The 57,459-nt window shown below is 61.7% G+C and carries 50 protein-coding genes and 1 tRNA gene (1 of these 51 only partly in view); 32 read left to right on the forward strand and 19 right to left on the reverse strand.

Annotated features, from left to right (window positions below; translation table 11 throughout):
* Window positions 1–206 (reverse strand): hypothetical protein (locus tag ACIQLI_RS19700; RefSeq protein ID WP_400391748.1); only part of this gene is annotated, 206 nt, incomplete at its 3' end.
* Between the two features lie 171 nt (window positions 207–377).
* On the opposite strand from ACIQLI_RS19700, the gene ACIQLI_RS19705 reads away from it, so the two are divergent.
* The 4 genes from ACIQLI_RS19705 (at window position 378) to ACIQLI_RS19720 (ending at window position 5,372) form a co-directional block, all read left to right on the forward strand.
* Window positions 378–1,943: an NCS1 family nucleobase:cation symporter-1 gene (locus ACIQLI_RS19705; RefSeq protein WP_400391506.1), complete on the forward strand. Its 1,566-nt coding sequence runs from the start codon at window positions 378–380 to the stop codon at window positions 1,941–1,943.
* A gap of 104 nt (window positions 1,944–2,047) precedes the next feature.
* The gene (locus tag ACIQLI_RS19710; RefSeq protein WP_354229267.1) at window positions 2,048–2,815 is read left to right on the forward strand and encodes an aspartate/glutamate racemase family protein; all 768 of its coding nucleotides are present in this window, start codon (window positions 2,048–2,050) and stop codon (window positions 2,813–2,815) included.
* Between the two features lie 33 nt (window positions 2,816–2,848).
* Window positions 2,849–3,616: an SDR family oxidoreductase gene (locus tag ACIQLI_RS19715; RefSeq protein ID WP_400391509.1), complete on the forward strand. Its 768-nt coding sequence runs from the start codon at window positions 2,849–2,851 to the stop codon at window positions 3,614–3,616.
* Window positions 3,617–3,884: 268 nt separating this feature from the next.
* Window positions 3,885–5,372 carry a cation:dicarboxylate symporter family transporter gene (locus ACIQLI_RS19720; RefSeq protein ID WP_400391512.1) on the forward strand — a complete coding sequence of 496 codons (1,488 nt, stop codon included), beginning with the start codon at window positions 3,885–3,887 and terminating at the stop codon, window positions 5,370–5,372.
* Between the two features lie 71 nt (window positions 5,373–5,443).
* Here ACIQLI_RS19720 and ACIQLI_RS19725 read toward each other — a convergent pair whose 3' ends face one another.
* Together ACIQLI_RS19725 and ACIQLI_RS19730 are read right to left on the reverse strand one after the other, a co-directional pair.
* The gene (locus ACIQLI_RS19725; RefSeq protein WP_354229273.1) at window positions 5,444–5,848 is read right to left on the reverse strand and encodes a sterol carrier family protein; all 405 of its coding nucleotides are present in this window, start codon (window positions 5,846–5,848) and stop codon (window positions 5,444–5,446) included.
* Window positions 5,849–5,868: 20 nt separating this feature from the next.
* The gene (locus tag ACIQLI_RS19730; RefSeq protein WP_337339135.1) at window positions 5,869–6,885 is read right to left on the reverse strand and encodes an asparaginase; all 1,017 of its coding nucleotides are present in this window, start codon (window positions 6,883–6,885) and stop codon (window positions 5,869–5,871) included.
* Window positions 6,886–6,966: 81 nt separating this feature from the next.
* On the opposite strand from ACIQLI_RS19730, the gene purD reads away from it, so the two are divergent.
* Entirely contained in the window at window positions 6,967–8,277 is a 1,311-nt protein-coding gene (purD, locus tag ACIQLI_RS19735; protein ID WP_400391516.1) for a phosphoribosylamine--glycine ligase, read from the forward strand.
* A 2-nt stretch (window positions 8,278–8,279) separates the two neighbouring features.
* The gene (locus tag ACIQLI_RS19740; RefSeq protein WP_354512323.1) at window positions 8,280–9,218 is read left to right on the forward strand and encodes a phosphoribosylaminoimidazolesuccinocarboxamide synthase; all 939 of its coding nucleotides are present in this window, start codon (window positions 8,280–8,282) and stop codon (window positions 9,216–9,218) included.
* Window positions 9,219–9,273: 55 nt separating this feature from the next.
* Here ACIQLI_RS19740 and ACIQLI_RS19745 read toward each other — a convergent pair whose 3' ends face one another.
* Window positions 9,274–10,539, reverse strand: coding sequence for a helix-turn-helix domain-containing protein (locus ACIQLI_RS19745; RefSeq protein ID WP_400391519.1), 1,266 nt, complete (start codon window positions 10,537–10,539; stop codon window positions 9,274–9,276).
* Between the two features lie 127 nt (window positions 10,540–10,666).
* Between ACIQLI_RS19745 and ACIQLI_RS19750 the strand changes: the two genes are divergently transcribed.
* Both ACIQLI_RS19750 and ACIQLI_RS19755 read left to right on the forward strand, forming a co-directional pair.
* Window positions 10,667–10,882, forward strand: coding sequence for a hypothetical protein (locus ACIQLI_RS19750; RefSeq protein ID WP_400391521.1), 216 nt, complete (start codon window positions 10,667–10,669; stop codon window positions 10,880–10,882).
* 178 nt (window positions 10,883–11,060) lie between these two features.
* Complete coding sequence (locus ACIQLI_RS19755; protein WP_400391523.1) at window positions 11,061–11,438, forward strand: hypothetical protein; 378 nt, start codon at window positions 11,061–11,063, stop codon at window positions 11,436–11,438.
* 168 nt (window positions 11,439–11,606) lie between these two features.
* Here ACIQLI_RS19755 and ACIQLI_RS19760 read toward each other — a convergent pair whose 3' ends face one another.
* The gene (locus tag ACIQLI_RS19760) at window positions 11,607–12,203 is read right to left on the reverse strand and encodes a TetR-like C-terminal domain-containing protein (RefSeq protein ID WP_400391525.1); all 597 of its coding nucleotides are present in this window, start codon (window positions 12,201–12,203) and stop codon (window positions 11,607–11,609) included.
* Between the two features lie 115 nt (window positions 12,204–12,318).
* Here ACIQLI_RS19760 and ACIQLI_RS19765 point away from each other — a divergent pair, with 115 nt between their 5' ends.
* The 10 genes from ACIQLI_RS19765 to ACIQLI_RS19810 all read left to right on the forward strand — a co-directional run bounded on the left by ACIQLI_RS19765 (window position 12,319) and on the right by ACIQLI_RS19810 (window position 23,696).
* Window positions 12,319–13,305, forward strand: coding sequence for an AvrD family protein (locus ACIQLI_RS19765; protein ID WP_400391528.1), 987 nt, complete (start codon window positions 12,319–12,321; stop codon window positions 13,303–13,305).
* Window positions 13,302–13,937: a hypothetical protein gene (locus ACIQLI_RS19770; protein ID WP_400391531.1), complete on the forward strand. Its 636-nt coding sequence runs from the start codon at window positions 13,302–13,304 to the stop codon at window positions 13,935–13,937. Before ACIQLI_RS19765 ends, ACIQLI_RS19770 begins: the two co-directional genes overlap by 4 nt.
* Before the next feature lie 1,063 nt (window positions 13,938–15,000).
* Window positions 15,001–15,528, forward strand: a complete 528-nt coding sequence (locus ACIQLI_RS19775) for a PadR family transcriptional regulator (RefSeq protein WP_400391533.1) — start codon at window positions 15,001–15,003, stop codon at window positions 15,526–15,528.
* The gene (locus ACIQLI_RS19780) at window positions 15,525–16,238 is read left to right on the forward strand and encodes an ABC transporter ATP-binding protein (protein ID WP_400391536.1); all 714 of its coding nucleotides are present in this window, start codon (window positions 15,525–15,527) and stop codon (window positions 16,236–16,238) included. The genes ACIQLI_RS19775 and ACIQLI_RS19780 overlap by 4 nt, the downstream gene beginning before the upstream one ends.
* Window positions 16,235–18,412, forward strand: a complete 2,178-nt coding sequence (locus ACIQLI_RS19785) for an FtsX-like permease family protein (protein ID WP_400391539.1) — start codon at window positions 16,235–16,237, stop codon at window positions 18,410–18,412. Before ACIQLI_RS19780 ends, ACIQLI_RS19785 begins: the two co-directional genes overlap by 4 nt.
* A 153-nt stretch (window positions 18,413–18,565) precedes the next feature.
* Complete coding sequence (locus ACIQLI_RS19790) at window positions 18,566–18,859, forward strand: lactococcin 972 family bacteriocin (RefSeq protein ID WP_400391542.1); 294 nt, start codon at window positions 18,566–18,568, stop codon at window positions 18,857–18,859.
* Between the two features lie 92 nt (window positions 18,860–18,951).
* On the forward strand, window positions 18,952–21,039 hold the full coding sequence (locus tag ACIQLI_RS19795; RefSeq protein WP_400391544.1) for a hypothetical protein: 2,088 nt from the start codon (window positions 18,952–18,954) through the stop codon (window positions 21,037–21,039).
* 20 nt (window positions 21,040–21,059) lie between these two features.
* Window positions 21,060–21,749, forward strand: a complete 690-nt coding sequence (locus ACIQLI_RS19800) for an ATP-binding cassette domain-containing protein (protein WP_400391546.1) — start codon at window positions 21,060–21,062, stop codon at window positions 21,747–21,749.
* 799 nt (window positions 21,750–22,548) lie between these two features.
* A complete protein-coding gene (locus ACIQLI_RS19805) occupies window positions 22,549–23,283 on the forward strand; it encodes a recombinase family protein (RefSeq protein ID WP_400391549.1) in 735 nt (244 codons plus the stop codon).
* Between the two features lie 41 nt (window positions 23,284–23,324).
* Window positions 23,325–23,696, forward strand: coding sequence for a hypothetical protein (locus tag ACIQLI_RS19810; RefSeq protein ID WP_400391742.1), 372 nt, complete (start codon window positions 23,325–23,327; stop codon window positions 23,694–23,696).
* Window positions 23,697–24,286: 590 nt separating this feature from the next.
* Here ACIQLI_RS19810 and ACIQLI_RS19815 read toward each other — a convergent pair.
* The 5 genes from ACIQLI_RS19815 to ACIQLI_RS19835 form a co-directional block, all read right to left on the reverse strand.
* A tRNA-Pro gene (locus tag ACIQLI_RS19815) sits at window positions 24,287–24,363 on the reverse strand.
* Between the two features lie 98 nt (window positions 24,364–24,461).
* Window positions 24,462–26,294 carry an ABC transporter ATP-binding protein gene (locus ACIQLI_RS19820; protein ID WP_400391553.1) on the reverse strand — a complete coding sequence of 611 codons (1,833 nt, stop codon included), beginning with the start codon at window positions 26,292–26,294 and terminating at the stop codon, window positions 24,462–24,464.
* Window positions 26,291–28,090, reverse strand: coding sequence for an ABC transporter ATP-binding protein (locus ACIQLI_RS19825; RefSeq protein WP_400391556.1), 1,800 nt, complete (start codon window positions 28,088–28,090; stop codon window positions 26,291–26,293). The genes ACIQLI_RS19820 and ACIQLI_RS19825 overlap by 4 nt, the downstream gene beginning before the upstream one ends.
* Before the next feature lie 152 nt (window positions 28,091–28,242).
* Window positions 28,243–29,190 carry a metallophosphoesterase gene (locus ACIQLI_RS19830; protein WP_400391559.1) on the reverse strand — a complete coding sequence of 316 codons (948 nt, stop codon included), beginning with the start codon at window positions 29,188–29,190 and terminating at the stop codon, window positions 28,243–28,245.
* Window positions 29,191–29,192: 2 nt separating this feature from the next.
* Complete coding sequence (locus ACIQLI_RS19835; RefSeq protein WP_400391562.1) at window positions 29,193–31,535, reverse strand: transglycosylase domain-containing protein; 2,343 nt, start codon at window positions 31,533–31,535, stop codon at window positions 29,193–29,195.
* On the opposite strand from ACIQLI_RS19835, the gene ACIQLI_RS19840 reads away from it, so the two are divergent.
* Genes ACIQLI_RS19840 through ACIQLI_RS19850 form a run of 3 tightly spaced genes read left to right on the forward strand, consistent with a single transcriptional unit; the run spans window position 31,534 to window position 33,157 of the window.
* Entirely contained in the window at window positions 31,534–31,689 is a 156-nt protein-coding gene (locus ACIQLI_RS19840; RefSeq protein WP_011775990.1) for a DUF4177 domain-containing protein, read from the forward strand. The two genes, ACIQLI_RS19835 and ACIQLI_RS19840, sit on opposite strands and share 2 nt — an antisense overlap.
* 2 nt (window positions 31,690–31,691) lie before the next feature.
* Window positions 31,692–32,228 carry a RidA family protein gene (locus ACIQLI_RS19845; RefSeq protein WP_354229291.1) on the forward strand — a complete coding sequence of 179 codons (537 nt, stop codon included), beginning with the start codon at window positions 31,692–31,694 and terminating at the stop codon, window positions 32,226–32,228.
* Between the two features lie 17 nt (window positions 32,229–32,245).
* Window positions 32,246–33,157, forward strand: coding sequence for an NUDIX hydrolase (locus ACIQLI_RS19850; protein WP_400391565.1), 912 nt, complete (start codon window positions 32,246–32,248; stop codon window positions 33,155–33,157).
* Window positions 33,158–33,269: 112 nt separating this feature from the next.
* Here ACIQLI_RS19850 and ACIQLI_RS19855 read toward each other — a convergent pair whose 3' ends face one another.
* Window positions 33,270–33,947 (reverse strand): Crp/Fnr family transcriptional regulator, encoded by a 678-nt coding sequence (locus ACIQLI_RS19855; protein ID WP_011775987.1) that lies wholly within the window; start codon window positions 33,945–33,947, stop codon window positions 33,270–33,272.
* Between the two features lie 235 nt (window positions 33,948–34,182).
* Here ACIQLI_RS19855 and ACIQLI_RS19860 point away from each other — a divergent pair, with 235 nt between their 5' ends.
* Both ACIQLI_RS19860 and aroQ read left to right on the forward strand, forming a co-directional pair.
* Entirely contained in the window at window positions 34,183–35,367 is a 1,185-nt protein-coding gene (locus ACIQLI_RS19860; protein ID WP_400391568.1) for a MarP family serine protease, read from the forward strand.
* A gap of 94 nt (window positions 35,368–35,461) precedes the next feature.
* Window positions 35,462–35,926 (forward strand): type II 3-dehydroquinate dehydratase, encoded by a 465-nt coding sequence (gene aroQ, locus ACIQLI_RS19865; RefSeq protein ID WP_091549676.1) that lies wholly within the window; start codon window positions 35,462–35,464, stop codon window positions 35,924–35,926.
* Between the two features lie 87 nt (window positions 35,927–36,013).
* Here aroQ and ACIQLI_RS19870 read toward each other — a convergent pair whose 3' ends face one another.
* From ACIQLI_RS19870 to ACIQLI_RS19885, 4 genes are all read right to left on the reverse strand, one after another.
* Entirely contained in the window at window positions 36,014–38,218 is a 2,205-nt protein-coding gene (locus tag ACIQLI_RS19870; protein WP_400391572.1) for an alpha-galactosidase, read from the reverse strand.
* A 129-nt stretch (window positions 38,219–38,347) separates the two neighbouring features.
* On the reverse strand, window positions 38,348–39,688 hold the full coding sequence (locus ACIQLI_RS19875; protein WP_400391575.1) for an ABC transporter substrate-binding protein: 1,341 nt from the start codon (window positions 39,686–39,688) through the stop codon (window positions 38,348–38,350).
* Between the two features lie 37 nt (window positions 39,689–39,725).
* Complete coding sequence (locus ACIQLI_RS19880) at window positions 39,726–40,628, reverse strand: carbohydrate ABC transporter permease (protein WP_089597596.1); 903 nt, start codon at window positions 40,626–40,628, stop codon at window positions 39,726–39,728.
* Between the two features lie 26 nt (window positions 40,629–40,654).
* Window positions 40,655–41,608, reverse strand: a complete 954-nt coding sequence (locus ACIQLI_RS19885; protein ID WP_400391579.1) for a carbohydrate ABC transporter permease — start codon at window positions 41,606–41,608, stop codon at window positions 40,655–40,657.
* 212 nt (window positions 41,609–41,820) lie between these two features.
* Here ACIQLI_RS19885 and ACIQLI_RS19890 point away from each other — a divergent pair, with 212 nt between their 5' ends.
* The gene (locus ACIQLI_RS19890; protein WP_354229305.1) at window positions 41,821–43,020 is read left to right on the forward strand and encodes a Gfo/Idh/MocA family oxidoreductase; all 1,200 of its coding nucleotides are present in this window, start codon (window positions 41,821–41,823) and stop codon (window positions 43,018–43,020) included.
* A gap of 14 nt (window positions 43,021–43,034) precedes the next feature.
* Entirely contained in the window at window positions 43,035–44,054 is a 1,020-nt protein-coding gene (locus tag ACIQLI_RS19895; RefSeq protein ID WP_400391582.1) for a LacI family DNA-binding transcriptional regulator, read from the forward strand.
* 32 nt (window positions 44,055–44,086) lie between these two features.
* Here ACIQLI_RS19895 and ACIQLI_RS19900 read toward each other — a convergent pair whose 3' ends face one another.
* Together ACIQLI_RS19900 and ACIQLI_RS19905 are read right to left on the reverse strand one after the other, a co-directional pair.
* Entirely contained in the window at window positions 44,087–45,457 is a 1,371-nt protein-coding gene (locus ACIQLI_RS19900; protein WP_400391585.1) for an FtsX-like permease family protein, read from the reverse strand.
* Window positions 45,450–46,238, reverse strand: coding sequence for an ABC transporter ATP-binding protein (locus ACIQLI_RS19905; RefSeq protein WP_400391587.1), 789 nt, complete (start codon window positions 46,236–46,238; stop codon window positions 45,450–45,452). The genes ACIQLI_RS19900 and ACIQLI_RS19905 overlap by 8 nt, the downstream gene beginning before the upstream one ends.
* 180 nt (window positions 46,239–46,418) lie before the next feature.
* Here ACIQLI_RS19905 and ACIQLI_RS19910 point away from each other — a divergent pair, with 180 nt between their 5' ends.
* Genes ACIQLI_RS19910 through ACIQLI_RS19930 form a run of 5 tightly spaced genes read left to right on the forward strand, consistent with a single transcriptional unit; the run spans window position 46,419 to window position 51,780 of the window.
* Entirely contained in the window at window positions 46,419–46,793 is a 375-nt protein-coding gene (locus tag ACIQLI_RS19910) for a hypothetical protein (RefSeq protein ID WP_400391592.1), read from the forward strand.
* The gene (locus tag ACIQLI_RS19915; RefSeq protein ID WP_400391595.1) at window positions 46,793–48,379 is read left to right on the forward strand and encodes an ATP-binding protein; all 1,587 of its coding nucleotides are present in this window, start codon (window positions 46,793–46,795) and stop codon (window positions 48,377–48,379) included. Before ACIQLI_RS19910 ends, ACIQLI_RS19915 begins: the two co-directional genes overlap by 1 nt.
* A complete protein-coding gene (locus tag ACIQLI_RS19920; protein WP_400391598.1) occupies window positions 48,376–49,035 on the forward strand; it encodes a response regulator transcription factor in 660 nt (219 codons plus the stop codon). Before ACIQLI_RS19915 ends, ACIQLI_RS19920 begins: the two co-directional genes overlap by 4 nt.
* Window positions 49,032–50,552, forward strand: coding sequence for an SLC13 family permease (locus ACIQLI_RS19925; protein WP_400391600.1), 1,521 nt, complete (start codon window positions 49,032–49,034; stop codon window positions 50,550–50,552). Before ACIQLI_RS19920 ends, ACIQLI_RS19925 begins: the two co-directional genes overlap by 4 nt.
* Window positions 50,553–50,580: 28 nt before the next feature.
* On the forward strand, window positions 50,581–51,780 hold the full coding sequence (locus ACIQLI_RS19930; RefSeq protein ID WP_400391603.1) for a glycerate kinase: 1,200 nt from the start codon (window positions 50,581–50,583) through the stop codon (window positions 51,778–51,780).
* Window positions 51,781–51,783: 3 nt separating this feature from the next.
* Here the strand turns inward: ACIQLI_RS19930 and ACIQLI_RS19935 are convergent, their stop codons facing one another.
* The gene (locus ACIQLI_RS19935) at window positions 51,784–52,572 is read right to left on the reverse strand and encodes a DeoR/GlpR family DNA-binding transcription regulator (protein ID WP_354229321.1); all 789 of its coding nucleotides are present in this window, start codon (window positions 52,570–52,572) and stop codon (window positions 51,784–51,786) included.
* Window positions 52,573–52,740: 168 nt separating this feature from the next.
* Window positions 52,741–54,780 carry an acetate--CoA ligase gene (gene acs, locus ACIQLI_RS19940; RefSeq protein WP_400391745.1) on the reverse strand — a complete coding sequence of 680 codons (2,040 nt, stop codon included), beginning with the start codon at window positions 54,778–54,780 and terminating at the stop codon, window positions 52,741–52,743.
* 470 nt (window positions 54,781–55,250) lie between these two features.
* Here acs and ACIQLI_RS19945 point away from each other — a divergent pair, with 470 nt between their 5' ends.
* Both ACIQLI_RS19945 and nth read left to right on the forward strand, forming a co-directional pair.
* Window positions 55,251–56,711 (forward strand): hypothetical protein, encoded by a 1,461-nt coding sequence (locus tag ACIQLI_RS19945; protein ID WP_400391606.1) that lies wholly within the window; start codon window positions 55,251–55,253, stop codon window positions 56,709–56,711.
* A gap of 11 nt (window positions 56,712–56,722) precedes the next feature.
* Window positions 56,723–57,459 carry the 5' portion of an endonuclease III gene (gene nth / locus ACIQLI_RS19950; protein ID WP_400391609.1) on the forward strand. It continues 67 nt past the right edge of the window, so only the first 737 of its 804 coding nucleotides appear in the window; its start codon is at window positions 56,723–56,725; its stop codon lies off the right edge, out of view.

Raw genomic sequence — 57,459 nt, forward strand, 5'->3', positions numbered from 1 at the left:
CACTCAGCGGTCTCTTCCGGATCACGATCAGGCAGCTGGGCAGTCAACCCGCTGAGGATGTGTGAGGTCTCTTCTCCTGCAGCCACGTCCAACCTCTCTTCATTGAATGTCTGGGCGCTTGCTCTGTGGGGGGCGCTCAAGGAATTTCGTATTGTGAGAATAAAATTCTGCAATTCGAGATTACGTCTGCTGATGGGCAGCGTCAATACGGATTGCGTATCCGAAACAGTCAACTGGGAAACCGCTGCCCAAGCAACCGAATGTGACCCTGCATACACAGGAAATCCTTGACGTTACGTGACCTGAGTCATAGAGTACTTTCACTATTCAATAACTAGATTCCGCAATGTGGAATCAGTACGAAGTGGAGATCCACGATGCAGACGACTTCATCAGTCGGCGTCACTGAGACTCCGGGAGAACCAAACGCAGGTGGCCCCAACCACCCGGTCGTGGGCAACACCGACCTCTGCACCATTGCTTCCGAAGCATCAGGCCGTACCATCAGCCCCAGTCTTTACAACATCGACCTCGCTCCCACCAAGGCCAAGGGCCGCAAGTGGACCAGCTACAGCATCTTTACCCTCTGGGCCAACGACGTCCACAGCCTGGGTAACTATGCCTTTGCCATCGGCCTGTTCTCCCTTGGTTTGGGCGGCTGGCAGATTCTGGTGGCCCTCGGAATCGGTGCCATCCTCCTTTTCGCCCTGCTGAACTTCTCGGGATTCATGGGCGAGAAGACCGGCGTACCCTTCCCGGTCATGAGCCGCATCAGCTTCGGCATCCGCGGAGCGCAGATTGCCAGCCTGGTCCGCGGCGCCGTTGCCGTGGCGTGGTTCGGCATCCAGACCTACCTGGCTTCGGTAGTCCTCCGCGTCATGCTGGTGGCCATGGCCCCCGGCCTGAAGGATCTGGACAGCAACTCCATCCTTGGCCTCTCCACCCTGGGCTGGTTCTCCTTCGTGGCGCTCTGGATTGTGCAGCTGGTGATCGTGAGCTTCGGCATGGAAATGATCCGTAAGTACGAGGCCTTCGCCGGACCCATCATCCTGGTGACCATGGCTGCGATCGCGGTGTGGGTCTTCATTGAAGCAGGCGGAGCCATCCAGTGGAGCGGCATCAAGGGCCTGGAAGGTACCGAGATGTGGCTCACCATCTTTGCCGGCGGCGCCCTCTGGGTTTCCATTTACGGAACGTTCGTCCTGAACTTCTGCGACTTCACCCGTTCTTCGGCCTCCAAGAAGTCGATCGTCAAGGGCAACTTCTGGGGCATCCCCATCAACATGCTCCTCTTCGGCGCAATCGTTGTGGTGATGGCCGGCGGTCAGTACAAGATCAACGGCACTGTCATTGAGAGTCCCTCGGACATTGTGGAGAGCATCCCCAATACGCTGCTGTTGGTCCTGGCTTGCCTTGCGCTGCTGATCCTGACCATCGCGGTGAACCTGATGGCCAATTTCGTGGCTCCGGTCTACGCCCTGACCAACCTGTTCCCGCGGCACCTGAACTTCCGCAAAGCGGCGTGGGTCAGCGGCACCATTGGCCTGGTCATCCTTCCGTGGAACCTCTACAACAACCCGATTGTGATCGTGTACTTCCTGGGTGGCCTCGGTGCGCTGCTTGGCCCGCTGTTCGGCGTAGTCATGGCCGACTACTGGCTGGTCCGCCGCGGCAAGGTCAATGTCCCCGAGCTTTACACCGAGGATCCCAAGGGCGCCTACTTCTACAAGCGCGGTGTGAACCCGAAAGCAATCATTGCCATGCTTCCGGCAGCCGGCCTCGCCATTGCCATCGCCTTCATTCCCGGGCTGGCAGCAGCTGCACCGTTCGCCTGGTTCATCGGAGCCGGCGTCGCCGCTCTGACGTACTTCGCTGTCGCGGACAAGAAGCAGGTCCACGAGGACGTCTCCGGCGAGCCGATCGCCGTCGCCAGCACCCACTGACTCACCGAACATCAAGGCGTCGCCCGTCCTCCCGGCTACCGGATTCCTGCAAGTGGATCCAGGTCACCCGGCAGCAGACGGGCGCTGCCGTTGAGAGGAATCCCATGCGCATCCTTGTCGCAAACGTCAATACCACCCAGTCCATGACGGACTCCATCGCAGCCCAGGCCCGTGCGGCCGCGGCCCCCGGCACCGAGATCATCGGCATCACCCCGCGTTTCGGTGCAGACTCCTGCGAGGGAAACTTTGAGAGTTACCTCGCCGCGATCGCTGTCATGGACGCCGTGGTCAACTACCCCGAGCCTTTCGACGCCGTCATCCAGGCCGGCTATGGCGAGCACGGCCGCGAAGGCCTTCAGGAGCTCCTGGATGTTCCGGTGGTCGATATCACCGAGGCTGCAGCCAGCACCGCGATGTTCCTGGGCCACAAGTATTCGGTGGTCACCACGCTGGACCGCGCGGTTCCGCTCATCGAGGACCGCCTCAAGCTCGCCGGCCTGGACGCGCGCTGCGCTTCTGTGCGGGCCAGTGGCATGGCCGTGTTGGAACTGGAGGAGTATCCGGAGCGCGCTGTCGAAGCAATCGTGAGCCAGGCCGAGCAAGCGGTTCACGCCGACAAAGCCGAAGTGATCGTCCTTGGCTGTGGCGGTATGGCCGGACTCGATGAGGAGATCCGTCAGCGCACCGGAGTTCCCGTAGTGGACGGTGTGGCGGCAGCTGTCACCATTGCCGAGTCCTTGGTCCGTCTTGGCCTGTCCACGTCCAAGGTCAGGACCTATGCCACGCCGCGTCCGAAGACTGTCATAGGCTGGCCGATAACCTCAGCCTCAACTCAGGCAACAACAGCCCACCCCACCCAAGCCGCACGCTGACGCTGCCACCGCATTTCCCTGAAAGGCAACCACATGACTGACTCGAACCCGCCTACTGACCCGAGGGTCGCCGTCGTGACCGGGGCCGGTTCGGGTATTGGGCGGGCCGTCGCCAAGCTCATGCTCGCCGATGGCTACATGGTGGCGCTTGCCGGCCGGCGTGAGGCGCAACTGCTGGAGACCGCCGGGGACCACCCGAACGCGCTGGTGGTTCAGTGCGATGTCACAGCGCCCGACGACGTCGCTCGCCTTTTCGCGGAGGTCCGCCGGCGCTGGGGCCGGGTTGATGTGCTGTTCAACAATGCCGGGATCTTTGGCCCGGCTGGAGACGTCGGCGAGATCAGTGTGGATGACTGGAATGCGACGATGCAGGTCAATGTGACCGGCTCCATGTTGTGTGCGGCCGAAGCTGTGCGGACCATGAAAGCCCAAGAGCCGCAGGGTGGCCGGATCATCAATAACGGCTCCATCTCAGCGCATTCACCGAGGCCCAGGTCCGTGGCGTATACCGTGACCAAGCACGCGATGACGGGCCTGACCAAGAGCATCGAGCTCGACGGCAGGGAGTTCGGCATTACCTGTGGGCAGATCGACATCGGCAATACCCGCACCGAAATCATGGACACCATCGGCGTTGGATCCGGCGCGCTGCAGGCCGACGGCAGCCGCAAGGTGGAGCCCATGTTCCCCGTGGACGACGCGGCGCGTGCCGTGCTGATGATGGCCAACATGCCGGCGTCGGCCAGCGTCGGGTCCCTGGTGGTGACGGCTGCCGGCATGCCTTTCGTAGGCCGCGGCTAGCGCCAACCACCCGTCCCGCGTGGGTGCTCGCGTACCGCCACCACCCACTGTGATCCCGGAATGCCCGTGACGCGCCTGTAAGACGGTGTGTCACGGGCATTTCTGCGCCATAGAAGGTGGTGGAGGCGCGGCTAGAGCTCCTCCAAACCGAATGTGACTTCCACAATATGGAAACTCATTTCCCCCTTGCGGAATGATGTGAGCGGGATTACATTGAAAATATCCCCCCAAAACGTGGGGCTGTTCCCAAACTGATTGGTTCAGATCAATGAAGATCCCAGACCCCGCGGCGCTGAAGGCGAGTTCGGCCCCGCAGAAGAAAAAGCGGCTGTACCAGTCACTCTTTTTTCAAATCCTGATCGCCGTCGTCGCAGGTGTACTCATCGGTCATTTTTGGCCGACCATTGGGTCCGCCCTCCGGCCACTGGGTGATGGATTCATACAACTCATCAAAATGATCATTGCCCCGCTGATTTTCCTCGTGATCGTCACAGGCATCTCGGCAGTGGGCGACGTCAAGGCGGTCGGAAGGGTCGGGGTCAAAGCGCTCCTGTACTTCACCGGCGCCACCCTCTTTGCCCTGGTCTTCGGACTCATCGTGGGAAATATCGTCCAGCCAGGCGCCGGACTGAATATCGATCCCTCCACGCTGTCCCAGGACGCCCTCAACGCCAAGACCGGAAACGCGCCGCCCAAGGATGCCGCGGCCTTCCTGCTGGACGTCATTCCGGTCAGCGTGATTGGTGCGTTCGCCAACAACAGCCTGCTTCAGGTCTTGTTCTTCTCGGTCTTCTTTGGCGCCGCAATTGTGGTCATCGGCCGTGAAAGGTGCATGCCGGTCATCAGCCTTATGGACACCGTCCTGGAACTGATTTTCAAGATCATGTCCTGGATCATGAAAGTGGCCCCCATTGGTGCCTTCGGTGCCATGGCATTCATCATCGGCCAGTACGGACTGGGCACGCTCAGCACCTACGGACTCCTGATAGCTGCGTGCTACGGCGCAGCCATCATCTTCATCGGCTTGCTGTTCCTGGTGGCGTGGGGCTTCGCCCGCGTACCGCTCTGGTCCTTCCTCAAGTACACCCGTGAAGAGTTCCTGCTGGCGCTCGGTACGGCTTCCACCGAAGCCGTGATGCCGCGCATCATGACCAAGCTGACCAATGCGGGTTGCTCGCGTGCCACTACCGGCCTGGTAGTTCCCACGGGCTACTCCTTCAACCTCGATGGCGCCGCGATCTACCTCTCCATATCGCTGCTGTTCCTGGCCCAGGCGTTCGGCCACAACCTTGACCTCGGCCAGCAGTTGGCTGCCCTCGGCGTGCTGCTCCTGACCTCCAAGGGCATGGCGGGCGTCCCGGGCTCATCCTTCCTGGCCCTCTCCGCAACAGCTGCGGCCCTCGGCATCTTCCCGGTAGCCGGCGTCGCACTCCTCCTCGGAGCCGACCGCCTCATGGACTCCATGCGTGTTGTGGTCAACCTGCTGGGCAACTGCGTGGCAACGTTCGTGGTAGCCAAGTGGGAAGGCCAGTTTGATCGCAGCGTCATGCTCCGCGCCTTCAATGGCGAAATCACCAACCATGATTCGGCCATCATGCTCGGCAAGGAAGAAGTGTTCGAGGAACAGGAACTGGAGCGCATCAGCGACGGCCGCGATCCCTCGCCCAAGTTCGGCGGCGGACCGACGGAGGACAAGATCCCTCAGTTTGAGATGAGCAAACCCGGCAAGACAACAACCCCGGTCTGCCCGGACTAAACCGGATGGTTTTTTGTACAGCTGATGCCCCTAAGACACGGTCTTAGGGGCATTAGCTGTACAAAAACTCCCTAGAGGGGGAGCAGTTCGGAGAGGTTCGCGCGTAGGCCGGACGCGGTCACCCGGTGGGTTGAAACGGCATCCGCCCATGAAAGACTGCCGGTCACCAACGAAAGCCAGGTGGCGGCGTCGCACTCGATCACATTCGGGGGAGTTCCGCGCGTGTGGCGGGGACCCTCCACGCATTGGGTGACCCCGTACGGCGGTACGCGGACCTCCACCGAATTGCCGGGCGCGCGGGCGGTAACTTCCTCCAAGGAGTAACGGACCGCCGTCGCAATTAACGAGCGCGACGGCGCGTTCCCGGCTGCGGCGCCCGGCGAACCAGCGGTGCCGGAAGGTTCGACGGCGGCCTGCCAGGCTCCCAGCGCGGCGCGGCCTTCCTCGATGTTGACGCGGCGGCGTGCAACTGCCATGGGTTTTCTCCTCAGAAGTACTAGTCGAGCAGGGCCGAGACAGCGTGGCCCAGCCGGATCTTGCCCACGGTGCGTCCGCCTCCGAGGACCGGCTCCACCACTCGTTCCAGGACGTTGGAAACGGCCGGGATGTCCACGGCGCCGCTCACGGCCAGGAGGGTGAGCCCCACCAGGGACGTGGCGCGGAGGTTTCCGTCCAGCATCTTCACGGCCACCGTTGCGCCGGTGGACGTAGCCAGGACCAGAATGCCCTCGGCGCCGATCTTCGCCAGGACCTCGAGTTCTTCCATGACGATGGTGTTGGACTCGCCCGTTCCTTGGACGGCCCAGGGGTAGTCGAGCATGGAGGTGGCGATGGTGGCAGCCCTGGCGTTGGACGATTTATCCCCCGGGGACTTGGCCAACCGGGAGTAGGCGCGGGCCAGTCCGGTCAGCGAGATGGCGGCAACGGGAGCGCCGCAACCGTCGATCCCCAAATGGGAGATGGTTTCGCCGCTGTATTCCTCAATGACGGATCGAACCCGTTGTTGGAGCGGGTGGTTCGGCTCAAGGTAGCTGCGCAGGTCCCAGCCGTTTTCGGTGCAGGCCCACAGGAAAGCGGCGTGCTTGCCGGAGCAGTTGAAGGCCAGCTTGGACTGTCCCCGCTCCGACCGGACCAGCCAGTTGCGGGCAGTCTCGTCCTGCGGCCAGGCGGTGGGGCACTGGAGGTTTTCTTCCTTCACGCCCGCAGCTTTGAGCATTCCCTCCACAACGTCCATGTGGTCCAGGGAGCCGGTGTGGCTGCCGCAGGCGACAGCAACCTGTGCGCCACGCAGGGGCACGCCGGACTGCATGGAGGCAAGGGCCTGGAAGGGCTTGAGGGTGGAGCGGGCCAGGATGGGGGCATCGATGTCACCGAGACGGGTGACCACCGAGCCGTCGCCGGCAAGAACAACGGCCGCGCCGATGTGCCGGGACTCTATAAAGCCGCTTCGTTCGATCACTGCCAGTTCCACCGCGGACTCAACGCTGAACGTTTCATGCGAACTCATGGGCATAAGCCAAGTCTAGGGCGCAGCAAGGTCCGGTGAATGACACAGCTTAGGCCGCGCGCCCTTCACAAAGTACCCTTGAGGACTGTGAAGGTACTCGTCATTGGCCCAGGCGGCCGCGAACACGCCATTGTCCGCTCTCTGCTTGAAGATCCCAACGTTTCCGAGGTCCACGCGGCCCCGGGCAACGCGGGCATCAGCAAACTCGTTCCCACTCATGCGATTGATGGGAACAACCCGGAAGCCGTGTCTGCCCTCGCCACCAAGCTGGGCGTGGACCTGGTTGTCGTAGGACCCGAGGCGCCGCTGGCTGCCGGCGTGTCCGACGCCGTCCGCGAAGCCGGCATTCCGGTGTTCGGTCCCAGCAAGGAAGCTGCCCAGTTGGAGGCTTCCAAGGCTTTCGCCAAGCAGATCATGGCCGAAGCCAACGTCCCCACGGCCATGGCCCGCGTGGCCACCAACGCCGAGGAAGCTGCTGACGCCTTGGACACGTTCGGTGCGCCGCACGTAGTTAAGGACGACGGCCTGGCCGCCGGCAAGGGCGTGGTGGTCACCAAGGACCGCGCCGAAGCCCTGGCACACGCCCAAGCGTGCTTCGACGCCGGTGGAACCGTGGTCATCGAGGAATTCCTTGACGGCCCCGAGGTTTCCCTGTTCGTCCTCTGCGACGGCCGCACCACCGTTCCGTTGTCCCCGGCGCAGGACTTCAAGCGCATCTTCGATAACGACGAAGGCCCCAACACGGGCGGCATGGGCGCGTACACCCCGCTTGAGTGGGCTCCCGCAGGTTTGGTCCAGGAAGTCATCGACCGCGTGGCGCAGCCCACCGTGGACGAGATGGCCCGCCGTGGCACCCCCTTCGTCGGCGTGCTGTACTGCGGACTCGCCTTGACCTCGCGCGGCACGCGCGTCATCGAGTTCAACGTCCGCTTCGGCGATCCCGAGACGCAGGCTGTCCTGGCCCGCCTCAAGACGCCGCTCGGTGCGCTGCTGCTGGCAGCTGCCAAGGGCGAACTGGACACCGCCGAGGAGCTGCGCTGGTCCAAGGACACGGCAGTCGCCGTCGTCGTGGCCGCCGAAAACTATCCTGACGCGCCCCGTACCGGCGACCGTATCCGCGGCCTGAAGAAGGTTGACGAGTTGGACGGCGTGCACGTGGTCCACGCCGGCACCAAGCTGGATGACGAAGGCAAGGTGGTCTCCGCAGGCGGCCGCGTCCTTGCGGTTGTCGCGCTTGGTTCCGATCTGGTGGAAGCGCGCGAAAAAGCGTACGACGGCGTGGAGCTGGTTCAGCTTGAAGGCTCACAGTTCCGCACGGACATCGGTGGCAAGGCCGCCCGCGGCGAAATCCGCGTGCCGCACACGGCCACTGGAACCATCCCGAAAGTGCAGGCCTGAGCATGACTGATTTTCTTCCGGAGGGCGGCTTCGAAACCGAAACGCTGGAACTTCCGGGCTGGACGCACGTCTACTCCGGCAAGGTGCGCGATCTTTATGTCCCGGCCGACGAAGCCATCACGGAAAAGATCGGCCAGGAATGCGTCCTGGTTGTGGCCAGCGACCGCATCAGCGCCTACGACCATGTCCTGAGCAGCGAGATCCCGGATAAGGGTCGCGTCCTGACTCAGCTGAGCCTGTGGTGGTTCGACCAGTTGGACGTTGAGCACCACGTGTTGGCGTCCACGGTTGAGGGTGGCGTTCCTGCCGCCGTCGAGGGCCGGGCCATGATCTGCAAGAAGCTGGATATGTTCCCGGTGGAGTGCATTGCCCGCGGCTACCTCACTGGCTCCGGCCTGGTGGAGTACAAGGAACACGGCACGGTCTGCGAGATCCCGTTGCCTGAAGGCCTGGTGGACGGTTCACGCCTGGACAAGGCACTGTTCACGCCGTCGGCCAAGGCCGAGGTGGGCGAACACGACGTCAACATCACCTACGACGACGTCGTGGCCATGGTGGGCGACGACATCGCAGCCCGCCTCAGTGAACTGACCCTGAAGATCTACACCCGCGCCGAGGAAATCGCCCGCGAACGTGGCATCATCCTGGCCGACACCAAGGTGGAGTTCGGCATTGATGCAGCTACTGGCATCATCACGCTGGGCGACGAAGTCCTCACCCCGGATTCTTCGCGGTTCTGGGACGCGTCCACCTACGCGCCGGGCAAGTCGCAGCCCTCCTATGACAAGCAGTACGTCCGCGACTGGCTGACGTCCGCCGAGTCAGGCTGGGACAAGTCCTCCGACACACCGCCACCGGCCCTGCCTGCCGAGGTCATAGAGCGCACCCGTGCCCGCTATGTGGAGGCTTACGAGAAGCTCACAGGCCGCACGTTCGCCTAGGTTAACGCAAACTGCCCCGGACCGTCTGGTGCGGGGCAGTTTTGCGTCGGGCTGGTTATGCTCCCGAGTGTTCCTTGGCGGCACGGCGCTCGGCCAGTCGGATCTCCAGAACTGCGTCCATGGCCTGTTGGACCCTGTCTGAGGCTCCGGCAGCGCTGAAGTCGTGCTGGGCCTCTTCCAGGAATCGGAGCGCCTCTGCGGCTTCGCCTGCTGCTTTCAGCGACTTGCCGAGCAACAGCGAGACTTCGCCGGCCGTGTGCCTGGCCAGGACCTTACGGTCTGCGTGGATTTCGCGGAGTTTGTCGACGGCGGCCGGAATGTCACCGGTCAAGTACAGCCAGCGGGCTCGGATGAAGGCGACCTCCAACTGATCGGTCTTGTTTCCGCCCACAATGGACAACGCGAGTTCCGCACGCTCGATGGCGGAGAGGGTTTCCGGTTCCACGATCCCCGATGACAGACGGACCGCTGCGGAGGCCTTGTTGAACCGGGCCCACAATTCAATGTCGTTGGCGGGGGAGAGGAGCTTGGCTGCGCGCTCGTGGTGCTTGATGCCCTCCACATAGTCATGGCGCATGAAGGCCACGTTGCCCACCACCCAGGCCACCTCGCCTGCGAGTTGGGACATGGAGTGCTCGTCCATGTGCTCGATCATGGCCAGGCAGTACTCCCAGGCCTCATCCAGCTTGCCGCTCTCGGCAAGGGCACCGATCAGCGCGCGGTGCGCGCCGATGATGAGCGTGGACCCTTTGGGCAGCTGCTCGCTGAGCTTGACTGCTTGCTTTGCATGCTCGACGGCGGTGGCCAGCTGGCCTTGCCCGTGGCACACCGCGGCAAGCATCTGCCAGGCGCGGACTCCCAGGCCGGCGGATTCCGTGGCCATGGGGTGTTCCAGGAGGTGCTCAACGATTTGCTGGCATTCCTTCAGCTGGCCTTGTTTCATCACGCACTCGGCCTGCATGTACGTCATGTTCCACCAGGCGCTGTTGTTTTTGGCCTCGAGGGCGATTTGCGCGGCTGTGGCGGCGTGGCTGGCGGCGAGTTGGTAGTCGCGGAGGTCCCAGGCTTGGCGGGCATACAGACCGGCGAGGACGTATTCGGCGTCGCTGACGGAAACGGGTTGGCTCCACGCTTCCAGGGCTTTCGGCGCGAGCTCAAGCCGGCGTGCCAGTTCTTCGATGACCTCAGCCGTTGGTTCGCGGCGGCCGGTCTCGAGCAGCGAAATGTAGCTGGGTGAATACAGGTTTTTGCCGAGCTCAGCCTGCGTTAACCCACGTTCGAGCCGTTCGGCACGTAGCTTCTCGCCGAATCCGTTTCCCACGGGTCCCTCCTACAGGTGTCTTTTGACCAAAACCTTGACAGTCTCTGTGGAAAACATTTTACAATGTATGTCAACAGGGACCGTGCAATTTCCGTAACGAATCCGACTCGCATTGGGGTACTACATCATGTTCAAGAAAATCATTGCTTCAGTGGCCGTGGCGGGCGCACTGACGCTCGCAGTCGCGGCTCCCGGTGTGGTCTCTGCTGCTCCCGCAGTAGATTCCGGCACTGTCAGTGCTATCGGCAACTGGCCCGATCCTATGCGCGTAGCGGCGCCGACCAAGTCAACGGACACCACGTACACACCGATGTCCATCGGCAACTGGCCGGACCCGATGTAAATCAATTGTAGTAAAAGAAACCCCGGAGCGTGACGAGCGATGCTCCGGGGTTTTCTTTTGTACCTTTCGCAGGGGCAGCGGGAACACAAAAGAGGGCCTTCCAACTGGAAGACCCTCTTTTGTTTTGGTCGAGGTCATCGCAGAGTATTCGAAGCATGCTCGCCCTAAGCTGGCCCGGTTGGACGCGCTGGATGCGGCTCTGGCCTCTGTAAATCCGCCTGTCGTGATGCCCCGTGTGATGACCGCTCGTTCGCGTTACCGTCTGGTCGATCGACTTGGCAAGGCCAAGTTAGACGAAATTGTCGCTAGATATGAAGCGGGTGAGTCGACAACTTCATTGGCCGCAGAAGCAGGGATTGCGAAGTCATCACTGCTTCGGCTGCTCGATGAGCGTGGCATTGCCCGCCGGAAGCAAGGCCTGACACCGGCAAAGGAACGCCAGATTCTGAAGCTACGCCAGGAGGGCATGGTCATCCGCGCCATCGCCAAACAAGTGGGTGTCAGTTACGACACGGCACGCCTCTTCCTGCTCGAAGATGGCAAGTCATCGGTGTGATCGCTTGTGGCCCTCGTCCTGCGTTATCTGTTCTTCTTCGGCAAGGAGCACGCCGGCCTGTGCGAGGATGGACGTTTATTGAAGCCGCTCTGGCACCGTAGGCATGCGGACCTGTTGCACCTAGGCACGGGCAAACTGTTGTTTTTGGCGCGGTGTGGCATGGAGAGCCTATGTGGCAAAGGTGTTGGAGGTTAACTCACGAAGAGCCAGATCGGCCGTGCGTCTTGCAAGTTCATCGTTTAGGCCGCCTGGGGTGGGTAGTAGGGCGCGAGTGAGGACGGGGCTAAGGAGAAGGTCGCAAATCCAGTTGAGATCAACGTCACTTCCCTGGACCTCGCCTCGATCAATTGCGGCGTTGAGTACGCACATAACATTTGCGCGGCGAGGCTTTATGAACCCTTCCAAGTACAGCTCGCGTACATGAGAGTCCGTACGCATCGATTCGAGGAGACCTGGAAGGTTATTTCGAACAAGCGGGTCAGCGAACATTGCGACCTCGTCGCGCTGGAGCTGGAGAAGGTCTTTCGCTAGAGAGGTGCCGGCACTATGGGGTTGGGTGCCAAAACGGTGCTGGATTACGTCGAAAGCCAGATGTGCCACGTTACGGTACCGCCGATAAAACGATGGTCGGGTAGTCCCAACTTCGTTGACCAGTCCGTCAATGGTCAGGCTAGAAAAACCACCCTCTGACATGACCCGTTCGGCCGCCTGGCGCAAGGCAGTGCCGATCTCCAGATTGTAGGGCCGACCTCTCTTGGGTGACATGAGGTCAGCCTATCAATTTTCCGGTCTTCTCACCTTAAGGATATTAGGTATAGGCGGTAGTCTGTAAAGAAAAAACAAGCTTGCAGCCGCGGGCACCAAATGGGGGAGGGGCGCCGTGGGGGCGGTCACCAATACTGCAGTCCTTGACGATGAGCTCGGGCCAGCAGAAGGGCGTTACTTCGGGCAAGGGTATCGGCAGGTTTCACATACCCTTCGTGATCCGACGGTGGAAGAGAGCGACGCACCTCGCGACTGTAGCTGGACCGGTGAAGTCGCCTATCCTGAGCGTTGGTCGGTAAACCCGGACGGTTCGTCCAGAACGCCACACCTTAGCTCAATCGACGCAATTGTGCTTGGCCTACTTGCGCTGCAAAGCGTCCGGCAAGTTAGTGAAGGCTCGCTCGCTTTTGGTGAGTGCGATGTTCTGCAAGTCGAGCTCCATAGTGGCAGCACTCCTTGGTGGGATTTGAAGGCTGTGCCGGTGACTTTAGCGCTTTCCCCTAGCACCCCGGCCGGATGGTCCGGTGAATTCGTGTCGGCGCTCGTCGGAAACATTCGTGTAAGGATGAGTGTTTCGGATCCTCATTGGCCCCTGCCTCGCGACCTTTCTACGGTTGGCGTGTCTCTGGGAGCCAAGGGCGAAAAAACCGCAGTGTCCCGACCGGTGATCTGGACTACGACTGTCCAGTTTGACCCCTCCACGTCCGTATTGATGGCGACGCATGCAGTCAGGAATGATCCAAACATGGCCGGGAAAGTCACCGTGACTTCGTCAAACAGGTGGGCGTTGGAGATGCCTATCATCCATTACCTAGTTACGCTTGGGCAGCTCACTCAGGCTCTGGTCTATCGTGCGGGGGAGACGAGACGCGAGAAAGTTGAAAATCTATGGATGCGCAGCTTGCGCATCACTTTGCCAAACCCAGTCTCGACAAGTTTTGCTTTCGCTGGGGCGGAATTCACGACAACCACCAGAATCGTGAAAGAGTCGGCCCTGAAGGTCAATGGTCGCCTGTTACGATGCCTGCAAGTCGCCTCAGAGACATCCGATGGCGTCGTTGCTGCGGCTTCTGTGGCCTATTTCGAAGAAGCCGTCGAATGAGCGATTCCGCAACGGCCGGGCGATCTTCAGGGCAGGGCGGTCTTCCTGGTTCGAAACGAGGCCAGATACTTGAAGTAGCGGCCGTCATCCTTTGTAAAAATCGATATGAAGACGTTTCGCTGGAGCAGGTGCGTCAGGCGACCGGCCTGACCGAAGACCACTTTCAGGCAGAATTCGCCAGCATGCGAGAGATTGCCGAAGCGATCCTTGACCTTGAGAGAGCCAGTATGAAGTTCGCTCAGCAAGTTGGCGAGGATGCCGGAGTGGCGGGGCCGCTAGAGGCCTTGCGGGCTGCGTTTCGTGTGGTCGGTCGGAACATCGAGTCGCGGCCAGCCGTCCGAGCTGGGATACGTATCGCGTCAGAATCTCGCGAGGCGTTCCCCAATCGCAGGCTTGATCCATTCTTGACCTGGCGCTCTTTCGTAGTGAAGCAACTTGAGGCGGCAGCACGTCAGAGCCTCATTCATCCGAGTACGGACGTTGACCGTGCCGCTTGGCTCCTCGTATCGGCTGGACTGGGGACGAAGGAGCTGGTTCGGTTTTGCGGTGAGTGGGACCGTATGTCGGAACGCCTAGACGACACAGTTGACTGCGTCCTGAATCTCATGGGCTACAGCGTCAGTGACCGCTGAACCAAACTCCTGATTGTGGCAATTTGAGTGGAGCCCGGTTTGACAATTTGAACCCGGCCCCATCACATGTCTCGCCGGTTGATAGATCGAAGTTTGACTTTGAGTCCAGCCCACGCTGAGCTCAGCGAGAGTGTTTTCCATCTGTGGAAAGCCTTGATGAAGGCGAAGGTGGAGCTGCGCGCATAAACCGGCAGGGACGCAAGAGTGCATGGGTTATAGATCTCGGTCGCACCATTTAGCGATGAGAACAGTTCTTCTTGCGCCCTGGTTGGGACTGCACCGCCGACGCGGAAGCCGCCCCTAACGGACCGTCGCCCGATCTGGGTCCTATGAAACCGTAGTTGATGCAAAACTGTCAGCCGATCTTGATGCTCCTCGAAAACGGCGCTATACCGAGCAAAGGGTCTATGACCAACTTGTTGACGAACACCAAGCGGTTTTCTCGCATTCAACTGTCCGTCGAGATCGCCACTAACGAGTCCTTTCCGGTTGAACGCTGATCGTTAGAGACCTCGTCAATGCGCCGCCATCGTTGACCGCCTCAACTTCAATGGCATCATCACGGATACCGGAACCGATTCTTACCGTCTCGCCTGCGAAGTTGGCCCTACACGCTGTTAACGGAACCGATCAGCGGAGCACTGCGAGATCATCAAACTGGCCCTTATTCAAACGTGGCATCGGGTTGACGGGCTCTGTACCCGCATGTATAGGTGAGTGTCGTCTAACTCGACCGCGGCCATGAAGCCAATCGACAGAACGACCTCGCCACCATTTTGGGTGCAACTTCGGAGATTTTTTACTAGATGAAGCGTCAGTTGGAGGTCGCATACCTCGCGCAAGTGCGACGGACCCCGTCACCAAGAACAGTGGGTAGGGCAGTCGCATGTAGCCGCGTGCCGGCGACGAATCAGCCCTTCCGTGCCGGGGCGCACCAAAGGAGCGTTGTCGGGCTGGGCTTCGCGCATCAACGATGCGACTGGTACGGGGCGCTCAACCGGCGGCGAGAGTGGTGTAATTTCCACTATATTTTGAGTGTATATACGTAGTGTATAGTCGGGTCATGGACAACACACAAACCCTGCTTGGGCTGATCGCTGCTGGCCCCAGTCACGGATATGACTTGAAGTCCAGTTACGACAGATTTTTTGGTTCAAAGAAACCGTTGGCGTATGGGCAGGTGTACACGACGCTTTCGCGTTTGCAGCGGGATGACTTGATCGTTGCCCTCGGTCATGAATCGGGGGGCGGCCCTGAGCGAAAGCTGTATCAGATTACGAGTTCAGGTCGAGACCGCGTTTCGCAGTGGTTGTTTACACCTGATGTACCTGCCACTTGGCTGCAGAGCAACTTGTTTGCCAAGACTGTGGTGGCGCTGCTGCTCGGTGATGACGCGAACAGGCTCCTTGACTTGCAGCGGGCGGAACACATGGAGCAGTTGAGGCAAATGACCCAAGCGAAAAGAAACGCCGACCTCATGAATGTCTTGTTGCTCGACCATGCATTGTTCCAGATTGAGGCAAATCTGCGGTGGATGGATTTAACTGAAGCGCGGTTGGCTGAACTGCGCAGTGAGGTGGTAAAGGCATGAAGGATTCGATGACCTCGAGCAATGAGCCTATTTTGAGTGGTCGTGGCATCAAGGTGACGTTTGGCCAATCCGAAGCCCTACGGGGTGTGGATATCGATGTCCAAGCGGGTGAGATCCTTGCTGTGATGGGCCCATCAGGATCTGGCAAATCTACTCTCCTGCACGCGCTAGCCGGGGTGATTGTGCCTGGCGCTGGATCAGTAATATACGGTGGTCGGAACATCAGTTCTTTAAATGATGCTAAGCGAGCGGAACTCAGGCTCAGTGAGTTTGGATTTGTGTTCCAGTTCGGGCAGCTTCTTCCGGACTTGAGCGCCCGTGACAATGTCACCATTCCGCTGCTGCTGGCCGGAAGGAATCGGAGGGAAGCCCTCCGGGTTGCCGATCGATGGCTGACTCGGTTGGGGCTCGCGGGACACCAGAGTAAACTTCCCGCCGAACTTTCCGGCGGTCAAGCTCAACGGGTAGCCATTGCTCGCGCGCTTGCCACAGAGCCGCGGGTAATTTTCGCCGATGAGCCGACTGGAGCCCTGGATTCACTGGCCGCCGAAAATGTCATGTTGACACTTACGGATCTGGCTCGATCAATGGGTACCACCGTGGTCGTGATTACGCATGACCCCAGGACTGCTTCCTATGCCGACAGGGAAGTCATAGTCCGCGACGGACGAATTTCCGCAGGTCAAGCGGTCGTGGCGGTGAGCGCATGAATTTGCAGCTTATTAGGCTTGTTTCGGCGAGCAATCAAGCAGCCAGGCGGCGACTGCTGGGGATTTCCGCTGGTGTGGCCGTTGGCATCACCCTAATCTTGCTGCTGCTGGGCGCCTTCAATGGACTGCAAGAGCGGGATCTTCGCTCATCTTGGCTCAAACCCGTTGGTGATCCAGCGTCCGCTCTGGCACCAGGCGCACCTGATCTGGCTGAAGATCAAGCAGTTGCTGCTGCCTCACATGACTACTTTGAAAGCCAAGTTATTAACCGACTCATCATCGCCAAGCCGAATGGTGGGACTACTCAAATTCCAGGGATTGATGAACTCCCGGCACCGGGCACGTATCTGGCCTCTCCAGCTCTAGAAAAGCTGATCGAAGAGAACCCTGACCAAGAGCTTGGGGACCGTTATGGTAGCTATGCCGGGCGGGTTCCAGATCGAGCATTGGCTAGCCCCGACTCTCTCGTGGTGGTTACCGGGCAATCAATCGAGCAAGCGCGACGCGCGCCCAGTGCTGTTGTGGTGGAGCATCTAGAAGGTACGAGCTTCGGCGGTAATCCCGTTTACAAGACTGTCGCTGTAATCGGAGCTATTGCCCTGCTCGTTCCCGTGCTCCTTCTTGTCAGTATCGTGGCGGACCTGGGGGCAGCCGAGAGGCGCGAGCGATTTGCCACTCTTCGTCTTATCGGAGCGAAGCCACGCACAATTGCATCCATCGCCGCAGTCGAAACGGCAATGACCAGTACGGTTGGCGCCCTGGGTGGAGTTGCTCTCGCTCTGCTCCTCTCGCCGCTTGCGGCGAATGTCTCGGTCAACGAAGGCAGCTTTTTTGTGTCGGACATTGTCGTTGATCCGGTGAACGCAATAGTAGTCATCGCTCTTGCGGTGTTCGCGACGGCTACGGTCGCTTGGACTAGGACGCTGAAAGCGAAAATTGGCCCTCTTGGCGGCTCTAAGCAACAACAGGAACCTCGCCCGCGTATGTATGCATTGCTTCCGCTTGTTCTCGGCACGGCGACTATGGTTGCGACGAGTGTCGCGAGTGTCAACAAACTGAAGGTTCCAGGTTTGGATTTGCTCTTAGTCGGCGGGTTCATTCTAACGACGCTTGGATTGCTGATGGCCGGCCCGTACCTGACCTTTGTTGTTAGTTTGATAGCCGCTAAGTTTGCGCGGACTGCCGAAGGAGTCGTGGCCTTCAACAGAATCCGTAGGCAACCCCGCTCGACCTTTCGTTCCGTTAGTGGGCTTGTGTTAGCCCTGTTCCTTGTATCCGTATTTGCGGCTGCTGTGACGACAGCACGAGCGGGTGATGAAGTGATTGACGATGCCAACCATCTATCCTTATCAACGTTGGTAGGTTCAATTAGCACGGCAGAGGCTCCCCCAGCTGAGGAAATTGCTGCGCTCTCAGAAGCGCCCGGAGTGACCCACGTAGGCCTGGGCTACTACCATCCGACACTAGGTGGACCGTTCTTCTCGACCGAGGACGCAGCCGCTCTTGGACTGATTTCGCAGCGCGACAAGACTGATTTGGGGTCTCATTTCGTCCTTGTGGATCCCGGGTTCTTAGGTAACGAGGCCATTTCCGTTGCACCTGCGCCCGGGGTTGTAGTGAAGGATCTTGGACAGCCCATCCTGCTAATCTCCACAGAGGGCGGAGTGAAAGGACTCGAAAAAGCCCGGACATCTGCCCTGAAAAGTGGCGTCCCATTCGTGGATGCACCGCTGACACGGAAAGAAGCGCATCAGTCTGACATGATCACTGTGGCCAGTAGTTTCGCAGGCCTCGCGAATCTTGCCATTCTGGTAGCGACCGTGATTTCAACAATCTCACTTGGGGTCGCAACGATGGCTGGCGTTCTTGATCGGCGTCGTGTATTTGGTCTTTTGCGTCTTGTAGGCATGCCGATGAGATCGTTACGGCGGATCATCGTGGGCGAGACGATCACGCCACTGGTGACCGTGTTCGGAAGTTGTATCGGTCTCGGGTTTGTAGTGGCGTGGACAATCCTCGCCGGACTAACGAATGGACGCCGAACGATTTCCTGGCCCGATCCAACATATTACGTCGTAGTCGGAGGGAGCCTAGTAGTTGCGTTCATCGCCGTGGTCCTGACTGTCAAGACCGCCAGAGCGATAACAGGAGGGAAGTCTACACGATTCGAGTGACAGCGACTGCCAAGTCCTCAGGGTGACGAGGACAGCTTTTACATTACACACCCACTTGTAAATATTGAGGTTAATCCATACGCTGGGCGATGTCCGGTGACGGACTCTCATGCCTGAAGGCATAGGACAACCTCGATCAACAAAGGTGGAATGATGCAGACGAAGATTAAGAAGATCGTCCTTGGGGGGACCTTGGCAGTTGGTCTTGGCTTGGCAGGGCTGGGAGTGGCGGCGCCCGCACAGGCGGCAACCCAATACCCCGGTGGCGGCACTTGGAACTATGGGAATGCTTCGGGGTGGAACTACTCGGACTTTAATATTGGATATAACCACTCCTCGACGGTTGTTTGTGGTAACGCTTCGGACAGGAAGACGGCTGGACCTGGCTCTTGGTCGAACGCCGGTCTCTGGGCTTGGAGCGGTTGCAACTACTACTACAACTTCTAAAAGCAACGACCCACTGCCCTGTCGACGGCAGGGCAGTGGGTCGTGCTTGGCCACCAATGGCATCATCCACGAACTGACCCGACAGGTTGCCAGTGCTCTCCAAGTTTTCCCACCCCGTGCTGCGAATCAGTGTTCTTGCCGGGCTGGTATTTGTCTTCGTTGTCATCTTTCTTTCCTACCAAACCAAGGACTCGAGCATCCCGGTCGGGACGCGAGGTCAATTCTTCATAACCGCGACTACAAGCGTTCCGGGTGAAGCAATTCAAGCCATTGAACAGGCAGCGGCTGTCTCTGGACAGAATATTTACAAGCAGGGGACAAACCCGAGTGAGACAGGCGCCGCTCCATGGTACTTTTCATTTGTGGGCAACAAGCTCCTGCATGAGCAAAACATGGGAGCGAATGAGTATCCATCATTTGACCCTGCCACAAAACCCGAGGTCTTTGTGGCTGACCTGCTTATTGATCAGGGAGTGGTCGGCGCATACGTTACGACTGCAGATGCTTCCGAGCTTGCCCGGATAATCAATGTCCTAAATGATGCAGGCATTGACACAGAGGTTATCCGTCACTCCGATGCCGAAATTTTCTTGAGCGGAGTCTTTGGCACCGCGGCAGCCCCCACGCTTATTGCGCTGCTCTTGGCGCTTTCGCTCAGCATAGTCTATGCTTCGGCGCATAATCGCAGATCAACGGCAATACAGATATTGCATGGCTACAGCGTCGCGCGGACTGGCGTGAGCGAGGTCTTGGCCTTTACTCGATTCTTCGCCATTGCATCATTTGGCCTTTTATTTGGAGCCACACTATTTCTCACATTCTATAACGGCCTGAACCAGTACGCGTCTTTCATGGCCTGGCTTGGCGTCGGTCTCGTCGCAGTCTTTTCATTCATGACCGCGATATATATCCTCGCCCTTATCTTCCAACGTGCCATCGATCCGCTCCGGCTACTGAAGGGCGATCAATCATTTCGAACGTTGGGCGTGGCTGCGGGTGTAACCCAGATTGCGAGTGTCGTCCTCGTCTATGCTGTTGCGACCTCGTCGATGGCTAGCTATGTTTCCCTGGACGCGGATTCAGTGAGTGTTGACCGATGGGCGGCAGAGCGGGGCTCCGTCACACTTCAGATCAATCCGCACACACTCAACGATCGAGATCCCGAGCGAATTGATCCTGCCGTCCGCAAAGTGTTTAGAGACTTCGGGGATACCTACAACAACCTGGACCGGATCGGCGCTGCTGTCCTTGCGATTCATCCGCGAAAGGACGCAAGCCGTCCACCAGCGCCTGGTTACAGCGCATACAATCCTGACACTGGTAACAGTCTGATCGTGAACAACAATTATCTCGCAAGGAATCAAATTCTGAGCGAGGAAGGAGATCCGGTCCGGCAGCTGCCGTCGCTCGAGAACGGCATCCATCTTCTGATTCCAGAAGGCGCTCGGGCGCAGACTGCCAAAATCGTTGCCGAGTATCAAAACCTCAATTGGCATAAGTGGGAGCTAGGAGTCCCCAGTGAATCCTATCCGCCGCTTGATGTTTCTGTCGTATACACCAAAGACCACCAAGATGTGTTCAACTACGGCGACACATGGGACATGAAGAATTGGACACAGACTGACCCCGTCATTGCTGTCGTGTCCCCAGAGTCAGACGTATTCAGTGGGTGGTACCTTCTTACCGTTGCGGCTAACAGTGGAAACGTTATCTTTACGGATGACGCCGTGTTCAAAGCGGCGGCGGCCAATAGTGGTCTCGAACGGCACCTTGTGGCGGTAACTGCGCCAGCCCTTCGGGCCATAGACGATCTGAATAAAAGAACGGCCACTATGACGCTGAACGCGACGAATGTTGGCGTGTCACTACTGGTACTGTTCTTGGCAATTGGTGTACTAGCTGCGATCTATATCGATCGAAACAAGAGGTCGATTTTCCTTAAATACATTCACGGCTGGAACTTCCTTCGGACACACGGCTTTTACCTAGTCGTTATAACCATGGGAAGTGCGGTGGCGCTGCTCTTGTCAACAAACGCCGTAAGTGGATTACTAAGGGCCGACAAGCTGGCATCACTTGTGCTTGCGGGAGTAGTTCTCTGCATCTCCCTGACAGGCGTGGCCGTAGCAGTATCAACTTACGAGTCCAAGATGCGCGGCGAGAATGTTAAACGTACCTAATTCCTGCTTGGAGATTTGAGATGAGCTTGATTATCGTAAATGAGCCAATGGCAATAGAGGCCATTGGTGTCGAAAAGAGATTCGGCGAGCGAACCCTATGGTCGAATCTTTCATTCGCAGTCTCACCAGGTGAGATGACTGCAATTACTGGTCCGAGTGGCTCCGGAAAGTCCACACTGCTGAACTGCATAGGTCTTTTGGATTCCGTCAGCGAGGGGGCGATCCAGCTTGGAAGGCGTGATCTCGTATCGATGAAGAAGGGCGCACGGCGTCGGATCTACCGTAATAGTCTTGGGTTTCTCTTTCAGAACTATGGACTCGTTGAATCTTGGACTGTCGATCAAAATTTGGATGTAGCGCTTGGTTATTCCCGGCAAAGCAGGAAGGAGAAGTCGGAAGCCAAGGACGCTGCTTTGAGCCGGCTTGGGTTGCGAGGTCGACAGTCGACTCGGGTGTCTATGTTGAGTGGCGGCGAGCAACAGAGAGTAGCCCTGGCGCGTCTTATTCTGAAGAGTCCGGCCGTCATTTTGGCGGATGAGCCTACCGGCTCTCTTGATATAGGTAACGCGGGGGTGGTAGTCGATATTCTTAGGGAGTTTTGTGCCGCTGGTGCGACTGTTCTTGTTTCGACGCATGATTTGCGCGTGGTTGACCAGTGCGACAGCAGCATCAACCTTGCCCCTATCGACAAACCGGTGGCAGTAGCCTAGGGCTGATTTCGAAGTAGATGGACGCTCGGCAAGACCGTAGACGACGATGTCTATTGCCCTGCAATGAATGTTTTGAGTGGGAGTGGAATGGGCAGATTATGAGTTCTACCTGTCGTATTAGAACGCCAGGTCGTCTTATGGTCATCAGAAATGTACCGGCCTGCCTTCCTGGTCCGCTAGAACTGTCTGGCGCGCGGTTCGCTAATAGGATGTCCTCAAGGTGACAGGGTACCCGGCGCTGCACAGCGGAGCGTCGTTCTGACGCGGCTAGCAATTGTCCTGCGTTGCCCTGAGGTGGTCTGCCAAGAACTTGTGGTTGGGACACACTTAACAACATGTGCTCTGGGTGATCGCGTGAAACCGCGCTTCTATTCACACGCTACGTCGGCGAGCCAGGTGCTTCTGCCTTCGTGCTGGGGATTTCGAGTAGGACCGCCTCATAATCGTTGTCCTTTGTGCCGTGTACGTGAGCGTAGTTTTGAGGACGAAGTTGGTCTCGGCGGGAAGGTTCACTCCATCTAGAAGAGTCGAAGTCTCGCCGCCAACCGCTAACAGTTCAGCGCTCTCTTTTATCCTCCCGAGGCCACCGCTTTACAGAGGAGGACCAATGTGCATTCGCACGGCTTAAGGGTATAGAACGGTGATTTGGATGTCCCGGGAATATATCGAGAGCTGAAGAACAACAGAACCCCATGCGTACTATCTCGGCTACCTTCCAAAAGATGCTCAGAGAACCGAGCCGATTCATGGAAGGAGCCAGCAAATTTCAGTCCCGGTTCAGGACACCTGACGAAAACTCGTGAGTGGGTGGCGAAGTCATCCCCTACACAAGATCCTGGGGCGCAGCAAGAAGCAGACTGAGACGGCTGCTGACATTGACGAGGATGGAAACTCGATAGCGACGCAACGTGAGGTTTGTTTGAAGAAGTCCCAGGGGCTAAATGCGGATGTCGTTGAAGAATTCTCCGAACCTGGTGTGTCTGCGAAGAACATCGAAGATCGCCCTGCCTTCAAAAAGCTCCTCGAGTACCTTGAGTATCACAAGGAGGTTGACTATGTGCTCGTCTACGCTCGATCACGCGCATTCCGCAATCTTGAGGACGCGGTCATTACAGAGCGTCACTTCAAGCGCATTGGCGTAAGGCTCGTGTCCGCTAGGGACGACTTCGGAGAGTCGATTCAGGGCAACGCCATGAAGAGCATTACCGACACCATCAATCAGATGCAGAACGAGCTCAGTGGTGAAGATATTCGGATCAAGCTGGAACATAAAGCACGAAACGGTGGGACGGTTCGCAAAGCACCGGTCGGGTATCTGAATATTCGGATGGACATTGGTGGGCGCATGGTCAATACGGTGGGGCTCGACGAACAACGCGCACCACTCATCCGGACGGCGTTCGAGCTGTATGCGACGGGCAAGTACAGCATCGAACGTCTTGAAGCCTCAATGGCCGACCTCGGGCTCACAGCTCGGCCGACTATCTCCCTTCCAGAACGCCCTCTATCACCAGTTACCTCCACAAGACTCTAAAGGATCCTTACTACACCGGCTTCGTTCCTCACAAGGGTGAAATCTATTCCGGTCGTCACGAGGCGATCGTGAGTCAGGAGCTATTCGATCAAGTTCAGGCAGTTATGGCAGCGCGCAGCGGGGCAGGCCAACGGGATCGGGTTTACGACCATGTGCTAAAGGGCATGATCTTTTGCAAGAAGTTCGAACGGCGGGGCAGAACTAGTCGGGTGATCTTCACGAAGGCAAGAGGGCGGGGCAATACCATTCATGAGTTTTTCTTCTGCCGCTCCCGGCAGGACGGAGACTGTGACTTGCGGTATGTGCCTGGCCTACGTCGTGGAGGAGAAGCTCCTAAACACCTACGAACGCCTGGAGCTCGACGAGGCGTTCCGAGACGACATCACCCGGCGACTTTCGGGAGCGACAAGTAATGAACAGGCCGATCTCAAGGCTGTTCGGGCCAACATGACTAACGAACTCCGGAAAATTGAGCAGAAGGAAGCTCGACTTATCGACCTCCTCACTGATGACACGTTGCCGTTGACGAAGATTCGGGAAAAGCTCCACGAACTTCGTGTCCAGCGATTCCGAATCGAAGAAAGTTTGGCGAATCTCTCGGAGAAGTTAGCGGCGGGTGGAGAAGTCCTGATCCGGTCGATTCGTCGTGTATTGGCTCCCCGGCAGACTTACGAGACGGCACCTGACAAGGTCAAGCGATTGCTCAATGAATCATTCTTCACACACTTCTTCCTGGATGAGGAAGGGGGAGTGGAAGGGCCACTCAATCCGCCTTACGACGATATCTTCGCCGCCGAGGCAGCCTACCGGTCAAACGTCGTAACTATGACAACGGCAATTGCCCCATCGACCGGTTCGTCCCTGAATGCTGCCAAGAAGGTTCATTTTGGGGCCGAACTGGCCGATTTGAGGGCACACAAAAATGGCGCCGATTTCTCGGCGCCACCTCTGTTGTCGAACTTAATGTCGGTCTACTCGAACCATGGTTCGAATAAAGCAACTTTGGTCGGGATGACAGGATTTGAACCTGCGACCTCTTCGTCCCGAACGAAGCGCGCTACCAAGCTGCGCTACATCCCGATCCGCTGCGAAAGCAACTGTTCAAGAATAGCCGAAACGTCCCGTGATGCGAAATCGAGGAGCCGGTGTCCCTTGTCACAGCTGCAAGGCTGCGAAAGCTACACCAGAGAGTCCCGCCAGGCCCCGTGCAGCTGGGCAAACCGCCCGCCTCCACTGATCAGCTCAGCGGGTGTTCCGTCTTCCACAATGCGGCCATCGTGGACCACCAGCACCCTGTCGGCGGTCTCCACGGTGGAGAGTCGGTGGGCGATGATGATTGCCGTCCTGGCCCCTCTGCCACCGGCCACTCCCTCCAGCAGGTTGGACAGGCCCTGCTGAACCATCCGCTCGGACGGAATATCCAGCGAGGACGTTGCTTCATCAAGGATCAGGACGGCCGGCGCGGCAAGGAAGGCGCGGGCGAAACCAATAAGCTGGCGCTGGCCTGAAGACACGCGCCCACCGCGCTTGTTGACGTCCGTGTCGTAGCCCTCGGGGAGGCTCATGATGAACTCGTGCGCACCCACGGCGGCTGCAGCAGCTTCAATCTCGGCCCGCGATGCTTCAGGACGTCCCAGCGCGATGTTGTCCGCCACGGAGCCGCTGAACAGGAACGCTTCCTGCGTCACCATCACCACGGCACGGCGGAGATCCGTGGTGGACAGGTCCCGAAGGTCCACGCCGTCCAGCGTGATTGCGCCGGAGGTGACGTCGTAGAAGCGCGCCACGAGCTTGGCCAACGTGGACTTGCCGGCACCTGTCTGGCCCACCAGCGCGATGGTCTGTCCGGCCGGGATATGCAGGTCCAGCGTGGGAACAACTACCTTGCCGTCGCTGTAGCCAAACTCCACGCCCTTGAAGTCGATCTCGCCACGTGAGCTCTTCAATGGCACAGGGTTTTTCGGTGGACGGACCGTGGGAACTTCCTCGAGGAGCCCGGAGACCTTTTCCAGGGCAGCCTGCGCGCTCTGGAAGGAGTTGTAGAACATGGCCATCTGGTCCACGGGCTGGAAGAAGCGCTTTGTGGAGAGGATCAGGGCCAGCAGGACGCCAACGGCGAGGTCCCCACCCAGCACGCGGAAGCCACCGAACAGCAGGACCACGGCGACGCAGACGTTGCCGATCAACACGAGGCCAGGCTGGAAGATGCCGTTCAGGTTGATGGAGCGGACGGTGTTCTTGCGGTAATCCTCGGCCAGTTCGCCGTACCGGTCAGCGTTTTCGCGCTCCTTACGGAAGGCCTTCACTGCGCGGATGCCGGTCATGGTTTCCACGAAGTGAACGATCAATCTGGCGGAGACCACCCGGGATTCACGGAAGGCGATTTGCGAGTGCTTTTGGTACCAGCGGGCCAGGAAGAACATGGGCACGCCGGCGGCGAGGACGATCAGTCCACTGCGCCAGTCAAGGGCAAAGATGGTGAAGGCGGTGAACACCATGAACAGCATGCCGGACGCCAATGAACTGACGCCGGAATCCAAGAGTTCCCGTAGAGCTTCGAGGTCCGAGGTCTGCCGGGCGATGATGCGCCCGGACGTGTATTTCTCGTGGAACTCAAGGCTCAACCGCTGGGTGTGCCGGAAAACGCGAAGGCGAAGATCCAGGAGCATGGCTTGGCTCAGCCGGGCAGTGGAGGTCACGTACAGCGCCGTCATTCCTGCTGTGGCGATCGCAGCAGCCAGATAGAGGGAGCCAGCCAGCACCAAGGGGCCGTTGTCACCCGCCTGCAGCGCAGGAAGGGCGTTGTCGATCCCGAAGGCGATCAGCGCGGGTCCGGCCACCCGGGTGAGCTGCGAGACCACCACCATCACGATCGTCAGCCAGAAACGCAACCGCACCGGGCGGATGAGCGAGGCAAGCAAGGTGAGCGACCGGCGTCGTACGGCTTTGCTGTCTGCTTTGGTGAGGAGCGTGTTGTCCTCGTTGGCGGTTCCAAACGTTGCGGCACTCACCGGCGGGCCTCCTCAGCTTCTTCGAGCTCGTCCAGTTCGGTGTCCAGGTCCTTGGGACCGGCGTCCAGGCTGGCAATGACGTAGCGGTAATGATCGTTGTCGGCCAGCAGCTCCGTATGGGTCCCGACGGCGGTGATGGTTCCGTTTTCGAGCAAGGCCACCCGGTCCGCCAACGCCACGGTGGAAGGGCGGTGCGCGACGATCAACGTGGTCGTCTCCCGGAGTACCTCGCGTAGCCGCGCCTCCACGCGTTCCTCAGTGTTGACGTCCAGCGCGGACAGGGGGTCATCCAGGACCAGGACCTTCGGCTTGGCTGCGATGGCCCGGGCCAGGGCAATGCGCTGGCGCTGGCCGCCGGAGAGGCTCAGCCCCTCTTCGCCGATCAGCGTGTCCACGCCATCCGGCAAGGAGTAGGCAAATTGGGCCTGTGCTACGTCCAGGGCTTCATCCAGGGCAGCGTCGCTGGGATCGGGAGCGCCGAGGAGCACGTTGTCCCGCACGGAGCTGGAGAACAGCGTGGTGTCCTCGAAGGCTACGGCCACTATCCTGCGGAGTTCCTCGACGTCGTAGTCGCGGACATCCACGCCGTCGATCGTCACTGCACCTTCGGTGACGTCGTACAGGCGGGGGACCAGTTGGAGCATGGCGCTCTTGCCGCTGCCGGTGATGCCCACCAGGGCCATGGTCTCGCCGGGACGGATATCCAGGGTGAGGTCGTGCAAAAGCGAGCCGCCGTCGTCGAACCCGAAACCCGCATGCTCAAAGCGCAAGGCGCCCTTCACCGTCTCCGGCACGGCGGCCTGATCCGGCGAGGTAATGGTGTTCTCCGTGTCCATGACCTCGAAGTGGCGGTCCAGGGCGGTCTTCGCGGTCAGGGCCATGGCCAGGAGCATGCCGGAGAATTCCACTGGCGTGGCCACAACAGCTGCGGTGGCGAAGAATGCCACCAGCGCGCCGATGCTCAGCTCCCCGTTGGCTGCGAGCATGATGCCCACCACCAGTCCGACGCCCAGCGCCAATTCCGGGAGCAGGGTCACTACCAGCGTGAAGCCGGCTTGCTGCTTGGCCTTCGCGATCTCCGTCTGGCGAAGTTCCTCGGCCTGGCCGTTGAAGTTCTCCAGTGCTTCGCGGCTCCGGCCAAAGGCCTTCAGGACGCGGATGCCGTGGACGGATTCCTCAACGGTGGTGGCGAGGTCGCCGGCTTGGTCCTGGCTCAGGCGGGTGACCAGGCTGAAGCGGCGGCGGAAGCGGAAGGAGTTGATCATGATCGGCACGGCCGCGCCCAGGAAGATCAGCGCCAGCTGCCAGCTCATGGAGAACATCACGCCAACGCCGATGATCACCGTCAGTGTGGTGACCACCAGCATGATCGCGCCGAACGCCATCCAGCGGCGCAGGAAGCTCAGGTCCGTCATGGCGCGGGAGAGCAGCTGGCCCGAGCCCCAGCGGTCGTGGAACGCCACGGTGAGCTCTTGCAGGTGGCCGTACAGGGTCACGCGCATCCTGGTCTCAACCGTGGTGGCCGGGTTGATGACGAACTGCCGGCGCAATGCCACCAGTCCCGCTTCAGCCACGCCCAACGCAAGAATCACGACGGCGGCAATCCAGACTGCGTCCGTGGAACCGCCCGGCTGCAAGGAGTTGTTGACGAGGACCCGCAGGACCTGCGGAATCGTCAGCGCAACAATGCTCGCGAGCAAGGCGCAGATCAGGCCCATGAAAAGGCGGGGGAGGATGGGCCGCACATGAGGGTACAGGCGGCCGACGGAGGTGAAAAATGACGTTTGCTTGGACATGCCCGCTTCTCAACAGCTGGATCTTCAGATGGTGCGGAGGTAGTTTCCCGTAGCAACTACCCTATGCCATGGCGTGATTCGTTTCACAGGCCACCGCAACGTAGGTGAAATGTTTGACCCAGTTATTGAGGATCGTAATGATCCCTCTACGTTTAGCTGCGTGCCGTGAGGGTGAGCAGGACAGCCTCCGGGCGGCAGGCGATCCGGACCGGTGCGAAGCGCGAGGTGCCGATGCCGCCGGAGACGTTCACCGGCGTCGTGAATTCCTTGCTTTCCCAGTCGTGGAGGCCTTTGGCGCGCCACGTGGGGAGGTCGCAGTTGGAGACGAGGGCTCCGTAGCCGGGGATGCAGATCTGGCCGCCGTGCGTGTGGCCGGCGAGGATCAGGTCTGCTCCGGCCTCGGTGAAGTGGTCCAGCACGCGCTGGTACGGAGCGTGAATGACGCCGACCTTCAGATGGCGGCGCGCATCCTGGTTGACGGTTCCGCGGGACCAACCGGCATACCGCTCGCGTTTGAGGTGGGGATCGTCCACTCCCGAGAAATCGAACCGGAGTCCATTCAGGACCACCGACTGGGCACGGTTGGTCAGATCGATCCAACCACCCATACCGAACGCGGAGCGAAGCCTCGGCCAATCGAGCTTGACGGGGTCTTTCTTGTGCCTCGACGGTCCGCGGAAGTAGCCGGCAGGATTCTTGATCCTTGGCGCGTAGTAGTCGTTGGACCCGGGAACGAACACCCCGGGGAACTCCAAGAGCGGACGTAGAGCCTGGATCAGGGGATCTATGGCCTTGGCATGGCTCAGGTTGTCGCCTGTATTGACCACGAGGTCGGGCTTCAGCTCAGCCAAGGACTCAAGCCAATGGGCCTTCTTGTCCTGACCTGGAACGAAGTGGATATCGCTCAGGTGCAGCACACGGAACGGCGCCGATCCCTCAGGGAGGATCGGCAGGGTTTCATGGCGGACCTCGAATTGGTCCTTCTCCCACCAGCCATAGGCAGCTGCTGCTGCGCCGACTGTTGCACCGAGGGCTGTCGTGACGGCGAAACCGCGCCCGACGGTGCGGACGCGGTTTGCCAGTAAATCACGGAAGGACACGCTTAGTCCTTATCGTTGTTGCCGTTGTCGTTATTGCCGTTGTTCCCATTGCCGCCGTTTCCGTTATTGGAGGGTGGTGCTGGGTTCGGATTGGACGGCGCCGGCGTGTTGTTGCGCTGCGGGGCCGCCGTGCCGAGCAAGTTGGACGGCGGAGCCTGGAACGGGTTGGTTCCGTAGGCCGGGGCGACCGACAACATGTAGTTGGTGAACTGCGGACCGGCAATCATATAACCGTCGATGGCCGGGTAGAACTTGCCGTTGACCGTCAGATTGCGGCCCGGGCGGAGCTGGTTGTCCAGCGGATCACCGAACCACGAGGCCGTGGCCAGGCCGGTGGTGTAACCCACCACCCACGTGGAGCCGTTGGAGTCGTTGGTACCGGTCTTGGCGGCAACCGGGAAGTTGCCCTTCGTGGAAAGCGACGGGCGGATCAGCGAACCCGACCCTGCATTGAGTACTTCCTGCATGGCGTAAGCAACGCCACGGGCAACCTCGGGCTTCACCGCGTCCTTACAGTTTGAGGACTGTGCCGGTAGTTCAGCGCCTGACTGGTCCTTCACCGATGTGATGGCGATCGGTTCGCAGTATTTACCGTCAGCGGCAAAGGTCGCGAAAGCGGCGGCCATGGTCAGCGGCGCAGTCTGAGTAGCACCGATCAGGTTTGACAGCGTGGTCATCGGAACCTTGGGGTTCGGATCAGTCACCTTGCCTGTGTCATCGCGGCTCGGGAGTCCACCGTGGATGCCGGTGGCATCCACGATGCCCTGAATACCGCAGAGGTCAACCTGGGCTGCCGAAGCGAACGTCGCGGTGTTGATGGAGTTCATGAGGCCGTAAAGGACGGTCATGTTCCGGTAGTAGCCCTCATCCGAGTTCTGGAGGTCGAAGCTACCGGCCACGTTCCTGTCGTAGAACCCATTCACCGGTGTGGAGCAGGTGTTCCGCCAAGGGAAGTTCACACCGTACCTACGGACGCTCGCGTTGATGTTCTGGTTCATCGACTTGCCCTCGTTCAACCACTGGGCGAACGTGAAGGGTTTCATGGTCGAGCCAGGCTGGAAGCCACCGATGCCGTTGAGGTCATTGCCGTTGGCGTCCAGGACGTCAACGTTGAAGTTCTGGGTCTGATCGAACTTGCCCTCTTGAGGCAGCCAGACGGTGTTCTGGGCCATGCTGACGATCTGGCCCGTACCCGGCTGGACCGAGGTGATGGACGCGCCCCACTTATCCGGGTTGGCGCCGGCCGTGGCATCAACCTGCTGCTGGGCCACGGTCTGGGCTGTCGGGTCGAGGGTGGTCTGGATGGTGAGGCCACCACGCTGGACGCGCTTCACGCGCTCTTCAGTGGTGTCGCCATATGCAGGGTTGTTGAAGAGCAGGTGAAGGACGTAGTCACAGAAGTACGGCGCCATGGTGGCGTACGCGCAACCCTGGCGGGCGGGAGTGACCTTGGTGGTGACCGGGGTGGCTACGGCTTCGTCGTACTCGGCCTGCGTGATCTTGCCCTGGTTCACCATGGCAGCGAGCACCAGGTCGCGGCGCTTCTGCGCGCTGTCCGGGTTCGCGATGGGATCGAAGGCCGAGGGGCTGTTCACGAGGCCGGCCAGGAGGGCGGCCTGCGGAAGTGTCAGGTCCTTGGCGGTGGTGCTGAAGAAGAACTTGGAGGCAGCTTCGATTCCGTAAGCGTCACGGTTGAAGAAGACGATGTTGAGGTAGCCCTCGAGGATCTGCTCCTTGGAGAACTTCTTCTCCAGGGCGATGGCGAGCTTCATTTCGCGGAGCTTGTCGCCCACGCCTTTGCCGCCACCATTGAGCTTGACGTCTTCTTCGCGGTCGGACGCCACCAGGGACTCGTTGATGACGTTGTTCACGTACTGCTGCGTGATGGTGGACGCGCCCTGCTTGTTGCCGCGGGCGGTGCTGACGATGGCTCGCATGATGCCGGTGGTGTCGATGCCGCCGTGCTCATAGAAACGGCTGTCCTCAATGGCGATGACAGCGTCCTTGATGAACGGGCTCATCGAATCCAGGGGGACCTTGGTCCGGTTCTCCGCGTAGATCGAGGCGATCGGCGTACCGTCCTTCGCCAGGATCGTGGTGTTCTGGCTGGGCGGATCCACCTGAAGCTCCGCCGGCAGAGTGTCAAAGAACTGTATTGAACCACTAGCGGCACTGCCCGAAACGGCGGCTGCGGGGACCAAAAGGCCCGCCACCAGGACGCCACAAATCGCGCTCACACCGAGGAAACCTAGAATCTTTCCGAGGGTGGTGGCAGTGTCGAATAGTGGGTTCTTGCGAGTCACCATGTTTTCCACTTTACCGGCAAGGGCTAGGCTTTCTGTCATGACCAAATGGGAGTACGCCACGATTCCGCTCATAATCCACGCCACGAAGCAGATCCTGGACCAGTGGGGCGAAGACGGCTGGGAGCTTGTCCAGGTCGTCGGTGGCCCCGATGGCAAAGGCCTTGTTGCATACCTGAAGAGGGAGAAGCAGTAACCATGACCACCCCCGCAGAAACCACGTCTCCCGCGGAATCCGGCGCCCCCACGTCTGCTGTGGAGCAGCGCCTGGCCGAGCTCGGATTGACCCTCCCCGAGGTCGCCGCACCTGTTGCCGACTACGTGCCGGCCATCGTCTCCGGCAACTACGTTTACACGTCCGGACAGCTGCCCTTTATTAACGGCAAACTCGAAGCTAAGGGCAAGGTCTCCCTCGGTGAGTTGGGCACGTCCGACGAACCTACCGTTGATCCCGAAGACGCCAAGCGCTACGCCGCAATCTGCGCCATCAACGCCCTGGCAGCGGTCAAGAGCGTCATCGGCGACCTCGATCGCATCACCCGCATCGTCAAGGTGGTTGGTTTCGTAGCCTCCGAGTCCACCTTCACCGGCCAGCCCGGCGTCATCAACGGCGCGTCCGAACTCCTCGGCCAGGTCCTGGGCGAGGCAGGCAAGCACGCCCGCTCCGCCGTCGGCGTTTCTGTCCTGCCGCTCGACTCTCCTGTTGAAGTCGAGCTCATCGCTGAATTCAGCTAAGGAACCGGTTCACCCAATTGCCGCAGCTTGCCCGCCGCCTGTTTGTACTGCCTCCCGAACTCGAAGGGGCAGCACGAAACTGGCTTGAGCTCGGCGAGCGGACCCCCAGGGCCGCCCGCCATGCATCGTCCGTTGTGCTCTTGCGCGATTCGCCCACCGGTTTGGAGACCTGGCTTGGTTATAGGCCAGGCTCCTCGCCGTTGGGCGTTGTCGCGTTCCCGGGCGGTTCACTTGACCCGTCCGACGACGATCCCGTCGGTTGGGTAGGCCCCACGCCCCAGCAGTGGGCTGAGCACATGGGAACGGACGACGTCGGACTCGCCCGCCGTCACGTGGTGGGCGCCATCCGCGAACTCTTTGAAGAAACCGGTGTGCTGCTTGCCGGACCGGATGCTTCCTCCACCGTTGAGGCCAACTCAACGGTGGATTGGATGCGGGCCCGGGAAGCCGTGGCCGCGCAGGAAAAGTCCTTCACGGAGATGCTCTCCAAGCGTGGGCTGTCTCTCCGCACTGATCTGCTCAAACCTCTGGTGAACTGGCTGAGCCCGGACTTCGCGCATGCCCGGTTCAACACGCGCTACTTCGCTGCCACGGTTCCCGTGAACCAGCAGCCGAGCATCCTGGAGAGCAAGGGCGTGTGGGGTCGCTGGGTTACCGCTGCCGAAGCGATCGCCCTCAGGGAGACCCCGGCGCTCGGCGATGAGATTGGCCAGCCGAATACGGTGGGCCTCACCCTCGGCCAGCTCTTGGTCCCAGGCTCCGAGATCATGCTCGAGAAAATGGCCGCCTCCAACGGTTGCATCGCCTACCTGAGCTACAAACGCAAAGCGCATGTGTACCAAGCGAAGCTCGTGGACGAAGGCGGAATCCTGATGCTCGAGGTCGAGGCAGCACGGACCATTGCTGGAGAGCCCCAGCGCGAGCGTTAGCCCCTTTTTCGACCGTCTCTCACGTCCCGCGGGTTTGAGCCGGACCCTCTCTCACTTCCAACCAAAAAGCCGCCCCAGTCACGACCGGGGCGGCTTTTCTGCGATGTGACGCTTAGCGCGAACGCTGGCGAAGACGCTGCATGTCCAGGATCACGACGGCGCGGGCTTCCAGACGGAGCCAACCGCGCTGGACGAACTCGGCCAGTGCCTTGTTGACGGTTTCGCGGGAAGCGCCAACCAGCTGGGCCAGTTCTTCCTGCGTGAGCTCGTGGGCCACCAGGACGCCGTCGGTCGCCGGACGGCCGAAGCGGTCGGCCAGGTCCAGCAGGGCCTTGGCAACGCGGCCCGGAACGTCGGAGAAGACGAGGTCGGACAGTGAGTCGTTGGTGCGGCGGAGGCGGCGGGCCAGGGCCTGCAGCAGCTGCGCGGAAACCTCGGGGCGCGTGCGAAGCAATGCGTTGAGGCTCTCGTTCTTGAGGCCGGCCAGGCGGGTCTCCGAAACGGCGGTAGCCGTGGCGGTACGCGGGCTGGGGTCGAACAACGCCATTTCGCCGAAGAGCTCGCCCGGGCCGAGGATGGCCAGCAGGGACTCGCGACCATCGGGGGAGGTACGGCCGAGCTTCACCTTGCCGGAAACGATGAAGTAGAGCTGGTCACCCTGGTCGCCTTCGCGGAACACCGAAGCTCCACGTGAAAGGTCCACCTCGGTGAGTTCGTCCGTCAGCAAGCGGAATGCGTCGTCGTCAAGGGTGGCGAAGAGGGGTGCGCGGCGCAATACCTCGATGTCCATGAAATCTCCTGAATATAAGTTTCGGTCGTGGCGCTCAGGCCATTGTTTCAGAATTTTTAGGCTTCTGTGACGTACTTGGCACGTGAAACGCTGAAACTACGCGGATTTCGGCCGCGGAACACCGCAAATGGCGGCCCTGAACCGGCTTTTGGTGGCTGTTGCGGGTGATGTGACTAACGGTTGGTTGTCAGGGTCCGCAACTACAATTGGCGCTACCCGGCTATGAGGAGCATTGGTGTTTGGCTTGACGATATTGGATTTGGCATTGATCTTGATGCTGCTGTCCTACCTGATCTATGGCCTGCGCAACGGCTTTATGGTCACGCTGGGTGGAATTGCCGGATTTGTGGTGGGTGCCATTGCGGCGTTCGTTGCCGTGCCGCTTGTGAGTGGCTGGGTGACGGACAGTGGTTGGAGGCTGACCGCTACGGTGGGTGCCGCCGTCGTGCTTATTGCCTTGGGTCATGGGCTGGGAACCATGATCGGGCGCAGAATCCGCCATGCCGTGCGGATCAAGCCGCTGCACGCCGTTGACCGGTTGATCGGTGGCGTGGTGAGTGTGGTGGTGGCTGCGCTGGTCATGTCCATGTTGGCGTTCAGCATCAGTTCGCTGGGCGTGCCTTTTGTTTCCCAGCAGCTGGCCGGTTCCCGTGTGATCCGCTACATCGACAACATCACTCCAACGCCAGTCAAGAGCACCATGGCGCAGTTGCGGTCAACGGTGATCGGCGACGGCATCCCCAAGCTCATCGAGGGCATCGGCCCCGTGACTCCGGTGCCCGTCCCCAACGCCTCAACGGACACCCCTGCCCTGAACCAGGCTGCCGAGTCCGTCCTCAAGATCGCGGGCACAGCCTTTGAATGCGGCCAGAACCAGACTGGATCCGGATTTGTCGTCTCGCCCGGGCGCGTCGTGACCAATGCGCACGTTGTGGCGGGCGTGTCGCAGCCGGTGGTGGAAGTTCCCGACGGCGGCGCGTTGCCGGGTCGGGTGGTGTACTTCGACCCCCAGCGTGACATCGCAGTCCTGGCCGTGGACGGACTGCAGTCCAGTCCGCTGCCGATGAGTGAGGACCTGCCCGAAGGCAGCCCCGCGGCCTTTGCCGGGTACCCGCACGGCGGTCCCTTCCAATCGAAGCCGGCCACCGTCCAAGGAATTTCGACCATCATTGTCCCGGACATCTACGGCGACAATCCCTCCCCGGAGCTGGTCTATAAGCTGGCTGGTGATGTCCAGCCGGGCAACTCCGGCGGTCCGCTGCTGACCATGCAGGGCGAGGTGGCCGGGCTGATCTTCGCCAAGACCACCACCGATGCTGCCCTCGGCTTTGCCCTCACCATGGCAGACCTCGAGCCAGTAGCGGCGCAGGCTTCCGGGCTCAGCAATCCGGTTTCGCCGGGTCAGTGCACCCGTAAGTAGGGTTTCTCCCACATGGTGGGTGTTTTCGGGCTCTGAGCTCTCACGGAGCGGGCACGGTTCCCCTGCATTCCCGGGCCGCTATAGATTGGGAGCCATGACTGAAGCCACTCCCGCCACCGAAGCCGGTCGCGGCACCATCCTTGTGATCAATGGACCAAACCTCAACCTTTTGGGCACCCGCGAGCCGGAGAAGTACGGAACGTCCACACTGGCCGACGTCGAGCAACTCGCCATGTCGGCGGCTGCGGCCCATGGCTTCACTGTTGACTGCGTGCAGTCGAACCACGAAGGCGATCTCCTGGACGCGATCCACGCCGCACGTGGGACGGCCGTTGGGATTGTCATCAACGCCGGGGCCTACACGCACACCTCCGTGGCACTTCGTGACGCCCTGGCGGCTGTGCAGCTGCCCGCCGTCGAAGTCCACATCACCAACGTCCACCAGCGCGAAGAGTTCCGTCACCACTCGTACTTGTCGGGGGTCTGCACTGCAATCATCGTCGGTGCTGGGGTGCTTGGGTACAAGCTGGCTATCGACTACTTGGCGGACGCCGTCTAAAGCCCGCGTCATTTGAGCGAGGGTTCCCGGCAAGCCCGTGGGATGTGGAAGAGGGTTCCCGGGAAGCCCGAGGGATGTGGGAGAGCGTCAGAGGGCCGTGAACCGCAGCAGGATGGCGTGCTCCGGGTTCAGGACCGGCATGGGCAGACCTACCTCGCCCAGGAAGCGCCCGCTGGCCTCCGCTCCCGAAGCCAGCCACGGCGCAGGCTTTGCCTCACTGAACGTGTGCCCGTAGTCGGCGTCCCCCGGTGCGGGGAAGACTGCATCCACACGGTATGAACGCGCAGCGTCCAGCCCAGGAATGGCAACCCGTCCGGGCTGCTCGGCGAATCCTGTCCGGGTCTTGACCACCGCGAAAAGCGCAGCTGTGGCACCAATCGGTGTTCCGGCGTCGGGCCCTTCAGGGTCCGCAACAACACCGTGGAGCATCAGCGACTCGTCCGGCAGGTCTGCGCGGACCATTCGTCCACTGTGGATGAGGCCGCGGTGTTCCTTGTAGAGGCCGATGAAGCGCTTGAGTTCCTCGCGCTCCGCCCCGGTGACGGAACGGACGTCCCATTCCATGCCGAAGTGCCCGAACAGGGCAGTGATGGCACGGAAGGAGAGGTGGTGCGTCCGACCGGTGGTGTGCGACGTCGTAGGTCCAATGTGCCCACCCACCAGCTCCGGTGGAACCACCATGCCGGTCCAGCGCTGGATCGTCTGGCGTTCCAGGGCGTCGTTGCAGTCCGAAGCCCAGATGCGGTCCGTCCGGTCCAGGATGCCGAGGTCAACGCGCGCACCGCCGGAGGAGCAGCTTTCGATCTCCACCCCCGGGTGGGCCGCACGGAGGGCATCGAACAGCCGGTACGCGGCCAAGGTCTGTTCGTGAACGGAGGCCCGGCCTGCATGCCCGTGCTCCAGAAGATCGCGGTTCTGGTCCCACTTGAGATAGCTGATGTCGTTCTCACGCAGCAAAGTGTCCATGCGGTCGTAAATGTACTGCCACGCGTCCGGATTCACGAGGTCGATCACGTGTTGCTGCCGCCACTCGAGTGGCAGCCGGCCACCGTTCTTATGGGAAGCGGCAGAAGGCCCCACGATCCATTCGGGATGCGCCCGGGCGGCGTCGGAGTCGAGGTTGATCATTTCCGGCTCAACCCACAGCCCAAACTCCATGCCATGGCTGGTCACCGCATCAATCAGTGGCGTCAGCCCGTGGGGCCACACCGTCTCGTCCACGTACCAGTCGCCCAGCCCCGCATGGTCGTCGCGGCGCCCGCGGAACCAACCGTCGTCGAGCACGAAGCGCTCCACGCCGAGGTCCGCAGCGGATTCGGCCAGCTCCATCAGGGTGTCCAGGTTGTGGTCGAAGTAGACCGCTTCCCAGGTGTTGAGGACTACTGGGCGGGGCTTGCCCGAAAGCGTGCCCACATGATGCGGCCGCGAGCGGAACCAGCTGTAGAACGCCTCGCTGATGCCGTCCAAGCCGCGGTCTGAGTAGGCGGCAAACAGTGCAGGAGTGGTGTAACTTTCACCGGGCTGCAGGACCACTTCAGCCGGGCCCAGAAGCTCGGAGCCCCCTATCACGGTGCGCCCATCGGCAACGCTATCCGCGAATTCCTCGTGGTTGCCGCTCCAGGCCAGATGCGTGGCCCACACCTTGCCGTGCCTGTTCCCGAAGCCGGCCGTTCCGGCGGCCAGCAGGAGTGATGAGTCGTGCCCGGTGCGGCCGTGGCGTCCGGTCCGTACCCAGGTTCCCTGCTGGATGGCCCGGCGCTGCGGGTGCCGTTCACGGCACCAGCGGCCTGTCAGGTCCAAAAGTTCGACGGCGTCAGACGCCACCGGGAGCATCGTCGCCAACTCATCAACCTGGTAGGGCGACGTTCCGTCGTTGGTGACTGTGTGCCGCATTTCCAGCAGCCCGCCCGAATGCAAGGTGAGGGTGCTGGTCACGGTGATGCCGGCGTCGGGATCTGCCTGGACAATCACGGCAGTAGACCCGCCCGCAGCGCCGCCGTCCGTCGTCGCGCTCTTCACGCGCAGACGAACCGAGAAATCGAAGCCGGGAACGCCGTTGGTGATGCGGTGGCCGCGGAGCCCGGGCCTGCCCTGCCAGGCCGACGAAGCCTGGGGGAGGAGCCCGGCGGGGACGTTGGCGTCGATCGAGGACGGTGGGATGGGCTCGCTGAGGATCGCCAGATCGGGCAGGGTGTCGCCCAGATCGGCTCCCCAGTGGGTGATCTCGGCCTCTCCGCGGTGGGTGCTGATCACCAGGCTGGTGCCTGCGGAACGGAGGTGGAGCGGGTGCATGGGTGAAGTCGCTTTCGGATCGAGGGCTCTGAGCCTGAACGGCGTGTTGTGGGGCCTGCTCTGCGCGCTTCGCGAGGGACTGAGGGCGCAGAGCGGGCCCCACAACGGGTGGGTTGGAACGGGGTGGGGCTACTTGAAGAGATTGTTGACCTGGTTATTCGCTTCGGTCAACGAGGACGCGGGCTTCTTGCCGGAGAGTACGGCATCCATGGCCGGCTTCATGATGCCGTCAACCTTGGCCGCCTTGTCTGCGATGGGGAAAAGGAATGTGGTGCCGTCCTTCACGTGCGTGGTGAAGGCGGAAACGTCCGTGCCCTTGTCAGCGAAGGCCTTGGCGGCAATCTCGGACGAGCTGGTGAGCGCCGGGAAGACCACTGCCTTGCTTGCCACGACGTCCTGGCAAGCGGTGGAGCCAAGGTACTCGACCCACTTGACGCTGGCGCCGGGGTTCTTGGTGCCGGCCCAGATGGAGTCGGCCAAGCCGTTGAACATGGAAGCGCGCTCGCCGTTAGGACCCTTGGGTGTGGGAGCGAAGGCAGTCTCGATGCCCTTGTAGGTCTGGTACTGGCCGATCAACCAGTCACCGTTGGTGTTGATCGCAGACTTTCCGGCTCCGAAGCTGTCCGGCATGCTGGCACCCACCGTGGTCTCCAGCTTGGGCATGTAGCCCTTGTCCACCAAGCCGGCCCACCAGGCGATGGTCTCCTGGAAACGGGGGTCGTCGTAGTTGAACTTGCTGCCCCACGGGTTCTTGTCCGTTGCCGTCCAGCCAGTGGTGGCGGTCAGGAAGCTCCACTCGGTTTGGCCCTGGCCGGACCCGCTGCCTGTCAGGCCCAGTCCGTAGGTGGCCACGTTGTTCTTATCGAACCCCGCTTCATCCCCACGCTTGCCGTTCTTGTCCACGGTGAGGTGCGCGATGGTCTTCTCGTAGCTGCCACCGTCCTTAGGATTCCAATCAAGCGAAGCCATTTGCTCTGCAGAGATTCCGGCGGCGTCCGTCATGGCCTTGTTGTAGAACAAGCCCACGGTGTCCCAGTCCTTCGGAAGGCCGTAGCGTTTGCCATCCTGGCCGACCCAAAGCTCAGGGAGTCCTTTGGTGTACGCGTCCAGCTTGATTCCGTCCTTCTCCACAGCCTCATCCAAGGAGAGCAACTGCTTCTTGGCTGCGTACTCGGGGTATTTGGAGAGGTGGTTGGTAAAGACGTCCGGGGCTGTTCCGGCCACGAAGCCATTGGTCAGGGTGGTCCAGTAGTCGTCCCATCCGCGCTGGGTGATCTTGACCTTGATGTCCGGGTTGGCCTTGGTGAAGTCGTCAGCGCATTGCTGGTAGGCCGGGAGTTGGTTGGCGTCCCAGAGCCAGTAGTTGATCTCACCCTTGGCATCGGTGGAAGCAGGGGCGGAACCGCCACAGGCGGACAGGGTCAGGGCGATGGCGGCGGCAGCAGCGGCGACGCCGAGGGTTTTCTCCATAACGGACCTTTCGAGGATGACTTTCAGGGGGTGCGGTTTATTTGATTCCGGAGAATCCGATGGAGTTGACTACCTTCTTGCCGAAGGCGATGAACAGCAGGAAGATCGGCAGCGCAGCCACGAGGGTCCCGGCCATGAGCCCGGACCAGTCCAGGGCGCCTTGCGGGGACTGTGACTTGAAGACGCTCAGCCCGACGGTGAGCACGCGGACGTTCTCGTCCTGGCCCACCAGCAGCGGCCAGAAGTATTCGTTCCACTGACCGATGAAGGTCAGCAGCGCCAGGGTGGCGATGGGGGCGGCGGCGTTGGGAAGCACGATCTGGAAGAAGATGCGCAGGTGCTTGGCGCCGTCGAGCATTGCCGCTTCCTCCACCTCGCGGGACATGCTGAGGAAGAACTGGCGCAGGAAGAAGATGGCAAACGGAGTCATGAACAGGAACGGCAGGGACATTCCGGCCATGGTGTTCAGCAGACCGAGGTTCTTGATCATGAGGAAGTTGGGCAGGGCCGTGAAGATCGGGGGAACCATCATGGTGGTCAGGAAGACGGCGAACACTTTGTTCCGGCCGGGCCAGCGCAACCGTGCGAAGGCATAGGCGGCCATCGCGCTGAAGAACACCTGGCCGGCTGTGGTGATGGTGGCGAAAATGATGGAGTTGCGCAGGTAGAGCCAGAAGTTGATGGCCGCACCGGAGCCGCCGTCGGCGATTGCTTCTTCGGTGGTCTGCAGGCCAAGTACACGTTTGAACGCACCCCAGCTGAAGTCGGCCGGCAGGAGGTTGCCGGCGTTGGAGGCCAGCGCGCTGTTGCTGGACAGTGCCGTCCGCAGCATCCACAGGAACGGTGCGATGGTGATGGCGAGGGCGACGGCGACCAGCACCCACGCGCCGATCCGGCGCCAGTTGAGGGGCTTCTTGCGGGAAATGGTTGAGGTAGTCATGGCGGTTTCCTTAGTCCACATCCGGCTTAGTCCAGGTCCGATTCATTGCCCTTGAGGAACTTCATTTGCACGAAGGCCACCAGGGCGAGGATGACGAAGAGGATCACGGACAGGGCGGAGGCGTAGCCGAAGTCGGACTCGCCGAAGGCTTTTTGGTAGATGTACATCTGGATCACGCGGGAGGCGTTGACGGGGCCACCGTTGGTGGTGACGGCCACAGTGTCGAACACCTGGAAGGAACCGATCACGGTGACCACCAATACCAACACCAGGACGGGGCGGAGCAGCGGCATGGTGACGCTCCAGAACGTCCGGGTGGGGGACGCGCCGTCGAGGTTTGCTACCTCATAGAGGTGGTTCGGGATGGACTGGAGGCCCGCGAAAATCAGCAGCGCCGTGTAGCCCATGTGCCGCCAGACGTTCACGAAGGCGATGGTGGGAATGGCCCATTGCTCGCTGCCGAAGAAGGCGACACGGGGAAGCCCTACCCAGCTCATGACTTCGTTGACGATGCCCAGCTGGTAGTCGAGCATCCAGAACCAGAGGAGGGCGACGATGACGTTGGCCACCAGGAACGGGAGGAGCAGTGCCCCGCGGACGAACGTGGACTTGGCAACCCGGTGCATCAGCAGGGCCAGTCCCAAGGCAATGACGGTCTGGAAGCCGATGTTGAGGCCGACGTACTGGAGGGTGACGCCCATGGCGTTCCAGAACAGTTCGTCGGCGAAGATCGCGGTGTAGTTCTTGATCCCGATCCAGGTGGGCTCACCCAGGATGCTGTATTCCGTGAAGCTGAGGTAAATGCCGCGGATGGTAGGAACCAGGAAGAAAGCTACGAAGCCGATCACGGCCGGGAAGATGAAGAAGAGGGCGATTTTCAGGTCGCCGATGCGGCTGGTCATGCTGCGTTTGGCAGGTTGGAGCTTGCGTCCTCCGGAACGCCCCGAGGCCTTCCCGGGTTGCTTGGTTAGCGTGGTCATCGTCGACCCTTCCTGACTGTGATATGGGTAACAACTGGAGCTGAATCTACACGAGTAGATTTGGGAAGCGCAAGGCATTGCTGGAAATTCTGGTGGAAAATGTTCGAATCTGTTCTGTCTGTTGACTCGTGTAGATCGCGGTGGAAGACTCGTGGAGAACCCAAAAAGGGACGCTTCGCAAGCTGCGCCTGCAGCTTCAGGAAAGGCAAACAATGACGTTTTCGATCGGTGTTGTGGGTGCCGGGCAGTTCGGCAGCCAGTTCGCACACTTGTTCAAGCTCCACCCGGGCGTCAGCGCTGTCTACGCAGTGGATGAACTCCCCGAGCGTGCAGCTGCAGCCCAGGAACGCTGGGGCCTGGATGGTGTCAAGGGCAGCTTTGAGGAGTTGTTGGAGTCCGACGTCGATGCTGTCGCCATCTTCACGCAGCGGTGGACGCACGGGCCCTTGGTCGAGCGTGCCCTGCGAGCTGGAAAACACGTCTATTCAGCGGTGCCGATGGCCATTTCCGAAGAAGAAATTGCCCGGATCATCGAAGCCGTACGCGAGACCAAGCTGGTGTACGCGATGGGGGAGACCAGCTACTACAACCCCGCCACCGTGTTCGCCCGCGAGCAGCACGCCGCCGGCAAGTTCGGCCGCATCTTCTACACCGAGGGTGACTACGTCCACGACATGGACCTGGGATTCTACGAGGCCTACCAGTACAGCGGCGGAGAGCGTTGGAAGGAAACTGCCAGCTACCCGCCCATGCTCTACCCCACCCACGCCATCGGCGGCGTCCTTGGCGCTGTGCCCGGCCACGCGGTCAGCGTCAGCTGCATCGGCGTGAAGGACCAACGCGGCGACGGTGTCTTCGACAAGGAAGTCAGCATGTTCGCCAACGACTTCTCCAACGCCACGGCGCTGTTCGAAATGAACGACGGCGGTGCGATGCGGACCAATGAGATGCGCCGCGTCGGCTACCCCTCGCACATCCGGGAATCACGCTTCCGCTTCTTCGGCACCGACGCCAGCTTTGAACAACTCGCCACCACCACCGTGTGGCAGGACAAGTCTTCCGTGCAGGACGTCTCCGAGCAGGTGGAAACCAAGCCCACCATGTCCGCCGATGATCCCTCGCTGGCAGATGTGGCACCGGAACTGCGGGACGCCTTCATTTCCGGACTGGCCCCGGTGCACGATCAGTCCAGGCTTCCGCAGGAGTTCCTGGGTGCACCCAACGGGCATGAAGGCAGCCACCAATTCCTGGTGGACGACTTCGTGACGGCCGTGAACAACCGGACGCTTCCACCGGTCAACGCCTGGGTGGCGGCCCGGTTCACCCTCCCCGGCATCGTCGCCCACGAATCCGCACTCCGTGGTGGGGAGCGGCTTCCCATCCGCGACTTCGGTGATGCTCCCGTGGAGTAGCTAGCATTTACCTCATGACGACAACAGCAGTACAAACCCCGCGCGGCCCGGTTACACGCAAAGACGTGGCCCGGTACGCCGGGGTGAGTACCGCCGTCGTGAGTTATGTGGTGAACGGCGGGCCCAAGAACGTAGCCCCGGCCACGGAAGCCAAAGTGCGCGATGCCATCCGTGTCCTGGGGTACCGGCCCAACGCCGCGGCGCGGGCGCTGAAGCTGGGTTCCAGCGAGACGATCGGCGTTGTGGTGCCGGATAACACCAATCCGTTCTTCACGCATCTGGCCCATGCCGTGGAAGAGGCGGCCTCGGAACTGGGCTACGGGATGGTGCTCACCAACTCGGACGGCAGCCTGACCCGCGAGCGTAAGAACATCCGGACCCTGGCTGCACGCCAAGTTGACGGCGTGTTTCTGGCCAGTTGTGTCTTCGACCCCGACGTCACGGAGTTGGAGGCCTCGGAAATCCCGTCGGTCCTCCTGAACAACGCAGGATCCCCGCCGGGTTTTGCCAGCGTTGGCGTGGACCTGGAAGCCGGCGGCCGGGCCGCTGTCCAGCACCTGATAGGCCATGGACACACGAACATCGGACTGGCCATCGGCACCAACACCGGCAACCAACTCGACGGGCGCGAAGTTGGCTGGCTGGCCTCGCTGCGTGAAGCGGGCCTGCCGGATGGCCCCATGCTGCACAGCCCGTTCACCCGGCCCGGCGGCTACGAAGTGGGCAAGCGATTCCTGTCCATGGCCAACCGGCCCACTGCGATCTTCGCCAGCAACGACATGCAGGCCATTGGCATCCTCCGGGCCTTCCACGAGGCCGGAGTCCGGGTGCCCGAGGACATGGCGTTGGTGTCCTTCGACGGGTCCTTGGACTCCGAATACAGTTGGCCCGCACTGACCACGGTGGCGCAGCCAGTCCAACTGATGGCCGAAGCCGCCGTTCGGGCATTGGTGGGCAAGGGCCGCGAGGAGGAACCACAGCACCACATCCTGCCCACCGAGCTGATCATCCGGCAGTCCTGCGGCTGCAAATAGCTCGCGGGAGGTTACGACGGCGGCCGGCCGGGTCAGGAGTCCATGCTCGCGTAGCGCTCCGGGCGGGCCAGCACCTGGCTGATCTGCGCCGTCCCGGCGGCGACGGCCAGACGGACCAGCAAGAAACCGGCGGCGAACACTCCGCCAATGGTCAGGAACACCACGGGCTGGGTCAACAACACCATGCCCGTCAGCGGCAGGACCAGCGCGGCTGCGGCGGCCGCCGAAATGCCGGCCACCAGGAACAACGGCGACATCACAGCTTTGACCCGCGACGCCACCATGAGCTTGCGTGGCATGCCCACACGGTCCAAGGCCACCAGTGTGGAAGCCCGGTCGAGCACCGAAGCTGCCTGGTTCACACCCGCTGAACACGCCACCATCAGGAACGAACCCAGCAGGGTGATCATCACACCCGTATTGATGTCCCTGACCAACAAGGCCGTCTCATCCCCGGCGCTGCCGCCCATGGTGTCCGCCACGGCCATGCCGACGCCTACGAACACCCCCACAAAGCTGGTCATCGCGACGCCCCCAACTTGCCGCCACGATTCCTTGGGGCTTTCCAGCACAGTCCGCGCTGCCAGCAATTGCTCGGGTCGTTTGGCCCGCTTGAGCTGCGAGGACGCCCGCAACCTCAGGATCCACGGACCCATCAGGTTCAACGCCAGCAACGCCAGGCCAAAGCAACCGCCCATGACGGCGATGATCACAATGAACGTGCCAAAGCTGCTGAGCATACCCATGGCCATCACGCCGACAACCACCACAACAGCCGCGATGAGTCCGCGAACCCAATGGACGCCGTCGGCCGATTGCCTGGTCCTGACGCCCAGCGGGGTGACCACAACTTTGCGAAGTCCCAGGGCAGCGCTGGCTGCGGCCAGCACACAGACGCCCAGGATGCAGCCGAGGATGGAGGGCACGGACAGCCAGGCGTGGCCGGCGATGGCCTGGCCGCGGAACTGGATCAGCCCCAGGAAGGGCGCAGCGCAGGCGTAGAGCCCCGCACCGGCCAGCGCGCCCACCGCCGCGAGCACCGTGGACTCGATGACCGTCATCCAGACCACCGTGGCGCTGTCCGCGCCCAACAAGCGCAAGGAAGCCAAGCGGTCATCACGACGGCGGGCGGCGAGTCGGGCGGCCGAGGCGCCGAGCGTCAGGAGCGGGATGATGAGCAAGACCATGGCGACGACGGCGAGCGCTTGGTAAGTGCCTGCGATGTCGTCCGACCAGGACCAGAAAACCTGCGAGCCGCCGGCCACGGTCAGGAGCAGGGCTGTGACTGTTCCGAAGGCGAGGACCGGTAGTCCGGCGTCGCGGAGGCCTGTTTCGCGGAGACTGCTGCCGTTGCTTCGTGCCAGGTAGGGGGTGAGCCGGAGGGCCATGGAGAGACTAGACATTGAAGGCACCCTTGAAGTTGTTGGCGGACGGCGCAGCGGGGGCAACCGGCGCAGCGGGGGTGTTGTCCCGCTGAGCTGGTGAGCCTGGCTGAACAGGCCTGCCGCTGTCCGCCACGATCCTGCCGTCGCGCAACTCGACCACGCGCTGGCATCGGGCTGCCACGTTGGGATCGTGGGTGACCACCAGCAACGTGCGCCCGTTGGCTGCCACCGAGCGAAGCAGGACATCCAGGACTTCATTGGAAGTGGTCGAGTCCAAGGCACCGGTGGGCTCATCAGCAAAGACAACCCGGGCGCCCGTGACCTGGGCCCGGGCGATGGCTACCCGCTGGACCTGTCCGCCGGACAGCTCGCCCAGCCGGCGCTGTTCCATGCCGGTAAGGCCCAACGCTCCAAGCCACTCGGCAGCCCGGGACTCCGAGGTTGCGCGGTCTGTGCCGTTGAGCATCAGCGCCAGTGCAACGTTCTCCACGGCGGTCAGTTCCGGCAGGAGCATGCCCTGCTGGAACACGAAGCCGAACTCTTCCCTGCGCAGGCGGGACAACGCTGCGTCGCCGAGGGTATCCAGACGCAAAGGTGCCGTTGGCGTGTTCAAGGTGATCGAACCGGCGTCGGGCCTCAAAATTCCGGCGAGGCAGTGCAGCAGGGTGGTCTTGCCCGACCCGGAGGGTCCGATGATCGCGATGGATTCGCCGGAGTTCGCGGTGAAGTCGACGTGGTCCAGCGCAATGCTGCCGGGGTAATGCTTGGTGAGTTGCTGGGCGTGAAGGATGGCGTTCATAAATCCAGCTTCCCCGAAGGGCACCTCCGCCGGCGTCAGTCCCGCGGCTGAACTCTGCGGCCACGCCTCCACCCGGGGTATGAGACGGGCGGGGAGACGGAGATGCGGGCAAAACCCCGGATGAAGACTTCTTCATTCCCGTTTCATCAGGCCCTCATAGTGGCCTGCAACGATAAACGCATGCAAACAATGCGACGAGTTCTCCTGCTGGGGGCGCTGCTGGTGGTTCCGGTGCTTCTTGCGGTGGCCGGAACCCTGCTTGCGGCTCCTTCAGGACCGCCGGCTGTGGATGCGAATCCGATTGAGCTGGGGCCCGGGCCTGACGGCCGGCCGGCGCCGGGCCTTGAGCCCACGCCCTCGCCGACGACGCCCGCCCCTGCACCGACGACGCCGGGCACCTCACCGACGACGCCCGCGGCAACGCCTCCGCCTGTGGCCCCGGCTCCCACCCCGCCTCCCGCCCCTCCGGTGGTGCCACAGCCTGTCGTGCCACAGCCGGTGGTACCGCCCGTGGTGATTGATGACGATGACGATGCTGGAGAGGTGGACGACTGATGACGATGACGGACACCACAGCAAACACTGCACCACTGCCCGCCGTCCCGGAACGGCATCCCCGCACTGGCAACCCCGGCCCCCGGTCCGGCTCGAAAGTTCCGGCCCGTTGGAGGATCGCGGGGTGGATCCTGCTGACCACGGCACTGACTTTGCTCGCCGTGATGCTGACCATGCGTTCCCTGCTGCTGAACGGCACGCAAACCCAGGCTCATCAGGACATCACCCAGGAGCTCCAGGAATTCCGTGCTTTCGCTGCAGAGGGTGTGGATCCCACCACAGCCAAGCCCTTTACCTCGATTGAGAAGATGCTGGAGATCTTCCTCAGCCGGCAGTCTGCGGCGCAAGGCGAGGTGATTGTGGGAACGGTGGGCCAACGCATCCTCTATACGCCCACGGGTGCGCTCAGCTCGCAGGCAAACGGCCACGACCTCCCGCGGGATCAAGCGTTGATGGACTCGATCCGCACCGGCGACGCTTCATCGGGGATCGCCCATACCAGTGAGGGTGAGATGCACTGGGTTCGCCTGCCCGTGGTGTCCGGCAACGAGACGGGCCACCTGATTGTGGGAATTTACATGGCCCCGCGTGAGGCACAGGTGGCGGGAACAGTCCTCACCATCATCTTCGTGTCGCTGGGTGGGTTGGCTGTAACGGCGGGCATTGCGTGGCTGGTGGCCGGCCAGATCCTGTCGCCGGTCCGTGAAGTCCGCCGCGTGGCGGAGGACATTTCCGAAAGCGACCTGACCGCGCGTGTTCCGGTCCGGGGCAGTGATGACATTTCGGCACTCGCCGTCACGTTCAACACCATGCTGGATCGCATTGAATCGGCGTACCGGACCCAGCGGGCGTTCGTCGATGACGCGTCGCATGAATTGCGCACGCCCATCACCGTGATCCGGGGGCATCTGGAACTCATGGAAGACAACGAGGCAGACAGGGCCCGCACCCTGGCGCTGGTGGACGATGAGCTGGCAAGGATGGGGCGGATTGTGTCGGACTTGCTGCTCCTGGCCAAGGTGGACCGTCCGGGATTCGCACAGCCCCGGCGCACCGACGCCGCAACACTCCTGCTGGATATTGAGGCAAAAGCACAGGTTTTGGGTCCCAGGGGATGGCCCATCCTGGAGATTGCCGAGGGCAGCATCAGCGTTGATACCCAGCGGATGACCCAGGCGGTCCTGCAGTTGGCCACCAATGCATGCCAGTACTCCCCGGAGGGGAGCACTGTCAGCCTTGGGTCACGCTTCGAAGGCGAAGGTGGCGCCCGTCAGTTCACCATCTGGGTTTCGGATCAAGGACGAGGCGTGGAGGAGGAAGAAGCGGCCCGCATCTTCGGCCGTTTCCACCGGGGCCAGGCGGCACAGGATACCGAGCGTGCCCGGCCGGGTGCCGGGTTGGGACTTGCAATCGTCCGCAGCATCGCCGAAGCCCACCAGGGTTCTGCCTGGGTTCGCAGCACCCAGGGTAGCGGCGCAACGTTCGGCATCACGGTGCCGTCACCGATATACGACGACGACGGCGATGCCGGCCCGGGCGGGAACGTCACCGAACGCCTGGATGAAGTGAAGGAGCACCAACAGTGAGCAGGATCCTGATCGCAGAGGATGACCGTCGGATTGCCGACTTCATCGAAAAGGGCTTGAGGGCCGCAGGCTACACGTGCCTGGTGGTGGACGATGGCGCCAGCGCCCTGCTGCTGGCACGTTCCGGCGAGTTCGGCATGATCATCCTGGACATCGGCCTGCCCATGCTCAGCGGCTTCGAAGTCCTTGAACGCCTGCGCAGCGAAGGTTCCAAGACGCCGGTGATCGTCTTGACGGCCAGCGACTCCGTGGCTGACACCGTGTACGGGCTGGAAAGCGGCGCCAATGATTACATGACAAAGCCGTTCCAGTTCGCGGAGCTGCTGGCCCGGATCCGGTTGCGGTTGAACGATGACGCTGACAGCTCGCCGGTCCTGAATCTCACACATGGTGACATGATCCTGGATCTTCGAAGCCGTCGGGTCCGCGTTGGTGATACCGGAGCCGACCTGACAGCCCGCGAGTTCTCACTCCTCGAGGTCTTCCTGCGCCATCCCGGCCAGGTGCTGACCAGGGAGCAGTTGATTTCGCACGCCTGGAACATGGACTTCGATCCGGCGTCGAACGTGGTGGACGTGTACGTCCGTGCACTCCGGGCCAAAATCGGGGCGGAACGGCTGGAGACCGTTCGCGGCGCGGGGTATCGGCTGACATGAGGCAGGTCTTTTACAGCTCAGCCCCCTCCACACCGGCGGATCCGGTGGAGGTTGATGCGGGCAGGAAGATCTTTGGCGTCCTCCGCCCGGCAGCAGCCATCGCCATGCTGGCGGCGCTGGCCATCATGGTGGCGCTTGCCGTGAACTCGGTCAACGGGTGGGGTCTGGACGGCCATGCGGCGGTGACCCTCTGCATCTTTGTGGCTGCCATGTGGTTCTGGATTTTTTCCCCGGTAGAGGACACCTATGTAGCCTTGGGGGCCGCCGTCGCGCTGGTGATCAGCGGGACTCTTCCAACGCAGAGCCTCTTTGCTGCACTGGGCGAGGACACCATCTGGTTGTTGATGGCCGCATTCGTGATTGCCAGCGCTGTCGCATCCACCGGTCTGGCGGCGAGGGGCGCTGCCTTCATCATTTCCGGTGCACGCTCGGTCCGGCAGTTGGCGTATCTGTCCTGCCTGGGCTTGGTGGTGACCGCCTTCGCGATTCCGGCGACCTCCGGCAGGGCAGCGCTGGTCCTGCCCATCTTCCTCACGTTGCGTAAAGTGCTTCAGGACCGGCCTGCCGTGGTGAAGATGCTCGCAGTGCTGTTTCCCACGGTGATCCTCCTGTCCGCGGTCAGCTCGTTCCTGGGCGCCGGAGCTCACCTGATCACCAGCCAGATCCTTCAGTCCGCGGGATTCCAGGGCTTTGACTTTGCTTCGTGGTTGTTGCTGGGCCTGCCGTTGGCTTTGGTCTCGTCCTTCATGGCGGCTGAACTGGTAGTCAGGCTCTTCACGGCGGCCGATGACAGGACCAAACCCCTGGCAATCGACCTGACCGAACTGCAGAAGGACAGCACCCAACGCATCAGCGGACCACTGGACCTGGACGAGCAACGGTCGCTGTTGTTGCTCGCCGCCGTAGTGACCCTGTGGTGTACCGAACCGATCCACGGACTCGACCCCGCTTTGGTGGCCCTCATGGGAGCGCTGGTTGTTTCGCTGCCATGCTACGGATCCGTCACCTTGGGATCCGCGCTGAAGAAGGTGCCCTGGTCCATGTTGATCTTCATGGCCGCCACCCTGGCCCTGGGATCGAGCCTGGTGACCACGGGCGCGGCTGCCTGGCTTGCGAATTCCCTCATGGGACCTGTCGCTGTGTTCGGTGCGGCCAAACCCTACCTTTTTGTGGTGGTTGTGGTGGTGGTATCCACTGCAGCGCACTTGGTGATCCAATCCCGGTCAGCCCGTTCCGCTGTCCTCATCCCCATCGTGGTGGCTTCGGCGGCGCCCATGGGCGTGGAACCGATGGCAGCTGCTTTTGCTTCCACCGCCGCAGCAGGCTTCTGCCATACACTCACCAGTTCCGCGAAACCGGTGGCCATCTTTGCCGAGACGGACGGTCAACCCAACTACCAGCCGGCGGACCTCCTCCGGCTCTCAGCTTGGCTGGCGCCCCTAAGCGCCGTGGTCGTCCTGCTGTTTTCCTTCCTGGTCTGGCCCCTGCTGGGCCTGCCGCTCATCACTTCGCCGTAACCCACAAGAAAAAGGTGCCCTCATGGTCATGTCCATTCCGCAACGCATTCTGGTTGCACCGTCCGGTTTCAAGGAAAGTCTCGACGCCGTGGAAGTCGCCGCCGCGATTTCGGCCGGGATCCGCAGGGTCATCCCGGGCGTCAGCATCAACTCCGTCCCCATGGCAGACGGTGGCGAGGGCACCGCCGCAGCCCTCGCCAGTGCGACGGGAGGCAAGATCATCCGTACGCGGGTCACCGGTCCGGTAGGCCTGCCCGTGGATTCCCACTTTGCTGTCCTCGGCACAGTGGACCGACCCACAGCCGTGGTGGAGATGGCTGCTGCCGCGGGCCTGCGCCTGGTTCCCGGAACCATGCGAAACCCCGGACTGACCACCACACGTGGTGTGGGGGAGTTGATCCTGGCGGCCTTGGACCAGGGTGCCGAACGCATCGTGGTGGGCTGCGGGGATTCAGGCACGTCCGACGGCGGGGCGGGCGCCTTGCGCGCCATGGGGGTCAGAATCCTTGACGTCCACGGCAACGACCTCCCGGAGGGCGGCGCTGCGCTGGCAGATGCCGGGAGCGTGGACTTCTCCGGCCTTGATCCGCGACTGGCCGGATGCCGGTTGGAGCTGGCACTCAATCCGTTCAATGTCCTCTGCGGGCCGCAGGGTGTGGCCCGGGTATTCGGGCCGCAGAAGGGTGCCACGCCGGATCAGGTGGAGCAACTGTCCCAAGGCCTGGACCACTGGGCCGCCCTGCTGGCCGAAGCCACCGGGACGCCGGAGGAATTCCTCAGGAGCGGTGCAGGAACAGGAGCCTCCGGTGGACTCGGGGCTGGACTCGCTGCGGTGGGCGCCCGGCTGGTGCCACGATTCGAACTCTTGCTGGATTCAGGACTGGCCGGGATCGATCTCGACGCCCACATCGCCAACGCCGACCTGGTGGTCACGGCGGAAGGCGCCATTGATTTCCAAACACCCCGGGGAAAAGTCCCGGCCGAAGTTGCGCGCCGCGCCCAGAGGGCAGGAGTCCCCGTGCTGGCTTTCGCAGGTTCCATCGGCAAGGACGCAGCCGACGTCCACGCCGCCGGAATTGACGCAATCGCCGGGATCATCCCGATTCCCATGGACCTGGACCGGGCCGTTGCCGAAGGAGCCACGTTGTTGCAGGAAGCTACGGAGCGCACCTTCCGGGTACTGCTTTTGGGCTCGGCTATCTCGTCCCGCGTGGGTGCGGCGGCTTAGCGGCTAGGATCCTGCGATCCTCAGCTTTGCCACATTCTCGGCCAGCACGCGTCGGGCGTCCTCGCCCAGCAACGAATCGGTGATCAGTTCGTCGGCCTGTTCCAACTGGGCGATCGAGGCGATGCCCACCACGCCCCACTTGCTGTGGTCAGCCAACACAACGGTGCTCCGGGCAGACGTCATGAACGCCCGGTCGGTTTCTGCCTCCAGCAGGTTGGGCGTAGTGAAACCGGCCTGGGCATCCATGCCGTGGACTCCCAGGAACAGGACATCCAGGTGGAGTTGCTTCAGGGAGGCCGTAGCAATCGGTCCCACCAAAGCATCGGACGGCGTGCGCTCGCCGCCGATCAGGATCACCGTGGAGCCAAACCGGGCGGGCCCTGAGGAGGACCCGTGATGAAAGAGGTCGGCGATGCGCACGGAGTTGGTGACAACGGTAATGCGGGGGCCGTGGACCAGTTCTTGTGCAAGGGCCCACGTGGTGGTTCCGGCGCTGAGGCCGATCGCCATGCCCTCCTGGACCATCGAGGCGGCCTCGACGGCAATGGCATGCTTCTCGGCGGTGAGCTGAGTGGACTTCAGCTCGAATCCCGGCTCATGCGTGCTTGCATCACCGGGCAATTTGGCTCCGCCGTGGATGCGCTCCACGCGGCCGGTTTCCTCCAGTGCTTCGATGTCCCGGCGGACGGTCATGGGGGAGACCCCCAGCAACTGTGCGAGGTCCGAGACCCGGACCACGCGTTCGCGCTGGACGGCATCAATGATGGCTGAGTGGCGTGCTGCCTGAAGCATCAGGGCCTTTCTGGAGGGCCTCGTTCAAGGTGAGGCTGAGTCTGGCTCCAGTCTAGGACGCGGCCCCTCCGCCCGGCGGCTCATCGGGTCGCGGCGTCGTCACTCACCTGCTTTAACGTACGACGGCGCCGCTCACCACGGGAGGTGAGCGGCGCCGTCGTATATTGCTTACTTGCGGAGCGAATCCGCGATCTGCTGCATGATGCCGGGATCTGCCAGAGTGGTGGCGTCGCCGGTGTCGCGGCCTTCTGCGATGTCCTTGAGGAGGCGGCGGACAATCTTTCCGGAGCGTGTCTTGGGAAGTTCCGGGACGATCAGCAGTTGCTTGGGCTTGGCGATCGGGCCGATTTCCTTGCCCACGTGGTTGCGCAGTTCGAGGACGGTTTCGTCGCCATTGTTCACGGCGTCACCGCGGAGGATGACGAATGCGACGACGGCCTGGCCGGTGGTGTCGTCGGCGGCACCCACCACTGCTGCTTCGGCAACGGACGGGTGGCTGACCAGTGCGGACTCGATTTCCGTGGTGGAGAGGCGGTGGCCGGAGACGTTCATGACGTCGTCCACGCGGCCCAGGAGCCAGACGTCGCCGTCCTCATCCTTCTTGGCGCCATCGCCGGCAAAGTACATGGCCTCGAAGCGGGACCAGTAGGTGTCCTTGAATCGCTCGGGGTCGCCCCAAATGCCGCGCAGCATGGAGGGCCACGGTTCGCGGACCACCAAATAGCCGCCTTCCCCGTTGGCTACTGGCTGGCCGGCTTCGTCCACCACGTCCACGGCGATGCCGGGCAGCGGAACCTGGGCCGAGCCGGGCTTGGTGGCCGTGACTCCGGGCAGCGGGGCGATCATTTGCGCGCCGGTTTCCGTTTGCCACCAGGTGTCCACGATCGGTGCCGGGTGTTCCTTCTTTTCACCGTTCTTACCGGCGTTGGCACCGATAACGTCCCGGTACCACATCCACGCTTCCGGGTTGATGGATTCGCCCACAGAGCCCAGGACGCGGATGGAGGAGAGGTCGTACTTGTCCGGGATGTCCCGGCCCCACTTCATGAACGTCCGGATCGCAGTCGGTGCGGTGTAAAGGATGGAGACCTTGTACTTCTCCACGATTTCCCACCAGCGGCCCTGGTGGGGGGAGTCCGGGGTGCCTTCGTACATGACCTGGGTGGCGCCGTTGATGAGCGGCGCGTAGGTGACGTACGAGTGGCCGGTGACCCATCCGACGTCGGCGGTGCACCAGTACACGTCCGTTTCCGGGTGGAGGTCGAAGACCGCCTTGTGCGTGTAGGCGCCCTGGGTGAGGTAGCCGCCGGTGGTGTGCAGGATGCCCTTGGGCTTGCCGGTGGTGCCGGAGGTGTAGAGGATGAACAGCGGGTGCTCGGAGTCGTGCCCGACGGCGGTGTGCTCTTTCTCTGCAGCGTCAACGGTGTCGCTCCACCAGAGGTCGCGGCCCTCCACCCAGTTGACGTCTTCGCCGTTGCGCTTGACCACCACAACGTTTTGAACGGTATGACCTTCTTTGGAGAGGGCTTCGTCCACTGCGGGCTTCAGGGCGCTGGGCTTGCCGCGGCGGTAGGTGCCGTCGGCGGTGACTACCAGCTTGGCTTCGGCGTCCTCGATGCGGGAACGCAGGGCATCGGCGGAGAAGCCACCGAACACCACGGAGTGCACGGCGCCGATCCTGGCGCAGGCAAGGAGCGTGATGACGGCCTCGGGGATCATGGGCAGGTAAACGGCCACGCGGTCGCCCTTGGCCACGCCGAGGGACTCGAAAGCGTTGGCGGCCTTCTTCACCTCTTCGGTCAGTTGCGCGTACGTGTACGTGCGGGTGTCCCCGGGCTCTCCTTCAAAGTAAATGGCAACGCGGTCGCCCAAGCCATTTTCAACATGACGGTCCAGCGCGTTGTACGCAGCGTTGACCTCGCCGCCGACGAACCACTTGGCGAACGGCGGGTTGGACCAATCCAAGGCCTCGGTGAAGTCCTTGTCCCAGGTCAACAGCTCGCGGGCCTGCTTGGCCCAGAACGCGGGACGGTCCGCTTCTGCCTCTTTATAGGCGTCCGCGCTTGTCACACTGTTTGCGGCGAAGTCTGCAGAAGGCGCGAACTTGCGGTTCTCGTGGAGGAGGTTTTCAAGCGCCTCGACGTGTGCCCCGTTCTGAGCAGTTGAAGCTGCAGCGGTGGCCGTGGATCCGGTGGTGTCCTGGGACATGGTGAACCTCATCATTCATCGATCTTTGCTGCGCGGAACCTGCCGCGAGGTTCCCGCCCGGGCCGTCGTCGGCGTCGAACGTCTCCCCGAAAGGTCCGCAGAGTGCTGTCCGCCATCAACACTATCGCTTCGAAAGGTCCTACGTGTGCGTGGTCACAAACGCGCCAGCGAGCGGCGCCGATTTAGCGACGAATGGCGGCACCGGCGTCCGGGAACCGTTTACATGACGCACGACGGCGGCACCCTCCCGCCGTAGTATGCGCTGCCGAAGCCGGTCACTATCTGTAAGGGACCTTGGAGTTTGCTGTGGGCGAAGCCGGATGGCCGTTTTCAGCTAGAACCCTGTCAGTGGGGTGGCATAGGCTGAAGAAGTCTTGGGACGCACCTCGAGCGTGACCGGTTTTCCGCGGAATCCTGCGGGGGTCACCTGTCCGGACTGCCCAGGACGCCGCCGTACGAAGGAGAAATAGATGAACCAGCTGAGCCCAGGCCCGCACGACTCACCCCGGACGGGACCGGACACCACGGCTGGAACGGCCACCGCACCAGGTGGCAACGCTGCTGGGAATCCTGACGCTGCCAAGAACGGCGCCGCCAAAAGCGACGCCACCAAGTACGACGCCGTCGCAGGGCCGTTCACCATCCGCGACCTGACAGTCTTCGGCTCCACGCTGCTGATGTTCGTCGCTTCCCTGCTGCCCATGTTCGGAGAGCGTTACAACCTCTGGAACCTTGGAAACCTGTTTTTCCTGCTGCTGGGCATCATTCTGCCGTTGGTTGTGGTGGCGCTCTTCGTTGCCCGCAGATTGCAGCCGGGAACCATCGTCCGCGTGGGTTCGCTGTCTGTTGACCAGTTCGCGTCCGTCACCGCGGCATTCGCTTTCCCGCTCTTCTTCCTGACCATCGCCAACTCCTTCAACGGCGGCGTCCTGCTGGGCCTGATCGGCTCTGTGGGCCTCGTGGCCGCGACCGTCCTTGCTCCGCACCTTCCGTGGCTGTCGGCCGATTTCAAGGGCCGCACCGAAACGCCGGCCCACGTTGTTGCCCGCGAAGCCGCAGTGCCCAGCCGTAAGCCTGCTGCTCCCAAAGCACCCAAGGAACCCGCAGCTCCCAAGACCGCCGCAGGAACGTCCGCGGCTGCTCCGGCGCCCGGGTTCCAGGGTTCGACGTCCGGACACCAGACTCCCGGATCTGAAGCTCCCGGTGCCGCGGCTGCTGCGGCCTCTACCGGAGTGCCCGGCACGGCTACTTCAGGGGCCGGCGCTTCCGCTGGTGCTGGTGCCGCTGGTGCTGGTGCCAGTCCGTTCGCTCCGCCAGCCAGCCACGGAGCTGCACCGTCGGCCGCAACGGAGGCTCCCGCCGTCGTGCATTCAGCGGACGTGACCTCAACGGGCAGCACTCCGGCCGCCAGCGCTCCGGCAGGCCAGACATCAGCCGGGGCAAGCGCTGGTACTTCAGCGCCCACTCCGGCACAGGAGCTTGGGAAGGGTGCTGAGGCAGGGACGGAAGCCGGTAAGACCCCGGCGGCCGCTGAGCCCGCTACCTCTGAGGCTGCCACTACCCAGCACGCCACGCAGCCAGCAGCACAGCAGCAGCCTGCCGCCCAGCAACCCGCCCAACAGCCGTGGGCTGCCACCATGGCCACTCCCATCGTTTCCGGCGACACCCGGAGAGTCAGCGACTCGATCGGTGCCACCGTGGACCCGGCCAGCCGTCCGGAAGAATCCGATTCCCCGCAGTATGAGGCGTTCTGGTTCGCTGTGGCCCAGCCCAGGACCGCGTACGACGAACAATCGGGAGCTCCTGCCTTCACCATCGAACCCGGTGGCTGGGTGCTCGCGCTGGAGGACCGGGGCCATGAATTCCTGGTGCAGGACACCGACGGCAAGGTTGGGGTTCTTCGGGAGCTCAGCAACATCGAACGCGGCTAAGCGGGGATCCCGTGGCCATCGCTGAAGCTGGTTCGCTGCTCGCACTCAAACGCCGGGCCCGCAAGATCAACAGGGTTCTCGCTGAAAAGTACCCCTACGCCCATGCGGAGTTGGATTTCAGGAACCCCTTTGAGCTGGTGGTGGCTACGGTCCTCTCAGCCCAGACCACCGATGTGCTGGTCAACCAGGTCACCAAGATCCTGTTTGCCCGGTATCCGGATGCGCGGGCCATGGCGGAGGCTGATCCCGTGGAACTGGAGACCATCCTTCAGCCCACTGGCTTCTTCCGGGCCAAAGCGCGGAACGTCCTGGCACTGAGCAACCGGCTGGTGGATGAGTACGACGGCGAGGTCCCGGGCAGGCTGGAGGACCTGGTGACGTTGCCTGGCGTCGGACGGAAAACGGCCAACGTGGTTCTTGGTAATGCCTTCGGCGTCCCCGGGATTACGGTGGACACGCACTTCGGACGGCTGGCCCGGCGCTTCGGGTGGACGGCTTCCGATGATCCGGTGAAGATCGAGTTCGACGTCGCGGAGCTGTTCGAACCCAAGGATTGGACCATGTTGTCGCATCGGGTGGTCTTCCACGGCCGCAGGGTGTGCCATGCCAGGAAGCCTGCGTGCGGTGCCTGTCCGGTTGCCAGTCTCTGTCCCAGTTACGGCGACGGCGAGACTGATCCGGTCAAGGCCGCCAAGCTTCTGAAGTACGAGCTCGCCCCGGGCAATGAGGCACTGCTGGAGCAGCTTTT

This window comes from Paenarthrobacter sp. NPDC091669 (assembly GCF_044756725.1).
In the GTDB taxonomy this organism is placed as follows: Bacteria; Actinomycetota; Actinomycetes; order Actinomycetales; family Micrococcaceae; genus Arthrobacter; species Arthrobacter bambusae_C.

Coding starts and splice junctions, on each gene's coding strand:
- ACIQLI_RS19880 (WP_089597596.1), bottom strand. CDS start 40,628: ATGACTACCTCAACCATTTCCCGCAAGAAGCCCCTCAACTGGCGCCGG.
- ACIQLI_RS19760 (WP_400391525.1), bottom strand. CDS start 12,203: ATGTCACCCAAGAGAGGTCGGCCCTACAATCTGGAGATCGGCACTGCC.
- ACIQLI_RS19845 (WP_354229291.1), top strand. CDS start 31,692: ATGACCACCCCCGCAGAAACCACGTCTCCCGCGGAATCCGGCGCCCCC.
- ACIQLI_RS19840 (WP_011775990.1), top strand. CDS start 31,534: ATGACCAAATGGGAGTACGCCACGATTCCGCTCATAATCCACGCCACG.
- ACIQLI_RS19915 (WP_400391595.1), top strand. CDS start 46,793: ATGACGATGACGGACACCACAGCAAACACTGCACCACTGCCCGCCGTC.
- ACIQLI_RS19935 (WP_354229321.1), bottom strand. CDS start 52,572: ATGCTTCAGGCAGCACGCCACTCAGCCATCATTGATGCCGTCCAGCGC.
- ACIQLI_RS19870 (WP_400391572.1), bottom strand. CDS start 38,218: ATGCACCCGCTCCACCTCCGTTCCGCAGGCACCAGCCTGGTGATCAGC.
- ACIQLI_RS19895 (WP_400391582.1), top strand. CDS start 43,035: ATGACGACAACAGCAGTACAAACCCCGCGCGGCCCGGTTACACGCAAA.
- ACIQLI_RS19885 (WP_400391579.1), bottom strand. CDS start 41,608: ATGACCACGCTAACCAAGCAACCCGGGAAGGCCTCGGGGCGTTCCGGA.
- ACIQLI_RS19785 (WP_400391539.1), top strand. CDS start 16,235: ATGAATTTGCAGCTTATTAGGCTTGTTTCGGCGAGCAATCAAGCAGCC.
- ACIQLI_RS19780 (WP_400391536.1), top strand. CDS start 15,525: ATGAAGGATTCGATGACCTCGAGCAATGAGCCTATTTTGAGTGGTCGT.
- ACIQLI_RS19855 (WP_011775987.1), bottom strand. CDS start 33,947: ATGGACATCGAGGTATTGCGCCGCGCACCCCTCTTCGCCACCCTTGAC.
- ACIQLI_RS19930 (WP_400391603.1), top strand. CDS start 50,581: ATGTCCATTCCGCAACGCATTCTGGTTGCACCGTCCGGTTTCAAGGAA.
- ACIQLI_RS19715 (WP_400391509.1), top strand. CDS start 2,849: ATGACTGACTCGAACCCGCCTACTGACCCGAGGGTCGCCGTCGTGACC.
- ACIQLI_RS19720 (WP_400391512.1), top strand. CDS start 3,885: ATGAAGATCCCAGACCCCGCGGCGCTGAAGGCGAGTTCGGCCCCGCAG.
- ACIQLI_RS19750 (WP_400391521.1), top strand. CDS start 10,667: ATGTTCAAGAAAATCATTGCTTCAGTGGCCGTGGCGGGCGCACTGACG.
- acs (WP_400391745.1), bottom strand. CDS start 54,780: ATGTCCCAGGACACCACCGGATCCACGGCCACCGCTGCAGCTTCAACT.
- ACIQLI_RS19825 (WP_400391556.1), bottom strand. CDS start 28,090: ATGTCCAAGCAAACGTCATTTTTCACCTCCGTCGGCCGCCTGTACCCT.
- ACIQLI_RS19905 (WP_400391587.1), bottom strand. CDS start 46,238: ATGAACGCCATCCTTCACGCCCAGCAACTCACCAAGCATTACCCCGGC.
- ACIQLI_RS19835 (WP_400391562.1), bottom strand. CDS start 31,535: ATGACAGAAAGCCTAGCCCTTGCCGGTAAAGTGGAAAACATGGTGACT.
- ACIQLI_RS19740 (WP_354512323.1), top strand. CDS start 8,280: ATGACTGATTTTCTTCCGGAGGGCGGCTTCGAAACCGAAACGCTGGAA.
- ACIQLI_RS19775 (WP_400391533.1), top strand. CDS start 15,001: ATGGACAACACACAAACCCTGCTTGGGCTGATCGCTGCTGGCCCCAGT.
- ACIQLI_RS19725 (WP_354229273.1), bottom strand. CDS start 5,848: ATGGCAGTTGCACGCCGCCGCGTCAACATCGAGGAAGGCCGCGCCGCG.
- ACIQLI_RS19945 (WP_400391606.1), top strand. CDS start 55,251: ATGAACCAGCTGAGCCCAGGCCCGCACGACTCACCCCGGACGGGACCG.
- ACIQLI_RS19730 (WP_337339135.1), bottom strand. CDS start 6,885: ATGCCCATGAGTTCGCATGAAACGTTCAGCGTTGAGTCCGCGGTGGAA.
- ACIQLI_RS19790 (WP_400391542.1), top strand. CDS start 18,566: ATGCAGACGAAGATTAAGAAGATCGTCCTTGGGGGGACCTTGGCAGTT.
- ACIQLI_RS19710 (WP_354229267.1), top strand. CDS start 2,048: ATGCGCATCCTTGTCGCAAACGTCAATACCACCCAGTCCATGACGGAC.
- ACIQLI_RS19910 (WP_400391592.1), top strand. CDS start 46,419: ATGCAAACAATGCGACGAGTTCTCCTGCTGGGGGCGCTGCTGGTGGTT.
- ACIQLI_RS19925 (WP_400391600.1), top strand. CDS start 49,032: ATGAGGCAGGTCTTTTACAGCTCAGCCCCCTCCACACCGGCGGATCCG.
- ACIQLI_RS19875 (WP_400391575.1), bottom strand. CDS start 39,688: ATGGAGAAAACCCTCGGCGTCGCCGCTGCTGCCGCCGCCATCGCCCTG.
- ACIQLI_RS19705 (WP_400391506.1), top strand. CDS start 378: ATGCAGACGACTTCATCAGTCGGCGTCACTGAGACTCCGGGAGAACCA.
- aroQ (WP_091549676.1), top strand. CDS start 35,462: ATGACTGAAGCCACTCCCGCCACCGAAGCCGGTCGCGGCACCATCCTT.
- ACIQLI_RS19800 (WP_400391546.1), top strand. CDS start 21,060: ATGAGCTTGATTATCGTAAATGAGCCAATGGCAATAGAGGCCATTGGT.
- ACIQLI_RS19890 (WP_354229305.1), top strand. CDS start 41,821: ATGACGTTTTCGATCGGTGTTGTGGGTGCCGGGCAGTTCGGCAGCCAG.
- ACIQLI_RS19770 (WP_400391531.1), top strand. CDS start 13,302: ATGAGCGATTCCGCAACGGCCGGGCGATCTTCAGGGCAGGGCGGTCTT.
- ACIQLI_RS19900 (WP_400391585.1), bottom strand. CDS start 45,457: ATGTCTAGTCTCTCCATGGCCCTCCGGCTCACCCCCTACCTGGCACGA.